The 57,671-nt window shown below is 38.5% G+C and carries 50 protein-coding genes, 3 tRNA genes, 1 other RNA gene and 2 pseudogenes (1 of these 56 only partly in view); 24 read left to right on the top strand and 32 right to left on the bottom strand.

All coding sequences use genetic code 11. The features are described 5' to 3' along the window. Window positions 1-89: 89 nt before the first annotated feature. The gene (locus B9T33_RS13115) at window positions 90-1,226 is read right to left on the bottom strand and encodes an acyl-CoA dehydrogenase family protein (RefSeq protein ID WP_086179354.1); all 1,137 of its coding nucleotides are present in this window, start codon (window positions 1,224-1,226) and stop codon (window positions 90-92) included. 18 nt (window positions 1,227-1,244) lie between these two features. Then, window positions 1,245-2,381, bottom strand: coding sequence for a CaiB/BaiF CoA transferase family protein (locus B9T33_RS13120; RefSeq protein WP_086179355.1), 1,137 nt, complete (start codon window positions 2,379-2,381; stop codon window positions 1,245-1,247). 451 nt (window positions 2,382-2,832) lie between these two features. Here B9T33_RS13120 and B9T33_RS13125 point away from each other — a divergent pair, with 451 nt between their 5' ends. After that, entirely contained in the window at window positions 2,833-4,269 is a 1,437-nt protein-coding gene (locus tag B9T33_RS13125) for a purine-cytosine permease family protein (protein ID WP_086179356.1), read from the top strand. Window positions 4,270-4,332: 63 nt separating this feature from the next. Beyond that, window positions 4,333-5,493 (top strand): hypothetical protein, encoded by a 1,161-nt coding sequence (locus B9T33_RS13130; protein ID WP_228145828.1) that lies wholly within the window; start codon window positions 4,333-4,335, stop codon window positions 5,491-5,493. Window positions 5,494-5,748: 255 nt separating this feature from the next. Here the strand turns inward: B9T33_RS13130 and B9T33_RS13135 are convergent. From B9T33_RS13135 to greB, 7 genes and pseudogenes are all read right to left on the bottom strand, one after another. Then, window positions 5,749-6,478: pseudogene (locus B9T33_RS13135) on the bottom strand (IS5 family transposase). Between the two features lie 657 nt (window positions 6,479-7,135). Beyond that, window positions 7,136-7,327: a hypothetical protein gene (locus tag B9T33_RS13140; RefSeq protein WP_086179357.1), complete on the bottom strand. Its 192-nt coding sequence runs from the start codon at window positions 7,325-7,327 to the stop codon at window positions 7,136-7,138. A 331-nt stretch (window positions 7,328-7,658) separates the two neighbouring features. Then, the gene (locus B9T33_RS16605) at window positions 7,659-7,889 is read right to left on the bottom strand and encodes a hypothetical protein (protein ID WP_228145832.1); all 231 of its coding nucleotides are present in this window, start codon (window positions 7,887-7,889) and stop codon (window positions 7,659-7,661) included. Between the two features lie 779 nt (window positions 7,890-8,668). Continuing rightward, the gene (locus B9T33_RS13155) at window positions 8,669-9,097 is read right to left on the bottom strand and encodes a hypothetical protein (RefSeq protein WP_086179359.1); all 429 of its coding nucleotides are present in this window, start codon (window positions 9,095-9,097) and stop codon (window positions 8,669-8,671) included. Window positions 9,098-9,506: 409 nt separating this feature from the next. Further along, complete coding sequence (locus B9T33_RS13160; protein WP_086179360.1) at window positions 9,507-9,977, bottom strand: hypothetical protein; 471 nt, start codon at window positions 9,975-9,977, stop codon at window positions 9,507-9,509. A 316-nt stretch (window positions 9,978-10,293) separates the two neighbouring features. Continuing rightward, window positions 10,294-10,383: transfer RNA gene (locus tag B9T33_RS13165), tRNA-Ser, on the bottom strand. A gap of 86 nt (window positions 10,384-10,469) precedes the next feature. Then, on the bottom strand, window positions 10,470-10,964 hold the full coding sequence (gene greB, locus B9T33_RS13170) for a transcription elongation factor GreB (RefSeq protein ID WP_086179361.1): 495 nt from the start codon (window positions 10,962-10,964) through the stop codon (window positions 10,470-10,472). A 368-nt stretch (window positions 10,965-11,332) separates the two neighbouring features. Between greB and B9T33_RS13180 the strand changes: the two genes are divergently transcribed. Then, window positions 11,333-12,445 (top strand): transglycosylase SLT domain-containing protein, encoded by a 1,113-nt coding sequence (locus B9T33_RS13180; protein WP_086179362.1) that lies wholly within the window; start codon window positions 11,333-11,335, stop codon window positions 12,443-12,445. A 98-nt stretch (window positions 12,446-12,543) separates the two neighbouring features. On the opposite strand, the gene B9T33_RS13185 is transcribed toward B9T33_RS13180, so the two are convergent. Together B9T33_RS13185 and ttcA are read right to left on the bottom strand one after the other, a co-directional pair. Continuing rightward, entirely contained in the window at window positions 12,544-12,927 is a 384-nt protein-coding gene (locus B9T33_RS13185; protein WP_086179363.1) for an SCP2 sterol-binding domain-containing protein, read from the bottom strand. 218 nt (window positions 12,928-13,145) lie between these two features. Next, the gene (gene ttcA, locus B9T33_RS13190) at window positions 13,146-14,075 is read right to left on the bottom strand and encodes a tRNA 2-thiocytidine(32) synthetase TtcA (RefSeq protein ID WP_086179364.1); all 930 of its coding nucleotides are present in this window, start codon (window positions 14,073-14,075) and stop codon (window positions 13,146-13,148) included. Window positions 14,076-14,573: 498 nt separating this feature from the next. Here ttcA and B9T33_RS13195 point away from each other — a divergent pair, with 498 nt between their 5' ends. Both B9T33_RS13195 and htpX read left to right on the top strand, forming a co-directional pair. Next, the gene (locus B9T33_RS13195; RefSeq protein WP_086179365.1) at window positions 14,574-15,431 is read left to right on the top strand and encodes a lytic transglycosylase domain-containing protein; all 858 of its coding nucleotides are present in this window, start codon (window positions 14,574-14,576) and stop codon (window positions 15,429-15,431) included. Window positions 15,432-15,564: 133 nt separating this feature from the next. Then, a complete protein-coding gene (gene htpX / locus B9T33_RS13200; RefSeq protein ID WP_086179366.1) occupies window positions 15,565-16,470 on the top strand; it encodes a protease HtpX in 906 nt (301 codons plus the stop codon). A gap of 88 nt (window positions 16,471-16,558) precedes the next feature. Here the strand turns inward: htpX and B9T33_RS13205 are convergent, their stop codons facing one another. From B9T33_RS13205 to B9T33_RS13220, 4 genes are all read right to left on the bottom strand, one after another. Further along, window positions 16,559-16,930, bottom strand: a complete 372-nt coding sequence (locus tag B9T33_RS13205) for a hypothetical protein (RefSeq protein ID WP_086179367.1) — start codon at window positions 16,928-16,930, stop codon at window positions 16,559-16,561. Window positions 16,931-16,934: 4 nt separating this feature from the next. Then, complete coding sequence (locus B9T33_RS13210) at window positions 16,935-17,525, bottom strand: DUF4112 domain-containing protein (protein WP_086179368.1); 591 nt, start codon at window positions 17,523-17,525, stop codon at window positions 16,935-16,937. Between the two features lie 80 nt (window positions 17,526-17,605). Then, a complete protein-coding gene (mgtE, locus tag B9T33_RS13215) occupies window positions 17,606-18,949 on the bottom strand; it encodes a magnesium transporter (protein ID WP_086179369.1) in 1,344 nt (447 codons plus the stop codon). A gap of 189 nt (window positions 18,950-19,138) precedes the next feature. Continuing rightward, window positions 19,139-22,237 carry a multidrug efflux RND transporter permease subunit gene (locus tag B9T33_RS13220; RefSeq protein ID WP_086179370.1) on the bottom strand — a complete coding sequence of 1,033 codons (3,099 nt, stop codon included), beginning with the start codon at window positions 22,235-22,237 and terminating at the stop codon, window positions 19,139-19,141. A 374-nt stretch (window positions 22,238-22,611) separates the two neighbouring features. Between B9T33_RS13220 and B9T33_RS13225 the strand changes: the two are divergent. After that, a pseudogene (locus B9T33_RS13225) lies at window positions 22,612-23,446 on the top strand (glycerophosphodiester phosphodiesterase family protein). A 61-nt stretch (window positions 23,447-23,507) separates the two neighbouring features. On the opposite strand, the gene B9T33_RS13230 reads toward B9T33_RS13225, so the two are convergent. Then, window positions 23,508-25,046, bottom strand: coding sequence for an MBL fold metallo-hydrolase (locus B9T33_RS13230; protein WP_213033201.1), 1,539 nt, complete (start codon window positions 25,044-25,046; stop codon window positions 23,508-23,510). Window positions 25,047-25,317: 271 nt separating this feature from the next. On the opposite strand from B9T33_RS13230, the gene B9T33_RS13235 reads away from it, so the two are divergent. Further along, window positions 25,318-25,692 (top strand): diacylglycerol kinase, encoded by a 375-nt coding sequence (locus tag B9T33_RS13235; protein ID WP_086179371.1) that lies wholly within the window; start codon window positions 25,318-25,320, stop codon window positions 25,690-25,692. Between the two features lie 140 nt (window positions 25,693-25,832). Here B9T33_RS13235 and B9T33_RS13240 read toward each other — a convergent pair whose 3' ends face one another. After that, entirely contained in the window at window positions 25,833-27,437 is a 1,605-nt protein-coding gene (locus tag B9T33_RS13240) for an isocitrate lyase (protein WP_086179372.1), read from the bottom strand. Between the two features lie 683 nt (window positions 27,438-28,120). On the opposite strand from B9T33_RS13240, the gene B9T33_RS13245 reads away from it, so the two are divergent. The 3 genes from B9T33_RS13245 to B9T33_RS13255 all read left to right on the top strand — a co-directional run bounded on the left by B9T33_RS13245 (window position 28,121) and on the right by B9T33_RS13255 (window position 30,905). Continuing rightward, window positions 28,121-29,113, top strand: coding sequence for a LysR family transcriptional regulator (locus tag B9T33_RS13245; RefSeq protein ID WP_086179373.1), 993 nt, complete (start codon window positions 28,121-28,123; stop codon window positions 29,111-29,113). Between the two features lie 129 nt (window positions 29,114-29,242). Then, window positions 29,243-30,571 carry a hemolysin family protein gene (locus B9T33_RS13250; protein WP_086179374.1) on the top strand — a complete coding sequence of 443 codons (1,329 nt, stop codon included), beginning with the start codon at window positions 29,243-29,245 and terminating at the stop codon, window positions 30,569-30,571. Window positions 30,572-30,623: 52 nt separating this feature from the next. Beyond that, window positions 30,624-30,905, top strand: coding sequence for a hypothetical protein (locus tag B9T33_RS13255; protein WP_086179375.1), 282 nt, complete (start codon window positions 30,624-30,626; stop codon window positions 30,903-30,905). 36 nt (window positions 30,906-30,941) lie between these two features. Here B9T33_RS13255 and B9T33_RS13260 read toward each other — a convergent pair whose 3' ends face one another. Further along, entirely contained in the window at window positions 30,942-31,448 is a 507-nt protein-coding gene (locus tag B9T33_RS13260; RefSeq protein ID WP_086179376.1) for a hypothetical protein, read from the bottom strand. Window positions 31,449-31,642: 194 nt separating this feature from the next. Here B9T33_RS13260 and B9T33_RS13265 point away from each other — a divergent pair, with 194 nt between their 5' ends. The 3 genes from B9T33_RS13265 to B9T33_RS13275 all read left to right on the top strand — a co-directional run bounded on the left by B9T33_RS13265 (window position 31,643) and on the right by B9T33_RS13275 (window position 33,407). Beyond that, window positions 31,643-32,374, top strand: coding sequence for a hypothetical protein (locus B9T33_RS13265; protein WP_086179377.1), 732 nt, complete (start codon window positions 31,643-31,645; stop codon window positions 32,372-32,374). Between the two features lie 177 nt (window positions 32,375-32,551). Beyond that, a tRNA-Leu gene (locus B9T33_RS13270) sits at window positions 32,552-32,637 on the top strand. Window positions 32,638-32,726: 89 nt separating this feature from the next. After that, window positions 32,727-33,407, top strand: a complete 681-nt coding sequence (locus B9T33_RS13275; protein WP_086179378.1) for a hypothetical protein — start codon at window positions 32,727-32,729, stop codon at window positions 33,405-33,407. A gap of 64 nt (window positions 33,408-33,471) precedes the next feature. On the opposite strand, the gene B9T33_RS13280 is transcribed toward B9T33_RS13275, so the two are convergent. From B9T33_RS13280 to rlmE, 4 genes are all read right to left on the bottom strand, one after another. Beyond that, window positions 33,472-33,786, bottom strand: coding sequence for a DUF5713 family protein (locus B9T33_RS13280; RefSeq protein WP_086179379.1), 315 nt, complete (start codon window positions 33,784-33,786; stop codon window positions 33,472-33,474). 200 nt (window positions 33,787-33,986) lie between these two features. After that, entirely contained in the window at window positions 33,987-34,838 is an 852-nt protein-coding gene (gene folP / locus B9T33_RS13285) for a dihydropteroate synthase (protein WP_086179380.1), read from the bottom strand. A gap of 119 nt (window positions 34,839-34,957) precedes the next feature. Further along, on the bottom strand, window positions 34,958-36,856 hold the full coding sequence (gene ftsH, locus B9T33_RS13290; protein ID WP_086179407.1) for an ATP-dependent zinc metalloprotease FtsH: 1,899 nt from the start codon (window positions 36,854-36,856) through the stop codon (window positions 34,958-34,960). A gap of 135 nt (window positions 36,857-36,991) precedes the next feature. Further along, window positions 36,992-37,642 (bottom strand): 23S rRNA (uridine(2552)-2'-O)-methyltransferase RlmE, encoded by a 651-nt coding sequence (gene rlmE / locus B9T33_RS13295; protein ID WP_086179381.1) that lies wholly within the window; start codon window positions 37,640-37,642, stop codon window positions 36,992-36,994. Between the two features lie 195 nt (window positions 37,643-37,837). Here rlmE and yhbY point away from each other — a divergent pair, with 195 nt between their 5' ends. After that, complete coding sequence (gene yhbY / locus B9T33_RS13300) at window positions 37,838-38,161, top strand: ribosome assembly RNA-binding protein YhbY (protein ID WP_086179382.1); 324 nt, start codon at window positions 37,838-37,840, stop codon at window positions 38,159-38,161. 8 nt (window positions 38,162-38,169) lie between these two features. After that, window positions 38,170-38,709, top strand: coding sequence for a DOMON-like domain-containing protein (locus tag B9T33_RS13305; protein ID WP_086179383.1), 540 nt, complete (start codon window positions 38,170-38,172; stop codon window positions 38,707-38,709). Window positions 38,710-39,170: 461 nt separating this feature from the next. Here the strand turns inward: B9T33_RS13305 and B9T33_RS13310 are convergent, their stop codons facing one another. Continuing rightward, window positions 39,171-39,656: a hypothetical protein gene (locus B9T33_RS13310; RefSeq protein WP_086179384.1), complete on the bottom strand. Its 486-nt coding sequence runs from the start codon at window positions 39,654-39,656 to the stop codon at window positions 39,171-39,173. 311 nt (window positions 39,657-39,967) lie between these two features. Between B9T33_RS13310 and carA the strand changes: the two genes are divergently transcribed. The 5 genes from carA to B9T33_RS13340 all read left to right on the top strand — a co-directional run bounded on the left by carA (window position 39,968) and on the right by B9T33_RS13340 (window position 47,145). Then, window positions 39,968-41,107, top strand: coding sequence for a glutamine-hydrolyzing carbamoyl-phosphate synthase small subunit (gene carA, locus B9T33_RS13315; RefSeq protein WP_086179385.1), 1,140 nt, complete (start codon window positions 39,968-39,970; stop codon window positions 41,105-41,107). Window positions 41,108-41,120: 13 nt separating this feature from the next. Then, complete coding sequence (gene carB / locus B9T33_RS13320) at window positions 41,121-44,351, top strand: carbamoyl-phosphate synthase large subunit (RefSeq protein WP_086179386.1); 3,231 nt, start codon at window positions 41,121-41,123, stop codon at window positions 44,349-44,351. Window positions 44,352-44,444: 93 nt separating this feature from the next. After that, complete coding sequence (greA, locus tag B9T33_RS13325) at window positions 44,445-44,921, top strand: transcription elongation factor GreA (protein WP_086179387.1); 477 nt, start codon at window positions 44,445-44,447, stop codon at window positions 44,919-44,921. Between the two features lie 653 nt (window positions 44,922-45,574). Further along, window positions 45,575-46,447: a class I SAM-dependent methyltransferase gene (locus B9T33_RS13335; RefSeq protein WP_086179389.1), complete on the top strand. Its 873-nt coding sequence runs from the start codon at window positions 45,575-45,577 to the stop codon at window positions 46,445-46,447. A 71-nt stretch (window positions 46,448-46,518) separates the two neighbouring features. Then, complete coding sequence (locus tag B9T33_RS13340) at window positions 46,519-47,145, top strand: CatB-related O-acetyltransferase (protein WP_086179390.1); 627 nt, start codon at window positions 46,519-46,521, stop codon at window positions 47,143-47,145. Here the strand turns inward: B9T33_RS13340 and B9T33_RS13345 are convergent. After that, window positions 47,142-48,572, bottom strand: coding sequence for a KAP family P-loop NTPase fold protein (locus tag B9T33_RS13345; RefSeq protein ID WP_322853488.1), 1,431 nt, complete (start codon window positions 48,570-48,572; stop codon window positions 47,142-47,144). The genes B9T33_RS13340 and B9T33_RS13345 overlap by 4 nt on opposite strands. A 163-nt stretch (window positions 48,573-48,735) precedes the next feature. Between B9T33_RS13345 and B9T33_RS13350 the strand changes: the two genes are divergently transcribed. Continuing rightward, window positions 48,736-49,314, top strand: coding sequence for a hypothetical protein (locus tag B9T33_RS13350; protein ID WP_086179391.1), 579 nt, complete (start codon window positions 48,736-48,738; stop codon window positions 49,312-49,314). Window positions 49,315-49,381: 67 nt separating this feature from the next. On the opposite strand, the gene B9T33_RS13355 is transcribed toward B9T33_RS13350, so the two are convergent. From B9T33_RS13355 to coaD, 4 genes are all read right to left on the bottom strand, one after another. Further along, window positions 49,382-49,458: transfer RNA gene (locus B9T33_RS13355), tRNA-Met, on the bottom strand. A 73-nt stretch (window positions 49,459-49,531) separates the two neighbouring features. Beyond that, window positions 49,532-49,911: RNase P RNA component class A (gene rnpB / locus B9T33_RS13360), an RNA gene on the bottom strand. A 26-nt stretch (window positions 49,912-49,937) separates the two neighbouring features. Then, window positions 49,938-50,201, bottom strand: coding sequence for a YfhL family 4Fe-4S dicluster ferredoxin (locus B9T33_RS13365; protein WP_086179392.1), 264 nt, complete (start codon window positions 50,199-50,201; stop codon window positions 49,938-49,940). A gap of 1 nt (window position 50,202) precedes the next feature. Then, a complete protein-coding gene (gene coaD, locus B9T33_RS13370) occupies window positions 50,203-50,694 on the bottom strand; it encodes a pantetheine-phosphate adenylyltransferase (RefSeq protein ID WP_086179393.1) in 492 nt (163 codons plus the stop codon). A gap of 137 nt (window positions 50,695-50,831) precedes the next feature. Here coaD and smpB point away from each other — a divergent pair, with 137 nt between their 5' ends. After that, window positions 50,832-51,311 carry an SsrA-binding protein SmpB gene (gene smpB, locus B9T33_RS13375; RefSeq protein WP_086179394.1) on the top strand — a complete coding sequence of 160 codons (480 nt, stop codon included), beginning with the start codon at window positions 50,832-50,834 and terminating at the stop codon, window positions 51,309-51,311. Between the two features lie 63 nt (window positions 51,312-51,374). Here the strand turns inward: smpB and B9T33_RS13380 are convergent, their stop codons facing one another. The 4 genes from B9T33_RS13380 to rluD form a co-directional block, all read right to left on the bottom strand. Continuing rightward, entirely contained in the window at window positions 51,375-52,724 is a 1,350-nt protein-coding gene (locus tag B9T33_RS13380) for a hypothetical protein (RefSeq protein WP_086179395.1), read from the bottom strand. A gap of 229 nt (window positions 52,725-52,953) precedes the next feature. Beyond that, window positions 52,954-53,505 carry a flavodoxin family protein gene (locus tag B9T33_RS13385; protein WP_086179396.1) on the bottom strand — a complete coding sequence of 184 codons (552 nt, stop codon included), beginning with the start codon at window positions 53,503-53,505 and terminating at the stop codon, window positions 52,954-52,956. Window positions 53,506-53,545: 40 nt separating this feature from the next. Beyond that, on the bottom strand, window positions 53,546-54,286 hold the full coding sequence (gene pgeF, locus B9T33_RS13390) for a peptidoglycan editing factor PgeF (RefSeq protein WP_086179397.1): 741 nt from the start codon (window positions 54,284-54,286) through the stop codon (window positions 53,546-53,548). Between the two features lie 54 nt (window positions 54,287-54,340). Further along, window positions 54,341-55,393 (bottom strand): 23S rRNA pseudouridine(1911/1915/1917) synthase RluD, encoded by a 1,053-nt coding sequence (gene rluD, locus B9T33_RS13395; RefSeq protein ID WP_086179398.1) that lies wholly within the window; start codon window positions 55,391-55,393, stop codon window positions 54,341-54,343. Window positions 55,394-55,464: 71 nt separating this feature from the next. On the opposite strand from rluD, the gene B9T33_RS13400 reads away from it, so the two are divergent. Beyond that, on the top strand, window positions 55,465-56,454 hold the full coding sequence (locus tag B9T33_RS13400; RefSeq protein ID WP_086179399.1) for an outer membrane protein assembly factor BamD: 990 nt from the start codon (window positions 55,465-55,467) through the stop codon (window positions 56,452-56,454). 213 nt (window positions 56,455-56,667) lie between these two features. Further along, window positions 56,668-57,671: the 5' portion of a DNA primase gene (locus B9T33_RS13405; protein WP_086179400.1), read on the top strand. It continues 922 nt past the right edge of the window; the window shows 1,004 of its 1,926 coding nt (coding positions 1-1,004); its start codon is at window positions 56,668-56,670; the stop codon falls past the right edge of the window.

A 57,671-nucleotide genomic window follows, 5' to 3' on the forward strand; every position in this document is an offset into this window, starting at 1 on the left:
TTTATATTATTTAAATTAAATTTAGAACAAAAAAAAAGAGGCAATATATGCCTCTTTAAATAACAATAGATGTATAGACTGAAATACTATTAACCCAATATAACTGCTCGTGAAATAATCAGTTTTTGAATCTCTGAAGTTCCCTCAAATATTCTTAAAATACGCGCATCCCTTACAAATCTCTCTAAAGGTAAGTCTCGGATAAAGCCATAACCTCCATGTAATTGCAAAGCGTTGTCCGTTATGAATGCACACGCTTCCGAAGCAAATAGTTTTGCTGTAGCTGACTCCAAACTATATCGTTCACGAAAATCGCGTGCATATGCAGCCTTTAACGTTAATAGCTCTGCGGCTTCATATTGCGTATACATTTCAGCAATTTTCCATTGGGTATTCTGATATGACGACAACGGTTTGCCACCAATCATGCGCTCTTTTACCCATAGTAGAGAATACTCGATTGCAGCTTGGCTAATACCTAACGCCATTGCAGCTACTTCTACACGACCACGATCTAATACTTCCATTGCGGTATTAAATCCGTTGCCCTCCAGCCCCATCAAAGCTGACTCTGGTACCCAACAGTCAAATGAAACCTCATAAATATGGCTGCCTTTAAGTCCCATGGTTTTTTCAGGATTTGAAAAACTAACCCCTTCTGTACCCTTCGGAATAATAAAAGCACTTATCCCTTTATGCTTTAATTCTTCATTGGTTTTGGCATATAGCACGATAAAATCAGCTTCTGCTGCATTGGTAATATAATGTTTGGTTCCTTTAATTTTCCATCCATTATTTTCTCTTTTAGCTTTTGTAAGCATTCCAGCTGGATTCGAACCTGCGGCAGGCTCTGTTAAACCAAATGCACCAAGTAAGGTTCCATCGGCACAACGTGGTAAATATTCTTGCTTTTGCGCTTCGGTAGCACCAATTAAAATTGAGTCTGTCGCAAGAAAATGAGCTGTTAACGTTGAGGCTGTAGAAGCACATCCTGCTGTCACTTGGGCTACGACATTACTCATTGCAATACTTGAAATACCTAAACCACCATATTCTTCAGGTAAATTGATGCCCATAAACCCTAAATCACCAAGTGCTTTTAGACTATCTACGCAAAAGTTTTCAGCCTCATCATATTTTTGCGCATTTTCCTTGAGTACATTACGAGATACATCTGTCGCAATATCAACAATGGCTTGTTCTGTTTCATTCATTGAAAAATTCATTTTCATCTCCTTATGATATTAATTGGTTCTATATTTATTGTTTGATACACCTAACTTAGGTGATGGCTGGGTAACGTGTGGTTTGACGCCATTGAAAAATACAGGTTGAGGAACTATTGGGATATCCGAACCCTCAACTGCAACAAATAGTTCACGCGCTTTCGACTGCTCACTATTCACTGAACTTTCTAAGTTCCACACTGGTGCCGCTGGAATACCTTGATTTAGCAATAGTTCACATGCATCATCAACAGAGTATTCACTAAGCCAATTTTCCATTTCTTGTTTAAGTTTCGACTCATTTTTTGTACGTAGTGGATCAGTTTTAAATAGTTCACTATTGATCAAATCGTCTCGTGACATTGCACTGCATAATTTTGCAAATAATTTATCATTCGCCACTGCAATGACCATTAATCCATCTTTGGCTTTATAAGTATCAAAAGGTGTCGATACAGGGTGTCGATTACCCACAATCGTAGGCGCTTTTTTATTGGCAAATAAATTTGCCAGTCCTGTCATTTGCATGCTGAGCATAACGTCAAACATCGCAACATCTATGTGTTGGGCCTGAGCGCCACGCTCTCTTGCAAATAACGCACTGCTAATTGCCCAAGCAGCATATGTACCCGCAAATATATCGCCAATAGATTCACCCACTCTAGTCGGTCCAGTTTCGGGGAAACCAGTCACACTCATTAATCCAGACATTGCTTGCACAGTAATATCGTAAGCCGGAAACTGTGATAAAGGTCCTTGTTGACCAAATCCGGAAATACTTGCGTAAATAATTTTAGGATTAATCGCTTTCGCAGTATCAAAATCAACTTTAAGACGTTTAGCTACGCCTGGTCTGTAGTTCTCAACAATTACATCGCTTTGAGCAACGAGTTCATAAAAAATTTGTAAATCATTTTCATTTTTTAGATCAAGTTCTAAGCTGTCTTTACCTCGATTAATCAAATCAAAGTAAACACTCTCCCCATTTTTGAAAGGACCAAGATGACGACTATCATCACCATGCATTGGTGTCTCGACTTTTAGGACATGCGCACCAATATCCCCAAGTAGTGCTGTACAGTGTGGACCAGCCAATACTCGACTCAAATCCAAAATTTTGATACCCGCAAGTGGCGGGTTAAAACTATTAGGCATTATTTCTTCCTTAAATCTTATGACATAAATACATATATATACTTGTATATACAATTAAATTATTAATGTAAACTCATTTTTCTAAAAAAAACATAACACCTTGTTTAACGTAGATTTATTTTTTAAAAATATTTTTAAACATTTTATCTTTTAATAAAACATAAAGTTCTTAAATTTTTATTTATATTATTTTTCAATACTTTATTTTTATTTTTATATTATTGTAGTTTTAACTATTGCTTTTGGTTTTTTGCTCAGGTTATTTTATAAACAAGTTAATTGTATATACATGTTTACTCATGTTTAACAACTTATTGCTTGAAAAATGCTAGTCCATATCACATAAATATATTAGTTACTCGTTATCATTTTTTGTGAATTGTATTAGATCACTGAGATTGGTCACTAAATAAGACCGCGGGATAAATCTCTACGACGAAAGGAAATTCGTATGACGCAAAATGTAGAAACGGAAAAACAACAAGGCAATAACTTTATTGAAAACCGTTCAATTGATTTTATTCCTGAAAATGAAAGGCATGGCAGCGTTTTTAGCCAATTTACATTATGGTTTGGTGCAAATCTTCAAATTACAGCTATCGTCACGGGTGCTTTAGCTGTTGTGCTTGGGGGAGATGTATTTTGGTCCATTATTGGATTAATTATCGGCCAAGCTTTTGGTGCAACGATTATGGCCTTACATGCGGCCCAAGGCCCTAAATTAGGCTTACCTCAAATGATTTCAAGCCGAGTTCAGTTTGGAGTATATGGGGCATGTATACCCATTATTCTGGTCTGTTTAATGTATATCGGTTTCACAGCCACAGGAACTGTTCTTTCTGGGCAAGCCATTGCCAAACTGTTGAACACCAGCAATCTTGTCGGTATTTTGATTTTCGCTGCAATTATTATCGTGTTGGCTACCGTCGGTTATAAGGTTATTCACTGGATCGGTAAACTTGCCAGTGTGTTAGGCATTATTACATTCATCATTATTTTTGCAAAAATCATGTTAATGGCTGACATCGCCAACCTATTTACTGTTAAACACTTCAACTGGTCTTCTTTTTTATTAGCAATTTCACTTTCTGCATCATGGCAAATTGCTTTCGGGCCATATGTTGCCGATTATTCTAGATATTTACCAAGTTCAACCTCTTCTTCCAAAGTTTTTTGGGCTGTTGCTGCAGGTTCGTTTATTGGTTCACAAATTTCGATGACACTAGGTGTATTTATTGCTCAAATTGCTCAAGGTAATTTTGTTGGAAATGAAGTTGCTTATGTGATTGGCTTAGGCAGTGTTGGCACGATAGCAGCAATTTTATACTTTTGTATTGCCTTTGGAAAACTTACAATTTCTACTTTAAATTCATATGGTTGCTTTATGTGCATTGCAACTATTTATAGTAGTTTTAAAGGCACACTAAACATCACTAAAACGCAAAGACTTCTTGCCGTTATCGGAATTGTGGCTGTTTCTACAATTATCGCTATTTTAGGTGAACATTCTTTTCTTAGTGCATTCAAATCATTTATTTTATTTCTTTTAACGTTCTTCATTCCTTGGAGCGCAATCAACCTTATTGATTATTATTTTATTTCGCATGAGAAATGCGATATTAAGGACCTTTCTGACCCTGATGGAAAGTACGGTCGCTGGAATATGGTCGGAATTGGTTGCTATGTTGCAGGTATTGTTTTCCAACTTCCTTTCATTGACTCAAAACTCTATACGGGAAGTATTGCGAAAATGCTAGGTAATGTAGATCTATCATGGATAGCAGGTCTTATTTTCACCGCAATTCTTTATTTTATCTGCGTTAAATTATTTCCAAAACAAGTGAAAATTTCACAGCCACAAACGTCAAATACTATCTCAAATAATTAATTTTACATTTCACACGGCCATTTCATTTGAAATGGCCTTTTTACGCGCAATGGATTGTTTACTATGAAATTAATGAAAATTACCCTGATATCATTCGGTGTCATGGTGTCCCAAACTCATGCCTCTAATTTTGAATTTGGTGACAAAGAAACGACAGCGGGTTCAATTAAATTATCGGGATTTTTACGTGCAAAAATTCAAGATAAAGATTACTCAAAAAATGACCATAGCTTAAAATTTGATACTGCTAAAATTAACCTCGATTATGAAAATCAGTTGATCAAAGGACATATGGAATATCGCTGTTATCAGTTCGATAAAATCTGTGATTTTTCGACATTAGTAGATGGTTGGCTTAGTTATGATTTCAATGAAAAATATGAAATTAAAGTCGGGGTACAAAGCCTTCCATTTGGTCCTTCACGATTTTGGGAGAGTAATTATTTCGGTGGTATTAATACCCAAGTTGGTATTGAAGACATTCATAATTTAGGTGTCAATTATCAATTTAAACCAAGTCAATCTACAAGCATAGAATTAGCTTACTTTCCAAAAGATGGTGGTAAATATCATGGATCAAATGGCGAAGCTGCACGATACACGGCTAATCTAATTAAATCTAATCAAGCTGAACATACAAATCTGCAAGAAAAAGATATGTGGGTATCACGGATTAACCAAGAAGTTGACCTATTTAATTCTGATCATCTTAAAACGTCATTTGGTGGGTCATATTGGTATTCTACAATTGAAAATAAAAATTTAAATCTCGATGGAAATCGTAAAGCATGGAGTTTATTTAGCCAAGTTAGCTACGATGATTTGAAGCTTATGATTACAGCTGGCAAAAACGACATTAACTCTAAAGATACGGTTTATCCAAATCAATCAACCTATGGTTCTTTTGATGATAAATATATGGTCGCAAATGAAGGTAATTTTTATACTATAGACTTAAGCTATACCTTCAAAGATGTGTATAAAGGTCTAAATATATTGCCGTATGCGATGTATAGCACCTATTCTAAAGGATATAGTGATGCCAATAATTCAACTCGAAGCGTAATTGGTTCATCTTTCGATTATAAAAATTTCAGTTTCGTTAGTGAATATATCATTGGAAAAAATGATCCTTTAGTTGGTGGAGGTTTCGATTCTCTTGCTGAAGGATCTGCAAACAAAAACAATAGATTATTAAATTTGTCTATATTGTATTTTTTTTAAACGATTCAATATTTTATAATCGGGCATAATTCATCAATTTTTTTAATTCTTACTGAGTAAAATAACGAGTTAGCTTATACATTTTATTTGGAATTAAATTTATTTAGGCTGTAAAGCTTTCATTTTAAAAATTGAACGAATAGTTATAACGTAAAAAAAAGAAGTAAGACATGATCTTACTGCTTTTTTTTAGTCATAACTTGGGCTTTGTTGCACAAAGATTTAAAAAGTTGAACTCCCTTAAGCAACTCAAATTTAAGTGTCAACTTGGGTATGTGGGCGACCTAGCTCCGTAAACTTATTTAAGACGGCCACACCTGCATGAACATCATTGACTTGGCTGTCAAAATTCCTTGAGCAAAGCTTATCGCTTAGTAACTTAATACAGTGCATCTTGGTCTCAGCCAAGCCTCGGCGACGATAGCCTGACCCTTTTCTCCATTGTGTTCTGCCTAAATGTTTAACTGTTCGAAGTAATTCATTCCTCTCCTGAGAATGTGCATTTGTATCTTTCCAAGATCTTGCATTTTTTCTGGGAGGAATCACTGCATGTGCTTGTCGATCTGCAATGGCTTGACGGCATTTTCCACTCACCTTCACCTAGAAACTTCAAACCAGTAGAATCCACGAGTAGATGCAATTCATTGCTACTTTTTTGATAGCTAATTGCAATATCAATATGCTTTTGTCTTCAACAAAGAGTCGTGTAATCTGGCACTACCCAATCTCATCCGCAAAGCTTAATCAGACTTTGGACAAAGCCGGTGACCATTCGCAAAGATAATTTAAATAGGGACTTAATCATTAAACAACATTAGATGGCTACGTCAGAATAAGTTTGATTTCGTCCCTATTTGCCTTGTTGGTGAGCATACCATTGAGTCGTAGGATCAAACCAAGTCGAGACATTTCCTCAATTTATTAATGCTCGATTATAATCGGACCAATTCGTTGTGAGGTAGATCTTAGGTATACGCTTCTTTATATGAAAATTATATCGCTAAAGAAGGCTTTAAGAATAGGTTTATGCAACAAAGCCTATTAGGATTATAAATTAACCCTGACGATTGCTGAATAGCCAAAATTATTTGTTGTATTTCTACATCATTAAATACATAACTCATCTTATTTTTTCCTTTGTTATAAATTGATCTGCAAAATAAATTGAATTGTTTAAAATTGGTTTGATATCAATGAAAACATACGTCCCAAATAAAAGGGTTATCGCACCATACTCTCGATGTAAGCGATAATTTCTTGTGGCTTGCGCTAGGCAAACCATTTCTTCATTCGGTATAGAAATATTTATTATGGTTTGAATGGGCGTTTCTTTATTTTTAGGTAAGTTATACCAAACAAGGTCTTGACATTGAAAACTATAATCTTTTCCAAATCCATCATAATTTTCATAAACAAATGTTATATCTGCTCTAATACGTCCATATTAAAAAAACTATTTTTTATATCTATATCTTTAAATACAACCTTTATCTCTGGATATTTTATCAAAGGTAAAATAATATATTTTCCAGTTGTATACTCTGATTTAAACAATCGCGCCCATCCATCACGGTATCTATATAATTTTCCTTTATACAATGCACCTTATTCTCTTAATGAAATACTAAGAATTAATGAATTTTTATGTGGAGGTAGTTTTTCTTGGAGAACGCGGACTGCCTAAAGCTCCACCATCCTGTAAATCAAAATCTTGAAACTGCTCTTTTACACTTATTATTTTTTTATTTTTATTATCCCATGAAAAAGCCTTAGTAAGTCCATTAATCACAAACTCATCATTTTTATTTAGTGTAAATCCAAAATAGTTAATCAAATTTTCATACGGCTTATTTCTTGCATCTTTTTCAAAATTAGGTTGCTCTTTTTCAATAAAATTTATAAATTTAAATAAATAAATAAATAAATAAATAAATAAAAATAATATCCGGATTCCGTTTTTAAATAGCCATCTTTTGGGAAAAAATTAAATTTCCTAAAGAATTCTTCTGCGTCTTTCCTTTTCTCTAAATTAGTTTTTCTATTTAACTCTAAATATTCCAATCTTTTTTTCAAGTGATTTAGAAATAAAAAAAAAGGTTCCTGATGTAAAGCTTATAAATGCAATTATTATCAATTTCCTCATTATGTCACCCAATTTTAAGTAACTATATAGGTCTTACTTTTTCAATATCACTAAACAATGAAAAAGTCTGATTTACATAGTTCACTACACCAGTTATTTGTTCCATGTAGTTCATCAACTCTGTCGTTCTCTCTGCTTTAATCAATTTTACTGTGCGTGTTGGATCAAACCCATCAAACTGGCAATAAAATAAAGGTTTCCCCTGTTTTAGAATGAGATTTTTTGATGTGTCATGCCATTCTAATGCCCACATCAATGGTCTAGGCCAAATGTGAATCGGAAAACGTCCACGAAAGATTGTGCCAAGTAAAGGTTTCTTACGGTAATGTCTGAAAGCATCGAGCTAAGTGATGTATACCACCTCATCCGCAATAAAACAATAAGGTAGTTTGAGCTCTAGGATTGGAACACTTAGGATTCACCATTCGTTCTCATTTACAAGTTTAGCAGTTCACGCAACTTATTGGCACGTACTGGGCAAGCATCACCCAATATCTTCGCAAAATCAGGCTTACATGTTATATCTCGATCAAATCTTAAATGAAAATCAAATGGACACTTAATTACAAAATAAAGATTTTCAAGCTGAACAACGGCTGCCTGACTTTGCATATTTTTGCTGCGATTAAGAATCGCATACGATAAGGTGGATCAAATAAAATTGAACCCTTATCAACTGTTAGCCCCCTAACTTAAAAGCGTCCTGTTTCTGTAATCTGTTTATTATAAAATTTATTTGTAATGCTTGAATAATTTTTCCTTTTCTATTTCATTAAATTTATAGCTCATCTTATTTTTTCCTTAACCACAAATTGATCAATAAAAATTATTGATTCTTCAAGAAGATTTTTCAGATTATTAAAATCATCTGTATTAATAGATAAACTTATTTTTCCATAACTTATATAAAGTCCATCATTAATACTACCATTAGATGCTGTACACCGTTTATTTATGGGTGATTTAATATTTAAAAATTGTTTTAGAGGCAATTTTTCTACTTGTGGAAGGGTCCAAATCATTTGATTACATTCAAAATGTGTAATTCACACCAAAATTATTTATATTTTCAAAAACAAAAGTTCTTCTTGGTTGGAGAGTATCTGTATTAATAAATCCATTTTCAAATTCTTTATCTTTTAATTCTACATTAATAGTAGGGTAATTAATTAATGGCTGAAGAATAAATTTTCCTCTTTCTTCTACTCCATCACTAGACAACTCCCCCCATGTCAAATTTCTTGTTTTTGTTAAATCTTCAGGTTTTTTTACTGAACTTAAATCAAATGAAACCCCAATCCTATTCAATAATATCTTATGATTTTTAAGTGTTTTTGTAAAGTTAATAGCATCATACTTTAAAAAATCACTTTCATTAATTAGGTTTTTTTCAAATACTTCAGTTACATTTTTAAATCCCTCTCCTTTTTTCCAATATAAATTCTTTCCAAAACTGATCAAAACACATTCATCTTTCTCACCTAGCTTAAATGAAAAATATCGATAAAATACTTGATATGGATTTTTTTTGCTTCATTCTCAAAGTTAGGTTCTTTTTCTTTTATAAAATTTATGAATTTAAATAATAGCCTGAATCTGTTTTTAAATATCAATCTTTTGGAAAATTGTTGCATTGATTAAAAAAATGGTTAATTTTATTTTTTTCTATTAATAAGATAATTCTTTTTTTTCGTTTCTTTCAGCTGCTTTTCAACTGATGATTGAGCTAAAAAATAGAGCAAGATTGTAGCTAAAATTATAATTATTAGTTCTATTTTCATGAATAATTCTCATTTTATTTTAATCATTTATTAGGTCTAATTTTTTTAAATTCATCAAATAATGAAAATTTATGTTTCACATAATAAAATCATAAAAAATGTAAATCAAGCCGTTTTACTTCTACTTCATCACCATACCACCAAACCGCCTTATCTTTGACTTGAAATGACATTTCTTCATCAATACCATAAAATTCTTTTGGAAATGGGCTACCATCCTCAAATCTACTGAATGTTACATTATTAACGAAAAGATCAAATGCCTGATGAAGGCATTGCGGGCATATAGGTAAGGAACGTAGAAAGCGCTTCAATTTATTTTGATAATATTCCCGATAAATAGGTCCACTATTTGGAATATTTGAATGATCTTCATTTAAAATAGGGTCATTCCGTCCTGTAATCCATACAATAGTATGGCAATTTGCACACTGTGCACCCAATGGTTCCGCTCTTTCATATTCGTTAATTCTGTATTGCAACCCATGTTGTTGATACCTTTTTAAATAATAAGGTATCACCGCAATCTCACTAGCTGCTACTTGATGTAAAACTCTCACTCCACTACTCCTTGTTTTTAAAATTTGTTTTCCAGCGCTGTTTTTTATTTTAGTTGGATCTTAGTAATCACCAAACAACGCTACTGCGCAGTTATTAGTTGAATAAGTATTATAAATAATGGGGCTGTACTACATTAGCACCTAAGCTTCTTAACTTTTTAAAATGTCAATTAAAAAGCTATATAGATATCTTTATATAGTGAAAGCCTTCCTATCCTAACAATTCCTGATACATTTCAACAAAACCTAAATTTAAGGCAGGCTAAAATAGTGGCATAAAAAAAGCCCCTGTATCACTACAGGGGCTTTTTGAATTTGGCGGAAGCGGTGAGATTCGAACTCACGGAGGACTCGCGCCCTCGTCGGTTTTCAAGACCGGTGCATTAAACCGCTCTGCCACGCTTCCATGGGCGCCATCATATAAATAAAATTCAATAATGGCAAATTATTTTGTGAAATTAAGTTTCAATTGAACAAAATAAAAGCAAAATATTATTTTTCCGATGATTGCGGCAAATCATAACGAATTGAATTGATATACCAAGATTTTTTACCCAATGGCGTCACGACTTCAACTTCATCATCCACTTGCTTGGAAAGTAATGCTCGAGCCATTGGTGAATCAATCGAAATATGCTGTGGATGATGATCATAAATTTCATCCACGCCAACGATTCTCAAAGTCTTCGCATCCCCTTCATCATTTTCAATTTCTACCCATGCGCCAAAATACACTTTGCCATCTTGCTCTGGTGAATAATCAATAATTCTAAGCTCTTCAAGCCGTTTCCCCAAATAGCGTACGCGTCGATCAATCTTGCGTAAGATTTGTTTATTGTATTGGTAATCCGCGTTCTCCGAACGATCGCCAAGACTCGCGGCCCAGTTCACTTTTTTGGTAATTTCAGGTCGTTCTTCATGCCATAAATGTTTTAATTCGGCGACCAATAAATCATGTCCACCACGGGTGATTAAGTTTGATTTCATGATGATTTTGAGGCTAATTCGATGACGTTTTGCCTACAATAAAAGCCTATTTTGTCCCCGATTTCTACACAGACAAAGTATATAAAATTTATTTCCAAACAAAATCATATATTTATGTTACATATTTTAATATTTTTTCGTACAAAATTTGACAAGCATTTTTTTGCTCTTTATTATGCGCACATCTTTTAAGATTGTTTAATTTTTATCCAGCGTAGATTTTTCTACATATTTCCCTGTCAAACCCTAGTCATTTTTGAATGACGTCATGACTGCCCAACCCTTATTGAATTTATCAAACTTGAGAAAGTCTGAGGCATGTTTGCCTTTGCATTTTTTGGGCATAAATTACTTGTAGCGGAGACAACATGCACAGTAGTTCAACTTCTGGGTCGAGGCTTTGCCTTAACTCTTTTAACACTCTCCCATTTAAAGCCCTTGCACTTTGTACTGTTCTGATTCCATTTCACAGTATCAATGCAAGCAAAACTACACAGCAATATGAAGCTGTGGTCAACAGCAGTAAACTCACTGTTGTATCCGTTGCCAATCCAGACATCGTCTTTCAGGATGGTAACTACTTACACGGTTTTGGTTATGATTTAGCACGTAACTATGCCGAAAGTTTAAATGTCCAACTCGACTTTAAAACGGTAAATGACAACGCGACTGCATTAAAAATGGTCGCTAAAGGTCAAGCCAATATGGCAATGACCACTGCAAGTTTAAACAGTATTGAAGCTAAAAAACTCACCGTTTTTTCTGCAAGCTGTGGTGATACCGTTTCTTTGTCAAAAAATGGTCTAAACAGTAATTTAAACTGGGTGTTCAAACACGCCGATGATCCACTCAGCCAAACGGCAAGTGGCTTTGTCTGTCGTGCCAAACAAAGTGGTGCTATCGGTCAGCTCGCTTCATTCTATAATCGTAATGTGGTGAAACAAGATTCGTGGAATACGATTCAGCGTGATTTAACTAACCGACTGCCGATTTATAAAGCAAGCTTTAAACGTACTGCACAGCAATATGATATCGACTGGCATTTACTTGCAGCCATTGGTTATCAAGAATCATATTTAAAGCCCGACTCAGTTTCACCGACAGGTGTACGCGGCATTATGATGTTGACTAACAGTACTGCAAAAGCCATGGGCGTAAGTAACCGTACCAATGCCACACAAAGCATTCAAGGCGGTGCAAAATACTATGACCAGATGTTGAATCGATATAACCACATCCCTGCCCCAGATCGTAATTGGTATGGATTAGTTGCATATAACATGGGACCGGGTGCAGTATCTCAGATTCAAAAGCAGATTAAGGCGCAAGGTAAAAACCCAGACAAATGGGTCAACTTGTATGCTTATTTAGATCGTAACAAAGCCAGCAATGGACGTTACCGTCAAGCGGTACAATATGTAACACGTATTCGTGCCTATTTAGAGCATATTAAAACTACGCCGCAATTGGTGAATATCTAATTCATTCAATCGTACAGCGCTTATTAAATGGCTTAGGTTTTATAACTTAAGCACAAAAAAAGCTTACCTTCGGGTAAGCTTTTTTTTATTCAGAAGACTTAAGCTGTTTGCTCAAGCACTTTCTTGAATAAATCTTTTTGTTCAGTACTTGGCTTAGCCGTTTGTAATGCCATCAATTGTGACATATCACCTTGCACTTTGATTTTGCCTGTCATAAATGCTTGCATCGCAGCAGCCATATCAAATTCAAGGAACACTTTACGTAAAGTTTCAGCATCCATATTCAATGTGGTTTTCGCATTTGAAGACAAACCTTTTTTAATTGCACCGCCATCTAATGACAATTCAGTATTGCCTGCTGCATCTGCAACAACAAGGTTAATCGCAAGATTTGCGAGTGCAGGTGGTAAATTTAGGTCACCAGCTTGAGCTGTCAAACTTTCTACAGTAGAAAACCAATCATCAGTTAAAAAAGCAGGCATGATCTTTCCTCAATTTATTTTGTTCGTTTGTGTTGCCGTTCCAGACAACATCAGTGCAAGCTAATCTTGCTTGTCGCTTGTTATAGCATGATCAATTGTGAAAAGGCTAAAGTTTTTTGTACGCACCGTTCAATATTTATCTAGATGATTACTCAATTAAAATATTATATAAAAAAAGGCATTCCATAGAATGCCTTTTGAGTGAAGAGCTTTTAAGCTTAATCTGCTGCAAAACCTAAGTTCACCATATTAATACGTTTACTTTCTGGCTCACCATCTTCAGTTGAACAACTTTCGCTATTTTTAAAGTCAAATTCGCGTTGCTCATCCAATGCTTCAAAATCGAATAAGTCACGGTCCGCCAATTGAGATGGAGACACATTCTGTAATGCACCAAAAATACTGTGTAAGCGTTTTGGAAATTCTTTGTCCCAACCACGTAGCATGTCGTTTAACATTGCACGTTGTAAGTTTTCCTGTGAACCACATAGGTTACATGGAATGATTGGGAACTTACGCATTTCTGCATATTTGATAATGTCTTTCTCTTCCACATAAGCCAATGGACGAATCAAGATATTCTTTTTGTCCGAAGACAACAATTTTGGTGGCATCGCTTTTAAGCTACCGCCATGGAACAAGTTTAAGAAAAAAGTTGCCAAAATATCGTCACGGTGATGACCGAGCGCTACTTTGGTTGCACCAATTTCTTGAGCAAAACCATATAAAGAACCACGACGTAAACGTGAACACACTGCGCAGTAGGTTTTCCCTTCTGGGGTTAAACGTTTCGTAATGCTGTAGGTATCTTTTTCTAAGATGTAATACGGGATTTTATTTTCTTCTAAATAACGTGGTAACACGTCTTCAGGGAAACCCGGTTGCTTTTGGTCAAGGTTGACCGCGACCACATCAAAATTGATCGGTGCAATGCGTTTAAACTGCAACAAAATATCCAGCAAAGTATAACTGTCTTTACCACCTGAAATACACACCATCACTTTGTCGCCCTCTTCGATCATTTTAAAATCACGAATAGCATGACCGACCTGACGGCGTAGTTTTTTCAATAGACGATAGTACGCAGAGCTAGTTGGTAGTTCTGGTTTGAAATTAAATCCTTGCTCGGACTCAACAGGCGAGAACATAGACGAGTTAAACCTAAAAAAAAATACCGCGCAATTTTAGCTGATTCGCAGCCTTCTCGCATCAAAAGAATGTAATTTAACTAAAAAGTAAAATTACGGTCATCATCACGTAATCACAGCCCCATTATTTTATACGGTCGAGTTCATTTTTTAAGCGAAACGCTTATCTTTTGGACTTTTCCACAGTTGTCCACAAAAGCTGTGGATAACTTTGTGGATTCTAAAAGGCTTGACAGGGTCTGCTGCCCTTATTTTAAGGCTTCTATTTAAATTGATCATTTTTTGATCAATTTATTATTTGTTAATTATCAATGGTTTAAATGTGTCAAGTTATGCTCGTTAAAAAAAAATAAATATTTTTTTTGATTATTGAATCATCAAAATGACTTGATTTTTACAAAGTAAAGAAGAAATCAGGGCTTGAAGCCTTTTCATCTGATTTTTTTTTGCTAAACTCTCTTTAACTGTTTGGGGACAGAATTTTTTCTTATTAATAAAATGAAAAACAATATTTGGACTTTGGGGCTTTATATTCTTGGAAGTGCAGCTGCATGTTTAGCTGTACCGTCGAGTTTTGCCGGTCAAACCATCTACCAACTTCGTGAAAGTAATGGCACGACATTATTGACCAATAAGCAAGGTCGCTATAGCAATTTAAAGGTTGAGAAAAAAACCTATTATCCCGACAGTAATATTCATAGCTATAGTAACTGGGGTTCAAATGAAGCCTCTGTGTTACCAAGTTATAGCCGTAATAAAAATGCCTTCGACACTATTATTAAGCAGGCTGCTGCACAACATGGTGTGTCTGAAGGCCTGATTAAAGCTGTCATGCATACCGAATCAGGTTTTAATACCAATGCTCGCTCTCCGGTCGGCGCACAAGGCTTAATGCAACTTATGCCTGCTACGGCCCGCCGCTTTAATGTTTCAAATGCTTATGATCCGCACCAAAACATTATGGCAGGAGCACGTTATTTATCCTGGTTGCTCAAACGCTTTAATGGTAATACCTCTTTAGCACTTGCCGGCTACAATGCTGGTGAAGGCAATGTGCAGAAATATGGTGGCATTCCTCCATTTCGTGAAACACAGGATTATGTACGTCGCGTCACCAGTCGTTATAGCAATCTCTATTCCGGTAGTTTAAGTGTTGCATCATCTAATAATTCTGCTGACTCATCCAGTGGGCGAATCATTGCTAGCTCTGACAATTATCATACTGCTGTGCCTACCTCTACAAAATCACAGCGTCAGATTATTCAAAGTTCTAACGGCAGCTTTACCGATGCACCTGCTGGCTCTTTTGCCACAGCAAACGCCACGGCTTCAGCCCATATTTATTTGAATGAATAATTTCACTCAATATGTAAATCTGTATCTGAAATATTAATTTTTCCTTGAAATTTTAAAACTTTCACCTCATATTGACTCTAATGATTTTCATTTATAAATCAGATCATTTTTTTATAATAAGAGGATTTCCCCAATGATGCGGATTGGTTTGTTCTTGCTAACCAACCTCGCGGTACTGGTTGTAGCTGGCATAATTTTGTCACTCTTCGGTGTCGGTAGTTACCATGGTGCAGGCGGCTTAAATCTAGGCAACTTGCTCGTAATCTGTTTTGTGTTCGGTATGGTGGGTTCAATGATCTCACTGTTCATGTCGAAATGGATGGCGAAGAAAACCACGGGTACAGAGCTGATTGACCCTAATGCACCACGTAACCAAGCAGAAGCATGGTTACTCAACGAAGTTGCGCAACTGGCACAACGTTCTGGTATTAACATGCCAGAAGTGGGTATTTTCCCATCGTACCAGTCAAATGCATTTGCAACAGGCTGGAACAAAAATGATGCTTTAGTGGCCGTTTCTACAGGCTTACTCGAGCGTATGAATAAAGATGAACTTCGTGCGGTACTTGCGCATGAAATCGGTCACGTTGCCAATGGCGACATGGTCACGCTTGCACTCGTTCAAGGTGTAGTCAACGCCTTTGTCATGTTCTTTGCACGTGTTGCAGGTGACTTTATTGACCGTAATGTCTTTGGTCGTGAAGATGGCGAAGCACCCGGTATCGCATATTTTGTGATTACCATTGTCTTAGATATCGTATTTGGTATCGCAGCGTCTGCCATTGTGATGTGGTTCTCGCGTTACCGTGAATATCGTGCCGATGAAGCAGGTGCACGTTTAGCCGGTAAACAAGCAATGATTAACGCACTATTACGTTTGCAAGCAGAATCTGAAATGCCAGATCAAATGCCAAAAGAGATGAAAGCATTTGCAATTGCGGAAGGTAAAGAACAAGGTTTCAGCTTGGCTGCTTTGTTCCAAACTCACCCAACAATTGAACAACGTGTAGCTGCGCTACAACAATTAGATTGCCCTTAATTTGCAACTAAATCGTTATATCGAAAAAGCCTCCTAAATGGAGGCTTTTTTGATCTGTACTGCTGAATATTTTACGCAAATTCAGATTTTATCTATTTTCACTGACCTGTATGCAACGCAATAGGCTACCGTTGATATCAATGATACAAAATTGGGAGATTTCCTCAAAATGCTGTATCTCGGTGATTCGAGCTGTAGGCCAATCCTGCCAATTCATCGTTGACCAATACTGATAATAGCGATGCAGATCTTGCACTCGAATACAGGCGCTATGCCATGAATCTTTAGGGTTCAAACTGGGATGATGAAAAAACTCCAACTGCATGCTCTGGCCTAAGCACATGATCATCCATTCAGAAGATTGATACTGTACACTGAACCCTAAATACTGGTAAAACTGCGCGGTTTCTGAAAAATCTATGGCAGGTAAGTTGGCAGTGATTTGCCCATCAAATTGCATACTTTTATCCTGCTGACATAGATTGATACCATTCCCAGACCAGTGTTCCCCCCATCCAAATGGCAAAAATAAAGATAATCAGGAAAATAAGTCCTAAAATATCAGGGAGATGAATCCAAATCCAAGCCACGACTGGATTACGCCACACTGCGGATTGCTGTTGTTTCTGCTCTAATTTTTCATGCAGAAACGGATGTACCACATGTTCATCAGTATGTATTTGGTATTCATCACGGATATGTGTATGCACGACATCTAGCGCCTTTCGGCTTGGACGGATAAACACATCAAAAATCGTACCAACAACAGGAACAAAACCAACCACAGCATCCATGACAGCCAGTTTCATCACACCATTGAGTTTGGATTGTGGGACACCAATTTGCTTGGCTTTATAAATGGCATAACACGTCAGTACGAAGCCTGCGATATCACCTGCCACAGGAATGGTACTGAGTGCTGCATCCGCACCAACCCCTTGTCGGGTAAATGGGATACGCACTACGGAGTCCATCATATTGGCAAATTTTGCAAGGTCACGCTCAAGACGTATGACTTCTTGTTTCGACATTTTTTGTTTTATTGGTTCAGCCATATTTTATCCAAGAGATATCTCGTAAATCACTGAGATTAAAACATATTAAAACGCTTCGATCTGTAGCAATATGCTAAGAATTAGAGATGCAATATCTGAGAAGCAATCATCAGATAAACTACTACTCCTGTTGCATCACAAATTGAGGTCACTAAAGGCGCTGAAGCACTGGCAGGATCAAGTTTTAATTTATTTAAAATAAAGGGCAAACTCATGCCAATTAAGCACCCCATTAAGACAATACCTAGCATACTCAAGGCTAAAACCAATGCCACCATAGCATCGCCACGGAAATAACCTAATATTGACACTGCAACGGCCATGGTTCCCCCTAGGCAAAGTGCCACCAAACTTTCCCGCCCCATTAATTTAAGCCAATCTTGCGCAGTCACATCACCAATCGCCATAGCCCGTACCATCAGGGTCGCAGATTGTGAACCTGCATTCCCACCGCTACCGACCAATAAAGGTAAGAAAAATACCAATACAATATGTGTGGAAATAATGTCCTCATAATAGGAAATGCCCAGTCCTGACAATAAGCTACCAAAGACTAAAACTACCAACCAAAACACCCGCTTTTGGTAGAGTCTTAATATTGGCGCATTTTTCAAACTCATGCCCGCTTCGGTTTGTACCGCACTGGCTTTTAAAAAGTCTTCGGTGGTTTCGGCTTGTACAACATCCATTGCATCATCATAGGTGACAATGCCCTTCAATGTACCCACATCATCAACAATAGGTAGTGCGATGAAATCATATTCACTGAGTTTTCTGGCAATACTTTCCTGATCTTCATTGACATCACCCACGACCAAATCTTGCGTCATGACTTGCTGAATGGTTGCATCCAATGGTGCTTGCAACATTTGTCTAAGAGAAATGACACCGATCAATTTTTGCATTTGATTAGTGATATAAATCAAATACAAGGTTTCACGGTCATGTGGTTGTAGACGTAAAGCATCAAGCGCTTGTTGCATGGTGAGTTCTGGTGCCAAGTTCACATAATCCGAACTCATAATGGCACCTGCAGACTCCTCTGCATAAGCAGCTAAGTGAGTTAAATGCTGCTGTGTATCATGATCAAGTTGTGGATAGAGTAAAGTTTGTTCTGACTGACTCAGGCTTTTATACAAGTCAGTTGCATCATCTGAATGCATATCTTGCAACAGCTCTATTTGCTGCTGCTTTGGAAAATACTCAATGAGTTCTTTTTGAAGTTGAAAGGGATAAAATTCAAAGACCAAACCCTGATGTTCTAAACGACTGAGTAATTCAACTTGCTGAGGAATCGTCAGTTGCTGAATCAAATGCGCTTGATTTGCGTAGTTTAAATGCTGAATAAGTGCGATAGCCTCATCAACATGCTGGTCTTGTAATTTTAAACTGATTGCAGTTTTCAAATGTTCTAAATCAGCCATATCACCCACGCTTATTACTTGTTATTTGTATTTCATAATTCATCTGCCATCTTGGCTGATTTTAAGGGTATTTTCAAACTATGTGCTCAAGCGCATTACACCCCATTCACTTTACCAAGGCCCGCGCAAAAAAGACCCTCACTTGGAGGGTCTTTCATTGTAAATTTGAGCAAGATGAACTCGGTATCGTTATTCTGTTTTAGCTTGTGATTTAAAAATAGAGCGAATCATCACATACATAAACGGAATAAAGATCAGCACCAAAACCGTACCAAAGATTACGCCGCCCAACACACTGACCCCAATTTCTTGACGACTGGCAGCACCTGCACCAAAGGCAACCACGAGTGGAATTACCCCGGCACCGAAGGCCAATGAGGTCATTAAAATTGGACGTAAGCGAAGTGCTGCCCCTTCCATAGCCGCATCAATAATTGACTTGCCTTTCTCTTGTGCCAAGGCTGCTAATTCGACAATCAAAATCGCATTCTTACATGACAAACCAATCGTGGTCAGCAAAGCAATTTGGAAATATATGTCATTTGGAAAACCAGTCAAATAACTGAAAATAATGTTCCCGCCAATGCCTAATGGAATCGCACTCATTACCGCAGTAGGAATACTCCAGCTTTCATACAATGCAGCCAAACACAGAAAAATAAAACCTATCGATACGAGGTAGAGCCAAATCGCTTGATTGCTGGATTTTTGCTCTTCAAATGACAAGCCACTCCATGCCACATCCACACCCGGCACCTGTGATACCAATGATTTAACATCGCGCATCGCCTGTCCAGTACTGACATTTTTAGCGGTATCAGCTTCCATTTGGAGTGCGGTATAGCCCATGAAACGGTTAACAACTTCTGGACCACCACTCCAACCAATGGTGGCAAAGTTACTAAAAGGAATCATTTCATTTTGGTCATTACGCACATGCCAATACGCCAAATCTTCAGGTTTAGAACGGAATTCAGCATCCCCTTGCATCATGACACGCTTAATGCGACCACGATCAATGAAGTCATTGATATAACTGCCGCCCCATGCACTTCCTAAAGTGCTATTGATTGCGTTTTGATTCAGTCCCATTGCCATGGCTTGCTTTTGATTAATATCAACTTTAAGTTCTGCTTTATCTGGGTTAGAGCGTTTATCGAGATTTTCAAAACTACTATATTGTGATGACTTCTCTTTTAAGACTTTAAATTGCTCATCTAAATAGCTGCGCCCTTCACCATTCATATCCCGTAGCCAAAACTCGAGACCATCGGTTTGCCCTAAACCATTGACAGATGAAGGCATGCTGACATTGATTTGTGCATTATTCATGCTCTTAAAATGCTTCAAGGCACGTTCACGTATCGCTTGTGCAGAATTTTCTTTGCCTTTGCGCTCATCCCAATGTTTGAGTGCAATAAAGCCTTGTCCTAAATTCTGACCTCTGCCTGAAAAATTACGACCATAGCGCAGCATCACCAAATCAACATTGTCTTTTTCTTCAGTCAAGAAGTATTGTCGAACCTGCTCACCAACTTCACGGCTTTTCGACATCGGTGCGCCTTCTTGCAATTTCAACTGCACACTTAAAATACCCTGATCTTCACTCGGAATAAAACTCGTTGGCAATGCGCGGTAGAACAATGCAAAAACCATGATTAACCCAGCAAACAGCAGCAAAGTCCATAAACGATGATGCACCGTCATTTGGGTTAATTTCAGATAGTGGTGTTTTAAACGATCAAGTTTGGCATTAAACCAATTGGCCCATTTTGCAGGCTGTGGATTAGGTTTTAAAATTAAGGCACATAAGGCAGGCGTTAATATCAATGCAACCATTAGTGACAAGCCCATGGCTGCCACTAAAGTAATGGAAAATTGGCGGTAAATCACACCAGTCGATCCACCAAAGAAAGCCATTGGAATAAACACCGCAGTTAAGACCAAGGTAATACCGACCAATGCTCCACTGATCTCTTGCATGGAATCAATCGCAGCTTGTTTGGCTGTGAGTTTTTGCTCATGCATCAAACGTTCGACGTTTTCAACCACCACGATGGCATCGTCAACCAATAAACCAATCGCCAAAACCAAAGCAAACAAGGTCAATGTATTAATGGTCATGCCTAAGGCATATAAAATGGCTAAAGTTCCTAGAATCACCACAGGGACTGTAATTGCAGGAATTAAGGTGGCCCGCCAGTTTTGCAAGAAAATAAACATGACCAAGACAACTAGAAGTACCGCCTCAAACAGCGTTTTCACAACTTCTTTAATGGATTCTTGGACAAATGGGGTGTTATCTCGGGGATAAACAATTTTATAGCCCGCAGGTAATTGTTTCGATAACAGTTCAACTTCTTGCTTAATCAGCGCTGAAGTGGCTAAAGCATTTGCACCTGATGCCAAGGAAATCCCCATCCCAGATGATGGATATCCATTGATGGTGTTTACCCCAGAATAATTTTCAGCCCCGAGTTCAATCCTCGCTACATCTTTTAAATAGACAAAACTGCCATCTCGAGTTGATTTCACAATAATGTTTTGAAATTCTTCAACCGTTTTTAAGCGAGAACCAGACGTGACTTTGGCATTTAGATACTGATCTTTAACCACAGGTAAATCGCCCACTGCGCCTGCTGCAACTTGGGTATTTTGTGATTCAATTGCGCTACGAATATCGCTTGGCATTAAGCTATATTGTTTAAGTTTTAATGGATTCAGCCAAATACGCATGGCAAATTGTGAACCAAAGACATCGACTTCACCAATCCCCTCAATCCGCGCAATGTCTTGTTCTAGATGCGTCATCATATAGTCGCCAAGTTCAATATTTGAACTTTTGCCTGTTTCATCATACAGACCGATGACCATGTGGGTATCGCCAAGAGACTTAAAGACATTAACACCTTGACGCTGTACATCTTCAGGTAAACGATTGATTACACCATTAATGGCATTTTGAACTTGTACCTGTGCTGTATCAGGGTCAGTACCATTTTCAAAACTGATACTGATTCGGCTACGTCCAGAAGAATCACTACTCGAACTAAAATACAGCAAATGATCAATACCCTTAATTTGCTGTTCGAGCACTTGCGTAACACTTTCTTCTACTGTCTCCGCAGATGCGCCACTGTAACTTGCGCTTACGGTAATCCTCGGAGGTGCAATATCCGGATAACGTTCAACAGGTAAATTTAAGACCGCAAAAAGACCGACCGCCATCACAATAATGGCCAGTACGCCTGCAAAAATAGGTCGATGAATAAAAAACTTAGACAGCATCAGTCCGTGTCACTTATCAGTTAAATAAATTAAAAAAATGATATCTCGTAGAGATCAAAAAATCATTTTTTGATGATTGATCACAATATCGATGAACACAAGCCCATACTACATAAAAACGCTCGATCTCCATAAATATGGAGAAAATATGTAGGCTTTTTTCTTGGCATTATTTTAGTAAATTTATGTGACAAAACGGATTCTGTCATTAATTTTTAGTGACACAAATGCAGTGTATGCCGTGCTACTCAGACATTTAAATAACAAGTATCGAGGCAAACATACACAAACAATGAGTACAAGACATTTTAAATGAAAGTACAAACAAAGCTTTCCACAAAAATAAAAAATTGGGTCATCATCATTGTGCCGTCATGGCCCGCTTTCGACTCACAGGCATTGTGCTAACAGGTTGTAATTCAGATGATGATCACATTCAAATAAGTTAACCGCCGACTCTACCAGATAGCATTTTTATCATTATTGGGCACCCTGGTGCGAGTGCATTAAGACCTGAACACACCTTGGCATCGTACCCAAAAACGATGGATGATGGTGCTGACTTTATTGAGCCCGACCTCGTCCCAACCAAAGATTGCTATTTAGTTGCGTGATATGAAAGCGAAATTAGTGCTACATCTAACATCAGCACTTTAACGCAATTCGCTAACCGCAAAACCACAAAGAAAATTGATGGAATTGAATATACAGATCGGTTTACCGAAGACTTTAACTTAAATAAACTCACCTAAAATGTGAAAACACAAGAACGCATTCCAAGAAGAGCTTAAAGCACGCTTAAATTATTCAACTATTAGATAATCCAACTGCCATTCCCAACGATCTATAAGCACAACCAGAACCCAAAACTTTTGCCAGTTTAGCGACTGCTGAAGGTCTAAAAAATGTAGCAAGTTATGCAGATGGTTTGGGTCCAAGCAAAACTTATATTTTTTCTAACACGAAGTTTAAGTAGACCAATTTCGTTCAAGACGCACATGCAGCAGGGTTAAAGTCCACCCTTATACGCTACGTCCTGAAAATGGCTTTTTACCCAATTATTTAAAATGTACATCAGTCTCAACCGAACGTTGTGATAGTGGTGCAATTCAAGAATTTCAAATTTTTTATAAAACTTGTGTAAATGACATCTTTGCGGATGATCCCTCACTTGCGAGAAGTACGTTGGATCAAATCAAAAAACCATAAATTCAACTTCATAAAAAAGACGCCAAGGCGTCTTTTTTAGCGAACATAATTTCATTTTCGATTATAGCGGTTGTGCTAAATATTCTGCGGTGGTGGGAACTTTTGCAGGTACTGAAAGAGGATTTTGAGCATTGTTTGGTGCCGAAATTGTTGGCGTTGAATGTATTGTCTGGGCTGGATCAACACTCACATTTGAAACTTCTGCTACCACAGATGTCGAAGTCGATGTTGTAGCATTGGTTAAAGTCGGCACAACTGAAGTTGCTGAAACAACGCCTACATTTTGTGCAATATTCGTTGCTACTGTTCCAACTGGTGTTGGTAGAGCTGGAGCAACTGGTACTACAACGCTTGATGGAGCAGCTGTGGTGGTTGGGGTGTTGTTTAATGGCTCACTTACTGGCTTAACAACTTGCTCAATAACAGATGCAGCCATCGTCATTGGAACTGAAACTATTACAGGTGTTTGAACTGGAGCAGTTACAGGAGTTTGTATCGCTGTTGCTGGTTGAACAACATTGATAGCAGGCGTAATAGCGATTACTGGAGTATGAGATGTCACTGTAGCGGTTGCTAAAACGGGTACAACTGGGGCTTGAGCGACTGCTGGAATAACGCTTGGCGCCAAGTTGATTGGATTCCAACGGAAGTGTCCCTCACTCATTTCACTAATTTTGCCAATACCAGGGAATGCCAAATGAGCAAATGCAACAAAACTTTGTTCCTGAGCAAAGCGTTTGAAAATTGCGATGCGTGTTTCACTCGCTTGAATTGGATCAACATCAAAATCAACAGAAAGCTTTGGCTGTTCAAATTGCAAATGATGTGAATGTACGACATCCCCTAAAATTGCAAAACTTTTGCCTTGTGATTTGATGAGATATGAATAATGACCTGGCGTGTGCCCTACACTTGCAAGAACTTCAATACCATTAATGACCGAACCCTGACTAAACGTCTTAAAACTTCTTAAAGTTTGATAAGGTGCAACAGCGGCTTTAATTTTATTCACGGTATCGAGAAAGCCTTGGCGTTTTTCTTCTGGCAAGCTTGTGACAGTTGTATCACCTAACCAATAGGCATTTTCAAGTTCATTCACATACACCGTTGCATTTGGAAAAACTGCTTTCCCGTCTTTACTCATTCCACATGCATGATCAGGATGTAAATGGGTTAAGAATACTGTGCGTATACGATTTAACTTATAGCCTGCAGCTTCAATATTCTGTGCAATCGAGCCTAAATTAGCACCAAAACAGCTTGCAGCACCACTGTCAATTAAGCTAATTCCACCTTGACCATCATCAATTAAATACGCATTTACACTAGTTTGAATACCTTTAGTTTGGTCTACAGATAGCTGAGTAAATAAAGCACTACGCTCTTCTGGACTTATATTTTTACTAAATAAAGATGGGCTTAGCTCAAGCGATCCATCTCGAAGTGCCACAACTTTATATTGCCCTACTTGAAAATCAAAATAACCAAGAGGTTGAGCAGCATTGATTTTAACTTCCGTCTGAACACTTACAGGTTCTGCAAATAATAAATGGCTAGAGAAAATACCTGCCGCAAATACGGCAAAACTTATATTTTTCATGGTCGACCTATATGACTCTTATTCTGTAACAGCAATGAAGCGAGTACTTCAAATAACTAAAATGTGAAACCTTCGCATTGTGCCTGAAATCCATCCAAATTTTAAGCACAAATACAAATATACCAAGTGTGAATTAGAATGCGTCAGCTATTACTAGTCTCAATGATCATTTAAGGATGAATTTTAAATAAACTCGGACTGTGCAAGAAAACTTTAAGGTAGCCATGCTATATTTTCGCCAGTTTTTAAATCTATACGTCTGTACAGTGTTATGAGTGATATTTCCCCATTTAAAGGTAAATCTGGAATTAAACGAATTCTAAATGCTACTCAATATTCGATTGCAGGTTTTAAATCTGCATTTGTAAATGAAGCTGCATTTCGACAAATTGTATTAATTAATGTGGTGTTGATTCCTACCAGTTTTTTCCTCAATGTCACTGCATTTGAGCAAGCGCTCATGGTTGCGGTGTGTTTACTTGCGTTAATTGTGGAATTATTTAATTCCGCAATTGAAGCAGTGGTCGATCGTATTTCACTAGAACGTCATGAACTTTCAAAAAATGCCAAAGATATGGGCAGCGCAGCACAATTTGTTTCGCTGAGTATTATTTTCTTTGTTTGGCTCATTATTTTAGTGCGTTAACTTGATTTAATAGTTTTAATTCCCCTTCACTTTAAATCTTCACAAATTTTAAAAGCATCAATATTGATGCATTTTTTATTGCCTAAATTTTCCCATAAAAAAACCCAGCTTTCGCTGGGTTTTTCGAATCAGTTCAGTGCTTAGTGAGCAGCAAATTGGTTCATTGTGTTTTTAGCATCATCATGCGCTTTAAGAGCGTTGTCACCAGAGAAGATTTCTTTGTGATCATCACCGATGTCAGAACCAGCCATTGCTTGGTGTTTAACACAAGAGATTGTACCGCGGATCTCTTTACGTTGAACGCCAGCTACATAAGCAAGCATACCTTGGTCGCCGAAGTAACCTTGAGCAAGCTCGTGAGTAGAAAGCGCAGCTGTGTGGTAAGTCGGAAGTGTAATCAAGTGATGGAACACGCCCGCTTCACGAGAAGCATCTGCTTGGAATGTACGTACTTTTTCGTCAGCATCAGCAGCTAATTCAGTTGCATCGTACTCAGCGCTCATTAGTTTAGCGCGGTCGTAAGCAGAAACGTCTTTACCTTCAGCAACCCAACGGTCGTAAGACTGTTGACGGAAGTTTAAAGTCCAGTTGAAAGATGGAGAGTTGTTATAAACAAGCTTCGCATTTGGAACTGTTTCTTTAACACGGTTAACCATGTGAGCGATTTCTTCTACGTTTGGAGTCGCAGTTTCGATCCAAAGAAGGTCAGCGCCGTTTTGAAGGCTAGATACACAGTCAAGTACAACACGGTCAATTTGAGTGTCTGGACGGAATTGGTACAAGCCAGAAGCAAGACGTTTTGGACGGTGAAGTTTACCATCACGTTTGATTAGGATTTCGTCTTCTTGAGCATCAGCGATGTCAATTTCAACTGTGTCTAAGAAACCGATGTATTGAGAAGCGATGTCGCCTGGCTCTTTAACCACTGGGATTTTTTGAGTCAAGTCAGCGCCTTCAGAGTCAGTACGCGCAACGATGATACCGTCGTCAAGACCCATTTCTAAGAATGCATAACGAAGTGCATGGATTTTAGAGATGAAATCTTCGTGTGGAACTGTAACTTTACCAGCTTGGTGACCACATTGTTTAGCATCAGATACTTGGTTTTCGATTTGTAGTGCACAAGCACCAGCTTCAATCATTTTCTTAGCAAGTAAGTAAGTCGCTTCTTCGTTACCGAAACCAGCGTCGATGTCAGCAATAATTGGCACAACGTGAGTTTGGAAACCGTCGATTTGAGCAGTGATTTCAGCTGCTTTAGCAGTATCACCAGCTTCGTTTGCTTTTTTAAGCGCACGGAACAAATCGTTTAATTCTTTCGCATCAGCTTGGCGAAGGAAAGTGTAAATTTCTTCGATCAATGCAGGTACTGAAGTTTTTTCGTGCATAGATTGGTCAGGAAGTGGACCGAATTCTGAACGAAGTGCAGCAACCATCCAACCTGAAAGGTAGATGTAACGACGGTCAGTAGTACCGAAGTATTTTTTGTTCGCAATCATTTTTTGTTGTGCGATGAAACCGTGCCAGCAACCCAAAGACTGAGTGTATTGGCTAGAGTCAGCATCATAAGCTGCCATATCACGACGCATAATCGCAGCTGTGTATTTAGCAATGTCTAAACCAGTTTTGAAACGGTTTTGCATTTGCATACGTGCAGCATCTTCAGGAGAGATGTCCGCCCAAGTGTTGCCGAATTTTGCTTTTAATTCGCGGATTGCATCAATCGCTGTTTGGTATGTAGTCATGATATGTTCCTGTAATAATATTAGGATTTTTCTGCAACGTAAGGCTAAAATCATACCCTCTAATGATTGTTCAGATTTAGAACGCTTCGTTGCGATAGATACAGAGTAGATTGACTAAAAAAATTAATCCAATATCCTGCATTAATTTTCGGTATTTATTTAAAAAATATGTAGATTAAAGTCGTATTATAATTATTGATCAATATAAATAAGTCATTATTTTTAAATATATTTTTCAATTCCAAAACACAAATTTTTCGTATATTTTTCACGCATCACGCTGTTTTATTCTTCATTAGACTTAAGTCGATCTGAGCTTTTCTTTCACAAAAAACAGCATTTTTTACGCCAATTTTCGAATAATTTACCGATTAAATTGATCGGATTTAGACATCTTAAATCATATGTAAATATGACTTTTCACGTTCTAATGATACTTTTTCCTAAAATATCAATGAAAGAAAAACCCATAAAAAAATCGCTTATATTTTATTCATAATTTCTTTCATCAAATACCTCAAAAATCGTTTTTATTGTTGATGAATTTAGCTCTAAAAATGATGGATTTAACCGTGTGTTAAACACAAAACTACACCTATTTATTTCATCCATTTTTTACACAAGCCTTAGTAGTTATGGCATAATCAGATAAATTTCATGATTTTATTGTCGGTATTTATTTTATGAATCTGGAGCGGGTCGACCTCAATCTATTAATTTATCTTGATGTACTTCTACGTGAAAAAAATGTGACTCGAGCAGCTGAACAATTGGGCGTTACCCAACCAGCAATGAGTAATATTTTGCGACGACTACGTAATTTATTTAACGACCCTTTACTGATTCGTTCTTCTGAAGGCATGACACCAACAGAACGTGCGCTTGAATTACAACCGCGTATTCGTGATGCTCTTTCTGACCTTTCAATGATTTTGGAACCACGTACTGAGTTTCGACCTTATACATCGAACCGCGTATTCCGTATCATGACCTCTGACTATGCTGAAGCAACATTGGTGCCACGCTTAGTCAAAGCACTACGCTCCGAAGCTCCAAATGTTGTTCTCGACTTTTTAACGCCGAGTGACGTGTCTTACCGCGACATGGAACAAGGTAAAGTTGATTTAGCCATTAACCGCTTCAATGAAATTCCACAAAGTTTCCACCAAGTTTTGGTTTGGCGTGATAGTTTTTCATGCCTACTCAACAGCAAACACCCTGCTGCCAGTAACCTGAACCTAAAAAGCTATTTAGATGCTCAACATATTTGGGTCTCTAAAACAGGTATGGGTGTTGGTTTTGGTGTCAATCCTGAAAAACAAGCAGGTTTAGGTTGGATTGATCAAGCTTTAGAACGTATTGGCCAAAAGCGTAAAATTTCTGTATTTACGCGTCATTATCAAATGCCTGGTTTACTCGCTGCCAATGTAGATCTTGTTGCAACACTCCCGACTCGTATTGCACGCCTACAAGCAAAAAGCCAGCAATTGTTGCTTCGTGATCCGCCTTTTTACATTCCAGAATTTGAATTAAAAATGGCATGGTGTCCTTTACTACATCATCATCCTGCACATCGTTGGTTACGTCAGCTTATTCTTTATGTGGCACGCCAAATGATTGAAGAAGAAAACCGTGAATACTTAATGAATAATTCTCAGTTTTCTCAGTATCAGTAATTAATTCTTTAATTCCTTATTTTTTCAAGCGTATACTGTCATTATATAGGTAGTAGTTAAGACTACTACCTTGCCCTTTTTTGTGTTAGAAATACAGAAAAATAGAATGAATCACAAACAGGTGTATTCGTGAGCCTTTTCCAAAATATTGTCATTATTATTCTCCTGATCATTGGAGCAGGATTTTTATCCTTAACTGAAATTGCCTTGGCAGGGGCACGTAAAGTTAAATTAAAAATTCTTGCTGAATCGGGTGATACCCGTGCACAACGTGTTTTAGACCTCCAAGCCAACTCTGCTGATTTCTTTGCAGCATCGCAAATTGGTTTAAATGCCGTTGCAATTCTTGGTGGTATTTTGGGTGAAGGGGCTTTTCGTCCATACTTTCTCGCATTGGTAAATCGCTTCTATCAAGGTCCTTGGACTGAAACGATTGGCTTTACTCTTTCATTTACATTAGTCACTTCACTCTTTATTTTATTTGCCGACCTGATGCCTAAGCGCTTGGCAATGATTGCACCAGAAAAAATTGCTGTCGCTGTGATTGACCCGATTCAGATCTTTATCAAGATTTGTAAGCCTATGGCGTGGGTCATCAATGCGATTGCAAACTTGCTCTTCCGCCTCTTTAAGGTCAATACCACACGCGACGATAACATTACGTTTGATGATATTTCAGCGGTGATGGATGCAGGTGCACAAGCAGGTGTTTTACAAAAGCAAGAACATCACTTTATTGAAAATGTATTTGAACTCGAAGAACGTAATGTTCCTTCCAGTATGACCACACGTGAAAATGTAGTGTATTTCACTTTAAAAGAATCCGAAGCCAGTATTCGTCAGAAATTAGCCGAGTATCCTTATTCTAAGTTCTTGGTCTGTAGTGAAAATATTGACGATGTGATTGGTTATGTCGACGCTAAAGATATTTTGGTACGGATTTTAAATAATCAGTCCCTATTGCAGTTGAATGAAAATACCATTCGTAACGTACTCACCATTCCTGACACTCTGACGCTTTCTGAATTGCTCGACCGCTTTCGTTCAACTAAAGAAAAATTTGCTGTGGTTATTAACGAATATGCTTTAGTGGTTGGTGTGATCACCCTGTCTGACATTATGATTACTGTGATGGGTGATTGGGTAACACCGATCGAAGCCGACCAGCAAATTATTAAACGTGATGCCGATTCATGGCTCATCGACGGCAGTACGCCAATCGAGGACCTTAAACATGCTTTAGCGTTGGATGAAATGCCTGATGAGGAAAATTATGAAACCCTAGCAGGTTTCATGATGTTCAAATTACGTAAAATCCCTCGTCCTGCTGACTTTGTCACTTTTAATGGCTATAAGTTCGAAGTCGTGGATGTTGATCACTTTAAAATTGACCAATTATTGGTAACACGTTTACAAGAAGCCTCGCCTGAAGAAAAGACTGAAGAAGAATCGGAATAATTCCATTCTTCTCACTACATTAAAATTTATAATAAAAAAATAGAGTCAAAACATGAATATATCTGCGCTACTCGGCTGTTTAAGTTTTTATTCAGCCTTATATTTAATCTATTTCTTTTTTGCTGAACAAAAAAATCCTTTATTGTTACTGGCAGCAGTCGCTTTACTCATTCTAACTGTCTATATCGTTCCTAATCCTCAGCATGAGCGTCGGCGTAGGAGTTTTAATGATACGCTAAACTTTGAAACCTATTTTACATGGCCGTTATGGACCTATTGGCGTATGTTTATCTACCCAGTTCGCTGGCTCCTTTCTTATTTTTACCGCGATTAAAAAAAAGCACCATTCGGTGCTTTTTTATTGATGATTTTAATGTTTTGAAATTAAGGCATCTAACACTGCTTCATAATGAATACGGATGTCATCTTCTAAAATTTTGTAAACATTATCAAACTGAACCATTGGCCAACCTTCTTTCCAAAATGGGAAAATATTATGCAGATCATGCGTAACAGTTGCATCTTCACGCGTAATCGCTTGTGAAACTTGAGCCAACACTTGTGCCGTTTCAGCACCATCAATTGCAAGATAATCAATTCCGCGTACTTTAAGAATACGAATACGGTCTTTTTTATAACGAATTTTTTTACTCTGACCTTCATTCAAACCTAAAGCCAAAGTGACTGCTTCTACAAATTTTTCTTCAAATGCATGATTTAAGCAGACTAAGGCTTGTTTATGCGATTCTTGACGACCTGCTTTTCCCCCGCTACGAATCACTTCTTGTGCTTCTGTATTTAATTCATCAGATTTCATTGACTGAAGAATGTCTAAAATTTCGATATCGCTTAAATCTGCAGGAGATTGATCAGTCATAAACTGCCTATAAATGGGGAATAATTTAGTCATATATTTTCGCATAAATGCGAGACGAAAACTGCTATTGCTTCATCAGAATTATATAAAGCATGGCTAATGATCAGATTTCCAACATTATTTTTTAAATTTTTTCTGCCATTTTGGTTCAAATCCACTATATTACGTTGACGCTCAAATACACTGATCAGCATATGGCTCAAAATAAACAGGCTGCGCTTTATCTTCAACAGTTAAAACAGCAATATCCTGCTGCTTTTAAACGCAATTATCTATTCTATAGCCAACTCAAAACCAAAGGCATCTTAGATGAATTAAAAGAGCTATTGCCATGGATATTAGCAGCGATGATCTTTGTATCGTTCAGTATGATGATTGGTCAGGCAATTGAAACTTACTTTCCCAATATGAGTGACTTTCGGGCACATGGTATTGCTGTATTAAGCATCATGCTTTTTTTTATGTTAATTGTTCCCCTCGTGATCAAACAAATTAAACATAGTTCGATCTCACTGTATCAAAGCTTAAAGAACACCCCTTTTAAATTAGCCATTGTTATTCTCTTACAACTTCTGAACATTGCATTTTTACAAAGTACCTTTGTGCAATCGGTATTATTTTTCTTCGCTTTAAGCTTTGGTTTTGTTCGTTTCTATAAAGAAAATTTATTTAAAAGCGATAGTAACAGTGAGCAGTATTATTTTTTACAGGAAACGCGACGGATCTGTTATTGGTCATATAAACAAATGCTAAAAGCCAAACTTCAGCTTAAAGTTTGCAACGCACATAGTCTCGAATATAAGTCTCTTTCTGAACAATTGACGCATTTTCAAAATTTACATATTCAAATGCTCAACCAAGAGCATCAATTATGTAAAAAATTAAAGCATCACAATATTGAAAATTACCTCGATGAGTTACTCTAAGACGCTTTTTAATTTTAATTTCTTTAATTTTAATGACTGCAATTATTTCTTAAGTTCTGTTCTAAGTCATCAAATGATCTAAATCTTAAACATATACGCATGAATTGATTGAAATTAAAACAAATACAATCAAATAGACTTGCCAAGTTTCAAACTGTCCTCTATTATTGCGCTCATGCCCGAGTGGTGAAATCGGTAGACACAGGGGATTTAAAATCCCCCGCCCACAAAGCGTGCCAGTTCGAGTCTGGCCTCGGGCACCATTCTTATTTTATGTAAGATGGTGTATAAAAGAACCCAGCAATTTGCTGGTTTTTTTATGCCTAAAATTTAATAAATATACCGTCTATACATGTCAGAATTTCCTAAATTTGATTTACAGCATATACAGCTCAAACATCCTGAAGCTTTTTTTCAGCGCTTAAACTATAGTTTTTTTAAAGTTACAGGCCTAAGCCCAACGACCAGTTTACTTCTACAAAGTATGCTTGCGATCTGTCTGTATGCACTGTTTTGCACTTTACTGGGTATTTTACTGTCTCATTTTATTGCACTCTCAACTCCTACACATATTATTGATGCAGGTATTTTAGCCAGTATTCCTCTTATCTATCTTTTCGTTATATTTGCCTATTATCAAGCGAAATATAGTGCGCAAAGCCTAACCAAGCGTTTACAGTATTTGTTATATCTTTTATTAGGGCTAAGTTTTGTACTCGCATGGAATCTAAAATTCTATGTTTCAGATCTAATCAATTTTACTTGTCTATTTATTCTGTATATCAGCATGTTTTGCATCTTGTTCACGGAAGGCCTATTTAAATTAGATAGCCGTGCTGTAGATCGTGTACGCCTTCAAAAAATTCGGCAATTATCTTATTGGGCATTAAAACAATCTCAGAAAAAAGCATTAGATGCGCAGCAAGCCTACTATTTTAATCAATTGCATTTGCAAGCAATGCAAGAAGAACAAAAACTGGTTCAACGAATACGCTATAACTCAGTTTCAGATTTTTTTCAGTCAGAAGAATAACCATGCCAAATGAAAGTTCAAGCATAAAAAAGCCCTGAATCATCAGGGCTTTAAGTATTAGAATTTACCACTCGCGATTTGCGACCAATTCTTCCATTTCTATATCCATATAACCTTCATCTTGCAAAATCATCATCATTGCTTCAGCAATATAATCGGCAGCAGTGTCATCCAGTGATGAATCAAGGTCCTCAAATTGAGGCTTCATCTTATTCAGTAGAGCTACAGTTTCATTAGCAAAATGATAGATATCAGTTGTGCTTAAGTCCGTTTTCGCGACTTTTTTTGCAAACTGAATGACCATCAACTTTACCTCTGCAACCAAAATATCTGGGTAATATTCATCATCAAACATTGGTAGCAGTAAATCTGCAAACATACGAAACTCTACAACATAATTAATTTGGTTCGCCTATATAACACAAACACAACAATTCGCCAAATTTATCACGATCACATTACCTTTTTTATAGCTAATGCCTAGGGTTGAATAAAATTCAGCAATGCAAAGCTGGATACGACAAAACTATGTTTGAAACTAATTTCAAAGATTTCAATAAATATGATTCCATAACATATTTAGGCGAGTTGCATCGCTTTCCAAACTTTGATGGCATCGGACATTGCTTTCACATCATGTGCACGCACCATGCTTGCACCTTGCTGAATACTAAACATATGAGCTGCGACAGAACCTACTGCACGGTTTTTTGCATCTACACCATCCAAAGCTTCACCAATAAAACGCTTCCGCGACAAAGCTGAGAGAATTGGATAGCCCATGCGATTTAGCTGGTGAAATTGCTGTAAAAGTTTGAAATTTTGCTGTGCATTTTTGGCAAAACCAAAACCAGGATCAATCATAATATTTTCACTACGCACACCTGCATCAAGAGCATCATCTATTCGTGCCTGTAGCTCTGTGATCACATCTTCGACCACATCATCATACTGATCTAAATTGTTCATGGTGGTTGGTTCACCGCGCATATGCATAATGATAATGGGTATGTCTAACTCAGCAGCAGTTTCTAACGCTTTAGGCTTGGTGAGTGCTCTCACATCATTCCAAATATGTGCACCCGCCTTTACAGCCGCCCAAATGACTTCTGGCTGCGAGGTATCAATAGAAATCACTACATCATGTTCAGCGAGCGCCTTAACCACTGGCACCACACGACGAATTTCTTCTTCTACACTGACCGCCGTAGCACCTGGACGTGTAGATTCCCCACCGACATCAATTACAGTTGCTCCATCTGCGATCATTTGTAATGCATGTTTTACAGCTTGGTCTTTACCGTTGTGTTGACCACCATCACTAAATGAATCTGGGGTCACATTTAAAATTCCCATAATCTGAGGCTGTGACAAATCAAGCTGTATCTGTCCACAGTTAAGAATCTTATTGGGTAAAGCCATTAATTTCATATCAACACGTCCTGCATTACATCCACACTATCTTAACCGTTCATACAAATTTTTAATTATTGAATTCAGCAAAATTTCCAATACACATAAAAAACCACCCGAAGGTGGTTTTAAAGTTCTTAAGCTTTAGGTAACGATGGTAATGGTGGTGGAACATCAGGACCATCAGTTGGTGTAACATCGATTACTGGATTTTCAGCAATGTACACTTTTGGAGGTTGAGGTTCACGACCTTCCATAATGTCGCGAATTTGATCACGATCAATAGTTTCCCATTCAAGCAACGCTTTTACCATGGCATGTGCGATGTCTTTGTTATTTTCAAGAATATCGCGAGCAACTTTATACTGCTCATCTAAAATACGGCGAACTTCACGATCAACTTCAAGCTGAGTTGTTTCAGAAATCACGCGACTTCCTAATCCACCCATGAATGATTGCTGTTGATCATCTTCGTAAACCATTACGCCCATTTTGTCGGACATACCGTATTTAGTCACCATGGCACGTGCCATTTTAGTTGCACGTTCAAAGTCGTTTGAAGCACCCGTTGACATTTGGTTAATGAACACTTCTTCAGCGATACGACCACCAAACAAGATCGAAAGTTCATTCAACATTTTGTCTTTATAATGGCTAGTTTGGTCGTGTTCAGGCAACTGCCATGTCACACCCAACGCCCAACCACGTGGCATAATCGTAACTTTATGCACTGGATCTGTGCCCGGCAAGATTTCAGCAACGATCGCATGACCCGCTTCATGGTAAGCTGTAGCACGACGTTCTTCTTCACGAATCACCATCGATTTACGTTCAGGACCCATATACAACTTGTCTTTAGCATCTTCAAAATCATGCATATCGACAGTGTTTTTGTTACGACGTGCAGCAAACAATGCCGCTTCGTTTACAAGGTTCGCCAATTGTGCACCAGAGAAGCCCGGTGTACCACGCGCCAATACTTTTACATCAACACCTGTCACTGAAGGTAATTTTTTCAAATGCACATTCAGAATTTGCTCACGGCCTTTAATGTCTGGTAATGAAACCATTACTTGACGGTCAAAACGACCTGGACGAAGTAACGCTTTATCTAATACGTCAGCACGGTTTGTTGCCGCAATAACGATAATCCCTTCATTGCCTTCAAAACCATCCATTTCAACCAACATTTGGTTTAATGTTTGCTCACGCTCATCATTACCACCACCAGTACCTGAACCACGATGGCGACCTACAGCATCAATCTCGTCAATGAAGATGATACATGGTGCATGACGTTTTGCTTGTTCAAACATGTCACGGACACGAGACGCACCCACACCCACGAACATTTCAACAAAGTCAGAACCAGAAATACTAAAGAATGGAACTTTCGCTTCACCAGCAATGGCTTTCGCAAGTAAAGTTTTACCTGTACCTGGAGGACCAACCATTAACACGCCTTTCGGAATGCTAGCACCAAGTCGTTTGAACTTAGATGGATCTTTTAAGAAATCTACAATTTCAACGACTTCTTGTTTTGCTTCATCGCAGCCCGCAACATCTGTAAATGTTACTTTGATTTGGTCTTCAGACAGCATTTTTGCTTTTGACTTACCAAAACTCATTGGGCCGTTCTTACCACCAGCTCCACCACCCATGTTACGCATAAAGAACATGAATAACAGAATGATTAAAAGAACAGGGAAACTTGCAATCAGAAGTTGCATCAAAATACTTTGACGTTGCGGTGCAGTACCTTCAACAACAACATTGTTCTTGATCAGGTTCGGCATAAGTTCAGGATCTTGAACCGCAGGACGGATACTCTCAAACTCAGAACCGTTTGATTTTTCGCCACGAATTCTTTCGCCATCAATGGTGACTTGTTTAATCTGACCCGCATTTACGGCTGCCACGAACTCAGAATAGTTCATCGCGGTCGGTTGATTGCGGTCACTGACGTTGCTGAAGATTAAAACCAGCACGCCTAGGATAACCAGCCACAACACGGCATTCTTAAAAAGATCGCTCAAAGCTTTATTCCCATTTCTATCTAATTCGTTCATTCCCACTAGGTGGGTGACTCTAATACTTACGCTGCAGAGTAGCTTCGCAATAAATTAAAAACGTACAAAATGCACAATTTTTAACGAGTTGGCAAGTAAACTTTACTTGAAAGCTTTCTTACGTCCCTGCCCAATCAAAAACACTTCTTTTGAACGAGCACGTGAAGCCGCCGGTTTTGCTGTTTTTAGTACATCAAATGTATCTACAACCTGCTTACGGTACTCATCAAATCCAATACCTTGGAACACTTTCACAACAAACTGGCCATTTGGTCCTAAAACCTTTTGAGCAAAGTCGATTGCCAATTCACAAAGATAGATTTGACGTGGTTGATCTACAGCCTTATTACCTGATGTATTGGGGGCCATATCTGAAATTACAACGTCTACAGTCCTTCCATCTAAAATATTTAACAATTTATCGAACACTTCTTGTTCACGAAAGTCACCTTGCAAGAAGGTTACATCGGGTAAAGCGTCCATTGGTAAAATATCAGATGCAATGACCAAACCTTTATCGCCTACGAGCTTACCAGCGATTTGTGACCAACTTCCAGGTGCTGCCCCTAAGTCAACCACAGTCATACCAGGTTTAATCAATTTGTATTTTTCTTGAATTTCAAGAAGTTTATAAGCAGCACGCGCACGATATCCTTCCTTTTGTGCTTTTTTCACAAAGGGGTCATCAAGATGCTCACGCATCCAGTCACGACTACTTTTGGATAATTTCTGATTGGTAATGCGGGTAGCCATAACTCTCTAAATAAAAATAACTTCTCAATCCTGATTGTACGTTAAATTACATCCATTTGCAGTAGACATGTGTATCTAAAAAGCATCTTAAATCATGTTTTTTTCAATTATCTTCATCGAGAAAATTCGGATTAATTACAGCGCTTCAACTTTGCTTTTGCTATACTAGGTCGTTTTTAAAATTAGGTTATATTTATGGCGGCTTTATCTATTCAAGAGCGTAAACGCTTACGTCAAATTGGTCACACTTTAAACCCAGTAGTTATGGTTGGTGATAAAGGCTTATCTGAAAGCGTTGTTGAAGAATTAAACCGTGCGTTAAACGACCATGAACTGATCAAAGTTAAAGTGGTTGCTGAAGATCGCGAAGCTCGTGCAGCACTTATTACAGAAATTGCGACAACATCTGAATCAGAAGTGGTGCAAACCATTGGTAAAATTGCATTGCTTTACAGAAAAGCTGCGAAACAAAATGCAAAATTATCAAATCTTGTTCGTTACGCTCATTTATCTAACTAAGCGTACGCATGGCAAGTTTCGAACTGAGTGCTTTTGATCGCCGCTTTCAAGCCATTTCATTGGTTGGCGCGATTGAACAACAAAGCCCATATACATTAAATGTGGGTTTTTGGATAAGAGATCCCAATCAATTGATTCAGTGGCCCGAATTGGTCTCTGCGCATCCTCGTGTAGATTTTTTATGGGAACAAACCTGTCTTGAAGTTTTCATTGGTGTGCGTGATGAGGACTTTTATCGTGAAGTAAACCTCTCCCCTTCACAAGCATGGCAGGCTTACCAATTTGAAGAATATCGCTATCCAGAAGATATGCCGCCACAAGCTGCTTACGATATTAAACTGAACCAGTTGAAACGGACGCACTATGGTATCAATGTTAGTCTCGATCTGACTGAATTTATGTTGAAACATAAATTAAAATGGGAAGACCTGTTTATTGGTTTGACTGCTGTACTGAAAACGCCACAAGGTGAACAGTACTATGCCATGCAACACAGTAGCCCAAATGCTGATTTCCATAACAAGCGTGATTGGCTACATACGTTCTAATCATGATCTAAAGCAAAAGGTTCAACCTTTTGCTTTATTTTTTTGCACGCGTTACTGAACTTACCCTTGAATAAAAAGGTAAAAACAAATTACTAATTAAAATAATAATACATGCTGCTCATTGCTCAAAAACCCACAGACAAAGTCTGACATAAACACAGTACAGAATCGACCTAACCATGTATCAAATAAAAAGAACATCGCTATGGTCCAAAACATAGTAATTCCACCCAGTCTTTCCATTTATATTTCTCTTTATGTATTGTTTTTATTTTTTAAAAAATGAGCAAATGTTGCTTTCGCTAATAAAACTGATTTTCATGCTTTCATTGAATATAAAATCAGTTATAGGAATAACATAAAAAAACATAAAAAAACATAAAAAAATGAGGATATTGCATCCTCACCTTTTTGACTATTAATTAAGCTAAAATAGAAAAGCTTACATAGAGCGATATCAATTAGCTCTTAAGATCAGTTGTTTTATCCGTAATGTCAGCTTTAACAGGAACCACTTTTTTCCACGCTTCTAAGGTATGTTCTTTAGAGCGTTTAAAGGTTTCGCTTAGTTGTTCTTTATGCTTGCCTGAAATTTGTGTTACATCTTCTTTCAGTTCTTTGCCAAGCTTAGAGAGATCCTCAATGACGTTATTGAATTCAGTTTTTACAAATTCTTTCAACTCACCTAAATCTTTCTGCGAATTACCAAACTGCGCTTTGATTTGATCCAATTTTTGCAATACATCTTGCTTCAACTGTCGCAGCTGATCTTGCACACTGGCATTCAATTGTTTTGCTTCTGCTTCGAGCTTATCTTTGCTTTCTGACACTGCTTCTGTTGCCTGAGTCGTTGCTTCTTTTGCAACTTGTTCAAGCTTTTCAGCACCTTCGACAACGACTTCTTTCAGGGTAGATTTAGTCGCCGCTTGTTTTTGTTGTGTAGCCATGACTGTATACCTATAGTTTTTGGATGACAGCCACTACCTTAGCCTGATTTGATAAATTTTAATTTATGATTTGTCTGACAATAATTAAATGCTTACATTTTTTAACGCAAAAGCAAAACCAAACTTTGCGCTGAAATGCAAGTGCTTTATCTGCGATATTAACAATTATTACGATGGACTTTTAAAGGTTTTCTGCGTATAATGCCGTGTTAAGTTCAAGCGAGCAGACATAGGGAGGGTAGGTTTTAAAGCAGCCTTCCTTTTTTTTCGTCTACTCGCTTTTTTACAGCCTAAATTTCAGGAGCTTTGGTTTGAGCACCCCAGCAATTTTAGCCCTTGCCGATGGTACTATTTTTAAAGGTACTTCAATTGGCGCATCGGGTAGTACGACTGGTGAAGTCGTTTTCAACACTGCCATGACTGGCTATCAAGAAATTTTGACTGACCCTAGTTATGCACAACAACTTGTGACCCTAACTTACCCACATATTGGTAATACAGGTTGTAATGATGAAGACGCTGAGTCAGGTCGAATTCATAAGGTATGGGCAAACGGATTGATCATTCGTGACCTACCTTTATTGCATAGCAACTTCCGTGCTGAGCAATCACTTGGTGATTACCTTGAACAACACAATGTTGTTGCTATTGCAGATATTGATACTCGTAAATTAACGCGTATTCTGCGATCAAAAGGTGCGCAAAACGGCTGCATCCTTGCAGGCGAAAACATCACAGAAGAAGAAGCTCTAGCTAAAGCGCGCGCATTCGGCGGTTTGAATGGTTTAGATCTTGCGAAAGAATGCTGTGACCCTGAAGGTTATGAGTGGACTGAAGGCTCTTGGGCTCTTGGTAAAGGTTTCTCTCAACCAGAACTTAAATTCCATGTTGTTGCATACGATTACGGTGTCAAAACCAACATCTTACGTATGCTCGCAGACCGCGGTTGTAAATTAACTGTAGTACCTGCACAAACTCCTGCTGCTGACGTGCTTGCACTTAATCCAGATGGCGTGTTCCTTTCGAACGGCGCCGGCGATCCAGCTGCATGTGACTACGCAATTAAAGCTGTAAAAACAATTGTAGAAACCACAGAGATTCCGGTATTTGGTATTTGTTTAGGTCACCAAATTCTTGCACTTGCATCAGGTGCAAAAACTATGAAAATGCCTCATGGTCACCATGGTGCCAACCATCCTGTACAAAATCTTGAAGATGGTACAGTGATGATTACTTCTCAAAACCACGGCTTCGCAGTAGATACAGACACGCTACCAGCTAACTTGAAAGCTACGCACAAATCATTGTTCGATCAAACCTTACAAGGTATGCATCGCACTGATAAACCGGCGTTCAGTTTCCAAGGTCACCCAGAAGCAAGCCCTGGTCCACATGACTGCGCACCATTGTTCGATCATTTCATCGAACTTATCGAAGCATCTAAGAAGTAATTAAGGAAGCATCATGGCTAAACGTACAGACATTAAAAGCATCTTAATTATTGGTGCTGGTCCGATTGTGATCGGTCAGGCATGTGAGTTTGACTACTCAGGTGCTCAAGCATGTAAAGCCCTTCGTGAAGAAGGCTACCGCGTTATTTTGGTGAACTCTAACCCAGCGACCATTATGACTGACCCTGCTATGGCAGACGCAACGTACATCGAGCCGATTACTTGGCAAACTGTAGCTGCAATCATTGAGAAAGAACGCCCAGACGCAGTTCTTCCTACAATGGGTGGTCAAACAGCATTGAACTGTGCGCTTGCACTTGATGCCAACGGTATTTTAGAAAAATACAATGTTGAATTGATTGGCGCGACGAAAGAAGCAATCGAAAAAGCGGAAGACCGTAAACTTTTCGATATCGCAATGCGTAAAATCGGTTTGGAATGCCCTCGTGCTGATGTTGCAGAAAGCATGGAACACGCACTTGAAATTCAAGCACGTTTTGGCTTCCCTGTGATTATCCGTCCATCATTCACGATGGGTGGTTCAGGTGGTGGTATTGCTTACAACCGCGAGGAATTCATTGAAATCTGTGAACGCGGTTTCGATCTTTCTCCAACCAAACAATTATTGATCGATGAATCTTTAATTGGTTGGAAAGAGTACGAAATGGAAGTTGTTCGTGACAAAAACGACAACTGTATCATTGTATGTACCATTGAAAACTTTGACCCAATGGGCGTGCACACTGGTGACTCAATCACTGTTGCTCCTGCGCAAACATTGACAGACAAAGAATTCCAGCTTTTACGTAATGCATCTTTAGCTGTACTTCGTGAAATTGGTGTTGAAACTGGCGGTTCTAACGTTCAGTTCGGTATTAACCCGAAAGACGGCCGTATGGTTGTGATCGAGATGAACCCACGTGTTTCTCGTTCATCTGCACTTGCATCTAAAGCAACAGGTTTCCCAATTGCGAAAATCGCTGCGAAATTAGCTGTTGGTTATACCCTTGATGAGTTGAAAAACGACATCACTGGCGGTACAACACCTGCATCTTTCGAACCAGCAATTGACTATGTTGTAACGAAGATTCCTCGTTTTAACTTCGAGAAATTCCCGCAAGCTGACGCAACTTTAACGACTCAGATGAAATCTGTGGGTGAAGTGATGGCTATTGGCCGTAACTTCCAAGAGTCTGTACAAAAAGCACTTCGTGGTCTTGAAGTTGGCGCATGCGGTTTTGATGAAAAAATCGCTGTGGGCACTGAAGGCGCACGTGAGAAAATTCTTGTTGAATTGAAAGTTCCAGGTCCAGAGCGTATTTGGTACGTGGGCGATGCATTCCGTCACGGCTTTACTTTAGATGAAGTATTTGCTGCGACTAACATCGACCGTTGGTTCTTAATTCAAATCGAAGACATCATCAAAACTGAAAACCAAATCAAAACTTTAGGTTTTGGTGATTTGAATGCGGACAACATCCGTTCATTCAAACGTAAAGGTTTATCAGATCTTCGCATTGCGGGCTTGATGGGTATTTCACAAAAACAATTCCGTAAACACCGTTGGAACTTGGGCGTAACCCCTGTTTACAAACGCGTTGATACATGTGCTGCAGAGTTTGAATCTGATACAGCTTACATGTACTCAACTTACGATGAAGAATGTGAAGCGAATCCATCGAACCGTGACAAAATCATGGTGATTGGTGGCGGTCCTAACCGTATTGGTCAAGGTATCGAATTCGATTACTGCTGTGTACACGCTGCCCTTGCAATGCGTGATGACGGTTATGAAACCATCATGGTGAACTGTAACCCTGAAACAGTTTCTACAGATTACGACACTTCAGATCGTTTGTACTTCGAACCAATTACGCTTGAAGACGTACTTGAAATCGTGCGTATCGAGAAGCCTAAAGGCATTATCGTTCAGTACGGTGGTCAAACTCCGCTTAAATTGGCTCGTGCTTTGGAAGAAGCTGGTGCGCCAATTATCGGTACATCACCTGACGCGATTGACCGTGCAGAAGACCGTGAACGTTTCCAACAAATGATTCAACGTCTGCAACTTCGTCAACCAAACAACAGCATCGTAAAATCTGCTGAAGAAGGTATGGCAGAAGCGGCAAAAGTTGGCTACCCACTTGTAGTACGTCCTTCTTATGTACTTGGTGGTCGTGCGATGGAAATCGTATACAACGATGACGAATTGAAACGCTACCTACGTGATGCAGTTCAAGCATCGAACGAAGCACCTGTTCTTCTTGACCACTTCCTAGACGACGCGATTGAAGTTGACGTGGACTGCGTATCTGACGGTAAAGACGTTGTGATTGGCGGTATCATGCAGCACATCGAACAAGCAGGTATTCACTCAGGTGACTCTGCATGTTCTATTCCTCCTTACTCTTTATCTAAAGATGTTCAGGACGAAATGCGCCGTCAAACTGTCGCTATGGCAAAAGAGCTTGGCGTAATCGGTTTGATGAATGTACAGTTTGCGGTTAAAGGCACTGACGTATACATCTTAGAAGTGAACCCACGTGCATCACGTACAGTTCCGTTTGTTTCTAAATGCATCGGTGAGTCTTTAGCGAAAGTGGCTGCGCGTTGTATGGCGGGTCAATCTCTAGTGTCACAAGGTTTCACTTCAGAGATTATTCCTGAGCACTTCTCTGTGAAAGAAGCTGTGTTCCCATTCAACAAATTCCCTGGCGTTGACCCAATTCTTGGCCCTGAGATGAAATCTACAGGCGAAGTGATGGGCGTTGGTAAAACATTTGGTGAAGCGTTCTATAAAGCTGTACTTGGCTCAAATGACCGTTTACCAGGCCTACCAACAGAAGGCGAAGTGAAACACGCATTCTTATCTGTTCGTCATTCTGACAAGCCTCGTGCCGTGGGTATTGCGAAACAGTTAACTGACCTTGGCTTCAAAGTGATCGCTACTGGCGGTACTTATGATGTAATTAAAGAAGCAGGTATTGAATGTGAGCGTGTGAATAAAGTGACTGAAGGCCGTCCTAATATCGTGGACCGCTTGAAAAATGGCGAAGTTCAGCTCATTATCAATACAACTGAAGGCAAACAGGCTCAAGAAGATTCATTCTCGATCCGTCGCTCTGCGCTACAAGGTAAAGTGTATTACACAACTACCTTGAATGGTGCTGATGCAGTATGCCAAGCTTTAGCAATTAAATTGCCGATGGACGTATACCGTCTGCAAGACCTAACTAAAGGTTAATTAAGTTACAGATAAGACCCGCCACCTTATCGGTGGCGGGCTTTTTTATTTTCTAAACCTGTATTTTTACAAACCAATTTATGAGGGACAACAATGCAACGTTATCCTATGACTCCCGAAGGCAAGGTTGCCTTAGAGAAAGAATTACATCAATTAAAAAGTATTGACCGTCCGCGTATTACGGCTGCGATTGCAGAAGCACGTGAACATGGGGATTTGAAAGAAAACGCGGAATACCATGCTGCCCGTGAGCAACAAGGTTTCTGTGAAGGTCGTATCCAAGATATCGAAGGTAAATTGGGTGCTTGCCAAGTTGTTGATGTTGCTACACTTGAGCAAAATGGCCGTGTTGTATTTGGTGTCACTGTAACCATTGAAAACTTGGACACTGAAGAGCAAAAAACTTATAAAATCGTGGGCGATGACGAAGCAGACTTTAAGATCAACAAGATCTCTGTGAACTCTCCGATTGCTCGTGGCCTTTTAGGTAAAAACGAAGGCGACGAAGCAAAAATCACAACACCACAAGGTGAAGTTGAGTACGAAATTGTGAAAGTTGCATACATTTAATACACTAAGGGCTGATTAATCAGCCCTTTTTTTATTTTAATAATATGATAATTAAATCTTTTTTCAATACGACATTATTAACCATTTTACTACTTCCCTTGGCGATCTATTTCACCCTCGTAAAGGAAGGTATTCTCACTTTCAGCATCGGGCTATTTCTATGTTTTGTTTGTTATAGCATCTTTTTCTATAAACAAAATAAGAAAAATCCAGATGATTTGTCAGGCAGTATCATATCTTCTTTTGCCTTTGTTGCTCCAATTTTGTTCTTAGGAATATGGGCTCAAATGACATCACTAACCAGTCGAAATTTTGAAACATACTTAGAACAACATCAATGTGAAAGCACCAACAAAAGATATAAATATACGGTATCTAAATGTGAAAACAAGGTTTGTAAAAGTGTACCCGCCTCAGATATTGTGTATTACTGCGACTCCTCACAGGAAAGTATGTATGAAACTAAATATAAAAAACTTTATGGTCCTAAATATGGAATTTGGGATGATCAACTTGATTAACTAAAACTTATCGCTCATTTCACAAAAAAATTTAACTCACAATATAGTCCATCTCTTGCGTATCAAATCGCCATTGTTTAAATGCTTTTTTCTTTTAAAGTGTAAGAAAATAAAATTTTAAGTGGATATATTATGAAAGCAGGACGAGTCAGTCGAACAGCGCAAGCGGCGGCTGCCATACGTGCGAATCATTATTTATATGCAAATGATCCTGTCTTTGTAGACCCCTATGCATTTCACATGACAAGTGCTCTTTGGCGAAAAATACTTTCGAGTCGTAAATTCATAAAGGCGTTAAACTCCAGCATTCCCAATCAGACTTTTGGTTTACTTACTGCACAGGTTGTTGCGCGTTCTCGCTTTGCTGAAGACATGCTTGAACAAGCAATCAAAAATGGCTTACAGCAATATATTTTAGTTGGTGCGGGACTTGATTCCTTTGTTTTACGTTTGGCTGAAAAATACCACCAGATAAATTTTTTAGAGCTTGATCATCCTGATACTCAAACATTGAAAATTAAAACCCTAAAGCAATTAGGGCAAATTCCAAGCAATGTAGAATTTGTCAGCATTGATTTTGAAAAAGAAAACTTAATGACTGCTTTGCAACGCAGCACTTATCAACTTGAACAACCTGCATTTTTTTCATGGCTTGGAACAACGCATTATTTAAAGCCTGAAACCACAATTGCAACTTTAAAAACCATTTCTAACTTTGCAGCCAAAAGAAGTGAACTGGTTTTGGATTATTCTATTTCCTATCAGAATTTGAGAGGGATAGAGAGAATAGGTACATTCGCTGTGTCAAAATTCACGCAGTATTTAAGCGAGCCAATCATTGGGTCTTTTAACCCAACTAGATTGCATCATATCGTTTCAACATTGGGTTTTAGTGTCGTTGAAGATTTATCAGGTCATGACATTACAAAGCGTTATTTTACAAATCGTGCAGATGGTATTCGTCATACGCAAGCCACACACCTACTCCATCTAAAGATTACTTAGGCTTTTTCAAGTCGACATTTACAGTCAGTCAGATAAAATAGCGCAGTGCATCGTTAAACGAATTATGTTCTATGTCTGAAAAGTTGATTAATTCTCCTGTGAATCACTGGTGTGAATTTGAGTTCATCTCTAAAACGGTGAAGAACCCGAATATTCACATTAAGGGAAATTATTCTTATTATTCGGCATATTGGGATCAGGGCTTTGAACGTTGCGTCGTGCGTTATTTGCATGATAAACCTGCAACTTCAGAGAAACCGATTGATCAGCTCCATATTGGCAATTTCGTCTGTTTTGGCGCTGAGTGCGTGATTATGATGGGTGGCAACCAATTGCACCGTACAGACTGGATTTCCGCTTTTCCGTTTGATACACGCAGTTTCGTGCCTGCTGGTGACACAATCATTGGTGATGGCTGCTGGATTGGTTCACGCGCCATGATTATGCAAGGTGTAACGCTTGGCGAAGGTGCTGTGGTGGCTACAGGTGCAGTCGTCACCAAGGATGTGCCCCCATATGCTGTTGTTGGCGGTATACCTGCAAAAATTATTAAATACCGCTTTCCTGATGAAGATATAAAAAAACTGCTTTCCCTTAAGCTCTATGACTTAGATGAAAAGCAGTTTTTAAAAATGCGCGAAAAGTTGCAGACGGATGATTTGCAAGGATTATTAAATCATTTTAGAAACAAAAGTTAGATGCCCCGCTTAATATAATTTTCCCAATCCGAAGCAAATTCACTAGAGTGCGTAAAATTAATAATAGAGAAGTTTTCCAAACCTTCTCTCAGGTAATGCTCTTTTGTAGTTTTATCTTGTGATTTCTCTGAATCATTATAAGCAGCAATCACTTTATTTAATAATGGGTTATCAACTTTAAGTTCTCTGATCAAAATCAACTTGTACCACTCACTGTTTGTTATTTCATCATAACGACCACTCCATGTAGAAAGACCATGCTTACGTGCAAATACATAGACATCTCCTCTTAAATCATTGATTAATTTATCAGAGATTTTTTTCAAGAAGGTTTTAAAATTATTTTCTTTGATTGAGCCAATCAAAAACATTATTAAAATTAAATTCTTTGAATCACTTTCAGTTCGAAGTAACGCATATTGATTAATACGTTTTATTAATTCTCGACTATTTAATTTGAAATGCAATTGTAAATACAGTAAACAATAATAAAGTTCTGTTAGCTCATCTATTGACTTAAGTTCTCCAATTTTAAATAGCTGTTCTTTTATAATAAGTTCAAAGTTTTCACTATCTTTTGCATGCTTTAGTTCAATCGTAAAATCAATAAACTTTGTTAAATACTCCTCACCAAGACTTTCATCATAACCATAGTTATGGCATATCACTTTCGAAAATTGAGTTTTATCCATGACCAATATAAAAACAATTTTAGGAATATCAAAAAAATGTTTAATCCGCTCAATCAAACGTATAGCAAAATCAGGGCGACATCTATCCAATTCATCAATAATAAAGACTAAAGGCTTATCTAATTTTTCTGCTAATTCAGCAAGTTCTTTCTTAAAGTCATGAATAGTTTGCTTCTCAACTTGATGATTCTCTATTTTCTTTTCAATTTTCTCCTTAACTTTCGCAGCTATTTCCTCACTTGCTGTGTCATACAATTCTTTTCCTTCTTGATAGACCTCTTTAAAAGCTTCTCCAGCTCCGCCCAAGCCAATCCAATGCATCCCAGCTTTAGCCACAATCATTGGAATTACAGCAGCCAATGATATTAATACTGAAGCAGTCTTAGCATTAAAATCCTTAATTTCATCATCACCAATTTCTTCTGATTCTTTAAAAGTTTGACTTATTTCAGCGGCAATAGTTAAAAAAGGATCATCTAAATAATCATTAGCAAATGCATCCAAATAAATCACGTTATGCTGTGTATTATCTAAATGCTTTGCCCAATGACGTACAAACCACGTTTTACCTTCTCCCCAATGGGCATCCAAGGCAAGAACAGCTCCGCAATTTAAACGATCAACATAGCTTGTAAGTTGCTCTCCCAAGCGACGACGATCCCAAAGATCGCCCTCCCATGCAGTTTCAATATTTTCAAAATTATCTTTAGCCCAGTTTAATTGGTTATTCATCATTTCTATTTATATTCATCAAGTTAACTATTCATTGAGTATAGCAGTAGCTATATGAATTAACATTTAACACATGAGAATCTCGCAACTTGTCATAGCCTTTTCCCTAAATTCAGAATATAAAGAACTCACAAAATAAAAAGATCACTACTTTTCAGGATCAATGATGACGAGAACCACTAAATTCTCAGGCATATTTATACTTGCCCTACTTGCAGCCATTGTCGCAACATTTTGCGATGCAATACATGTTTACACCCAAACACTAAGCTATCCAGATCCAATATTTTTTAATCAAGCTTGGTGGGTCTTCCCTGGATTTTTTATTGCCTTTGCATTTATGGCGTTTAGCTATATTCAAGTGACTCAACTCCTTAAACACTATGTAATGACGCAGTTAAGCTGCCATCACGATGGCACAACTCCATTGGTTGAGGCTTTGGTGCTCTTTGCGATTGTCTACATACTAAGTGGCTTTGGTAACTTCCACCCAGAAGCATTGTGTTGGATTTTCTATATGAGTTTCTTTATCCGCTGGTGCTTTAGTTACGAACGTACTTGGTTGCTCATATTAGCCATCATGCTTGCGATAGGCGGTATGTTCTTTGAAGGACTATTAGCTGAATTTGGTTTAGTCAAATATCGCTATACAGAGATTTTTAATGTGCCGTATTGGTTAGGTGGTGTCTATATGCATGGTGCTTTTGCACTTCGAGCTGGCATGCGACGTTTTGTTTATCGTTAATTATTAAAATATAAAAAATTTAGACATAAAAAAAGACCACTCAAACGGAGTGGTCTTTTTTTGAATATGGTGGCTATGACGAGACTTGAACTTGTGACCCCCGCATTATGAGTGCGGTGCTCTAACCAACTGAGCTACATAGCCTTAAACTGTGCGCGCATTATGGAGTGATATTTAAATATCGTCAAGTCCATAATGCGCGTATTTGATCAAAATTTGTTGAAGTGAACCGATAAGCCGGGTTCTGTCGAGGACGATCATTCCTCTAGGCGTACAATCACTCATACGCTCAAGCGACCTACCCGGATCCAGCATGGGCCATGCCTAAAGGATCCCTATTTGGTCTTGCTTCCGGTGGGGTTTACCATGCCGTGAACTGTTACCAGACACGCGGTGCGCTCTTACCGCACCCTTTCACCCTTACCTCCGATTCTAATTGCTTAGAACCATAATGAAGGCGGTCTACTCTCTGCTGCACTTTCCGTCGGCTCACGCCGCCCAGGCGTTACCTGGCACCTTGCCCTATGAAGCCCGGACTTTCCTCCCCTGCTTTAGTCACGAAGACCTATACACAGCAGCGATCGTCTGGTTCACTTCGGAGCGCATTCTAACAAATTTAGCAATTAATTGCTTGATGTTTTTTGAGCAGTCAGTTTTTCGTACTTTTGCTGCAACTCTTCCTGAGTTTCAGCATGAGAAGGATCGAGTGGAATACAATCCACTGGACAAAAAAGCTGACACTGCGGTTTGTCGTGATGCCCTACACATTCGGTGCACAGGTCGGGGTTAATTTCATAAATCACCTCGCCCATAAAGATTGCCTCGTTAGGGCATACAGGTTCACAGACATCGCAGTTGATGCATTCATCAGTAATATATAAAGACACTCTACCAGCCTTGTTGTTGTTTCCGTTTAAAGGCTTCAACCACAGCTTGAGGAACAAACTGTGTCACATCACCATTTAAACGTGCAATTTCACGCACTAAAGTGGATGAAATAAAAGAATATTGCTCTGATGGGGTTAAGAACACTGCTTCAAATTTACTGTCCAAACGGCGATTCATATTTGCCAATTGAAATTCATATTCAAAATCTGAAACTGCACGTAGACCACGCAGTACTGCTGTAGCCTTCTGTTCATTAAAGAAGTTCACCAGCAACCCATCAAAACCTACAAACTCAACATTGGACAGATGACTTAATGACTTTTGTGCAAGTGCGACACGTTCTTCCAGACTAAACACTGGATTTTTGTGATGACCAATTGCAATTGCCACTACAACTTCATCAAACATACGTGATGCACGAGTGACTAAATCAATGTGACCATTGGTAATTGGATCGAATGTGCCCGGATAAATTACACGAGTTTTAGACATCCAGTTGTACTCTGTTATTTTGTAGATGGGTATTTTAGCAAAATCTTGATTTATAGGTGAAGTAACTCGAGTAATTTAAAGACTTCATCTCTCTAAAAGTTCGGGTACAATAGTCTTAAGTTTGGAAGTATCAGATTATGGCGAAAGCAAATATTGTAGTTAAAAAGAATAACGGCGGAACGATTGCACTGAACAAGCGTGCTCGTCATGATTATTTTATTGAAGAAAAATTTGAAGCTGGTCTGTCTTTACAAGGTTGGGAAGTCAAGTCGATGCGCGCAGGTCGCATGACGATTGTAGAAAGCTATATTACTTTCAAAAATGGCGAAGCTTTCCTCTTTGGCGCACAGGTTCAACCATTACTGAGTGCCTCAACGCATGTTGTACCTGAGGCAACACGTACACGTAAGCTTTTACTGAACCGCCGTGAAATTGAAAAACTCATGGGCGCGATTAACCAAAAAGGTTATTCATGTGTACCTTTAGCGTGTTATTGGAAAGGTCCGAACGCTAAGCTTGAAATTGCTTTGGTTAAAGGTAAGCAGTTACACGATAAACGTGCCACTGAAAAAGACCGTGACTGGCAGCGTGATAAAGCACGAATTATGCATAAATAATTTTGTGATTAGACCAATGCAAAATAAAAAACCTCCGAATTGGAGGTTTTTTCAATATATGTATTAACAAAACTTCAAACCACCAAAACAGTTAGTGCGAATTTCCTGATTGCCTAGTACCTGATTTTTTAGGGTTAAGTTTGCAGAACCTGCATTGCTTAAATTGATTGAGCCTACATTTTTATAAATCGGTAAACCAAAAGCAGCTCCGACAGCAGAACCCAAGGGAATATAAATCGCGTCATTTGTGAGGATTTGTGACACTTTTTGTGCCACTTGCGGCAAAACGCCTGAAATATCTACTTCTGATGTTGGATTTAATTTACCAATATTAATGGGGTCTTTGAATGACATCCACCAACCGGTTCGCGCAATATCATCAGGGTTGGCATCTGGCCAACTCAGATCTTGTGACTGCAATGATAAATACCCTGCTGTCCCATTCAACGGAATGTTATGAATCATATTTAAGGCTTGCTCAAAAGTAATATTCATTTTCAAACCATCTATAGATGAACCTGAATCCATATAGAACTGTGCACCTTGAACCCACAATAAATTACGGTCTAATTTGACTTGTAAGCTTCCGCTGTCCCGATTTAGCTGAATCGAAGGAACATTCGCCATGATATTTTTGGCGACCGCTTGGGTTTGACGTTTTCCATTAATTGTAATTTCGGGTACGGTAAATGGCACATTCATCGACGGAATGGTTAAACCTTTGCTATTTTCAGGTTGACTGACAAAGCTACGATCATTATTCCAAATGGTGTTAATGACCAAATTTCCCGATAAAATTTCACTACTGTCATTACCAAAAATTGCCGACTGGGTCTTCGCCGTACCTGTGGTTGGGGCAATTTTCATATAACCACTCAGTGATTTGATTCCATCTGTTGGATTTGCTAAGTTTTGCACACCTGCTGTTAACAACCCCGTAATAGACTCAGCACTAACACGAAATCCTTTTACTTCACGTAAGGCTGCTTGCTTTGGATTTTTAATTGCAAATTCAATAAATGGATTTTTAATTTCAGCACTGGTAGATGCACGATCACCATTAAACACAGGATTACCATTTGCATCAGTTGAACTGGCATTTCCGCTAAGTGCTAAATGACCAATATCAATATCACATCCACCTGTTCCATTCACACCACCACAGCCCAATTGCAAACTTTTGATATTTACATTCAGATCCATAATGGCATCTAAACTGAGCTTATAGAAACCAATGTTTTCATTGGTCATTTGCTGGTTGACTAAAACAGGATCGGTATAGGACATATTCATTAACGCCGCACCGTTGATTTTTGATAACTCTTGATCATCTAAACCAACCAATCCATCTGCAGCAAAAACAAAGGGGGATACACATAGGGTCAATGCCGTAGCGACCATTGTTTTTTTCATGATTGTTTAATCCATCTTAATTTTATTCACTCATCCCGAGTGATATTTGTGAGAAGATTAAATCAATCTGATTGGCGTAAATGAATGGCGCATTGTGACATGCGTCACAAGTTTGTTAAATAAAATGCCAATTTAGTTCATTTTCAGGCAAATAAAAACCTTAGAAAATTTTCATTCACTAAGGTTTTCAATCATTTATAAATGACTATTCAATCGATAAATTTACAAATTAATTAATTTTATTAAGCAATAATGCTAAATATTCACCGAACCAAATCGCAGTTTCTAAATCACCAGTCGGTGGAGTCACTTCAACGGGTGCATTGTCTGACTGGGTCATCAGTCCCAAGAAGCTCGACATACGGTTAAGATCAGTGCTACTACGCCCTGTTGGCATTAATGGCAACCCACTCCAGACCATCCCATGTTGCATGGCAAACAAATTTATTTGCTGCAAAACTGCCAATTTATCCCCACTCAAACCGCCGCCATTGGTAAAACCAGCAGCTAATTTACCCTGCCAAGTCCGCGCTAACCAACGTTTGGAAGATTGTTCCATAAACAACTTCATGGCTGCACTCATACTGCCCATGTAGGTTGGACAACCAAAAACAATCGCATCGGCATGATCAAGCACATCCCAATCGACATTTTCAACATTCATGAGATGAACGTTTGCGCCAGCTTTTTCCGCACCTTGGACAATATAATTTGCCACCTTGGCAGTGTGTCCATAGGGACTGTGATATACAACAGCGAGAGATTTAGCAGTCAAAGACATATCAATAAAAAGTCGATAGATTCAGTCAAGTTTAACATTTTCAAAGCATAAAGACGAATGTAGCCATACGTCCTGTTTTTGCTTCACGGCGATATGAATAAAAATCTTCAGGTTGGCGGAAAGTACATTGATCGCCACCTAACACATTTTTAACCCCATGTAATGCAAGAATATAACGCGCAATTGCATACAGGTCGGCATAATATTTACCTTCCTTTATGCCTGCTTTAAATGCGCTATCCAGTTCAGGATATTTATCACAGAACGCAGCTTTTACTTCTGCACCAATTTCAAAGCTGTCTTGACAAATTGCCGCACCTAACCATGCCCATGTAGGTTGGCTATGCATCGCTGCAATGGTGTTTTCAACAATACCATTCGCTAAACCTTTCCAACCCGCATGTAGGTTCGCAACTTCCGTACCATCTGCATTACCCAAAACCACGGGCAAGCAATCTGCGGTCATCATCATTAAGGCATGATGTGGCGTTTGCGTCACCATGCCATCACCTTCAAGCGCATCAAAAATCATTTGATCATTGAGGGTATGGCAAATCGTGCTATGGGTTTGGTTCATCCAACTGATTTTATTCACGCCATATTCAGCAAAGTCTTGCAATAAGCGCATACGATGCTTTTGAACTCGCGCAGCATCATCACCAACATGTAGAGCAAGGTTAAAACCTGCTAACTCAGGCTGCTTTGTTGCCTGAGTATGGTCATGTTGAATCTGAGTTTGCCCCACACATACACCTTGTGGGAGTCCTTGTACAAATTGCATCATGCTGTCCTTTTCTAAATATGGCGGATAAATCAGTTGAACTGTGGCAACTGATTAATAAGCTTTATTTTCAGTACGCAGAACTTCAACTAAATTATTGAAGTCTTCTGGCCACGGCGCTTCAAACATCATATCTTCACCAGTACGTGGATGAACAAGACCTAGTTTTGCAGCATGTAAAGCCTGACGTTTAAAACTACGTAAAGTGTCATCAAGTAACTGAGACGCACCTGCTGGCATACGTACACGTGGCATATAAACAGAGTCACCCACAAGACCATGACCAATATAAGTCAGATGCACACGAATTTGATGTGTACGACCCGTTTCCAATCGTGCTTGCACACGCGTAAAGTGTTGGAAGCGCTCTTTCACATTATAATGTGTAACCGCGTCTTTACCGCCTGGCAAAACTGCCATTTTTATACGGTCTACAGGATGGCGTTTAATTGGCTCATCAATCGTACCGCCGGCAATAATGTTGCCATATACGACGAGATCGTAAATACGGTAAACCGATTTTTTCGCCAATTGCTTGCTTAAAGAAAATTGTGATTCTAAGTTTTTCGCCACAACCAATAAGCCAGATGTATCTTTATCGATACGATGGACCAGACCTGCACGTGTCAGTTCTGCAGATTTAGGATAATGGTGTAAAATTGCGTTGACCAAAGTCCCTGTGCTATTTCCAGCACCCGGATGTACAACCATACCCACAGGTTTATTAATCACCATAATATCGTCATCTTCATAGACAATATTAAGTGGAATATCTTCAGGTAAGCTACGGGTTTGCGCTTCGAGCTCAACTTCTAGGGTCAACAGTTCAGTACCTTCACATTTGTACTTTGGTTTCACAGTGTTACCATTGACCAACAAATGGCCTTCTTTGAGCCACTGTTTTAGCTTTTCCCGAGAAAAATCAGTCCAAACCAGTGCAGAAACCTGATCGATACGTTGTCCTAAATAGCTTTCATCCAATTGAAATTGCAACGATAAACGTGTTGCAGTTGAGTCTGAAGTATGGTTATCTGCATCCTCAGAATCTTCAAGTAAATTGAAATCAGTTTCAGGGAAATTAGAATTGGAAGATTGTGCTTGACTCATTTGCTCATTCAGACAAAAGTGGTTTAATAGTTCAATTGTAGCTCATTGCCCGTATTAACAGAGGAATTTTTATGTCGCTACCAAAATATAAAATGACAATGCTTGCTCTAACGATCGGCATTGCATCGGCAATGGTAGGCTGTAGCAGTAATCCAAAAAAAGAAGTGGTCGACACAGGTCCACAGTCAAGCGAACTGGTTTATATCGAAAAAGCAAAAAAAGCGCTTGATCGTCACCAATATACAGACGCGGCAAAACACCTTGAAGCATTAGAAACCTATTACCCTACAGGTAACTATGCACAGCAAGCACAACTTGAACTATTGTATGTAAAGTTTCAGCAAAAAGACTATGAAGGTGCAATTGCACTTGCAGACCGTTTTATTCGTATGAACCCGCAGCACCCGCAAGTTGATTATGCGTATTATGTTCGCGGTGTATCAAACATGGAGCAAAACTATAATGGTTTGCTTCGTTATACCTCTTTAAAACAGTCTCACCGTGACGTGAGCTATTTAAAAGTGGCGTATCAAAACTTTGTCGATTTCATTCGTCGTTACCCATCAAGTGAATATGCAGTTGATGCAGCACAGCGTATGAAATTTATCAGTCAAGAATTGGCTGAAAGCGAAATGAATGCCGCTCGTTTTAATGTAAAACGTAAAGCATGGCTCGCTGCGGTTGAGCGTTCACTTTGGGTGGTTGAACATTACCCACAAGCACCTCAAGTACCTGAAGCTTTAGCAACAGTTGCTTATAGCTATGAAAAGTTAGGTGATAAAGCAACATCACAACAATATATTGATGTGTTGAAACTGAACTATCCAAAACTCGTGAAATCTGATGGCACAGTCAATATGCGTGCAGCACGTAGTGAAGGCAGCTTCATTAACCGTGCAACCTTAGGTATTTTTGGTAAAGAAGCTCAAACCATGAGCGAACAGAATGTCGAAGATATCGAAGCACCTGAAGAAAAACGCAGTTTGACTAATCGCTTAAGCTTTGGCTTGCTTGACCGTCCAAAAACTGAAAATACCGAGTCAACTCAACCAGCTGAATAATATCACTCCAGATTGAGTCGATTTTTCCCAAAGGGCAAGTTAGAATACTTGCCCTTTTGTCTTTTCATGAACTACTTAATCAGATAGATTAAAAGGTATTCAATGCGCTCATTAGTTAGACTAATCGGCGTGAAAATAGCAACAACAGCATCTGAATTCGTTTTTAAAAAACGAACTGCACTAACTGACCCAGAGATAGACAGAACATACAGCATGGCCATTCCTCAGCATACAATTGATCAAATCTTAGATCGCACCGATATTGTCGATGTGATTGGTCAATTTGTGAAATTGAAAAAGACGGGACGCACCTATTCAGGTTGCTGCCCTTTTCATCAGGAAAAATCGCCGTCTTTTCACGTCTATCGCGATAAACAATATTTTCACTGCTTTGGTTGTCAGGCCAATGGTAATGCCATTCGTTTTTTGATGGATATTGGCAGCAGAAACTTCATCGAAGTAATGAAGGATTTGTCGAGCCAAACAGGCATTGAACTCCCTAAAGACAATAACGATTCCAATAAACTCAAATATAAACGCGAATCAAAACCCAAAGCCGTTGTTCAAACCACGCCAAAACCTGAAGCCGTACAACTCGTAAAAACTGAAAGTACACCTGCTCAGGGAAATACCTTTGAACACGACCCTTTCGCTGAATTTCAAAATAGCGAAGAAGCCTTTTATGGTAACGATCCTTTTGCGCATTTCGATCAAATCAATGATGCTTTTGAAGATGTACCGCAAGATGGCAACTTGTATGATCTACTGGAAAATGTCGCGCAATATTATGAGCAGCAATTGCCGCTGAGCCAAATTGGTCAAGCCTACTTTAAACAACGCGGACTCAGTGCCGAGACCATCGCGTATTGGCGTTTAGGTTATGCCCCTGAAGATTGGCAACACCTAGAAAAAGCTTTTCCACAAGATATTGAAGGTTTGAAACTTCTGGGTTTAATTCGTACCAGTGACAGTGGTCGTGACTTTGACTTATTACGTGAACGGGTTATTTTTCCAATTCGTGATGCCAAAGGTCGTGTGGTCGGTTTTGGTGGTCGTGCTTTAAATGACGAGATAAAACCCAAATATATCAACTCACCCGATTCAGAAGTTTTCCATAAAAACCAATTGCTGTATGGCTTATATGAAGGCCGTAAGCAAAAAGCCCAAGATTGGCTGATGGTTGAAGGTTATATGGATGTCATTGCCTTACAGCAATA

This window comes from Acinetobacter sp. ANC 5054 (genome assembly GCF_002135295.1).
GTDB lineage: Bacteria > Pseudomonadota > Gammaproteobacteria > Pseudomonadales > Moraxellaceae > Acinetobacter.

What these genes read in the sequence shown, in the direction of transcription:
- B9T33_RS13115 (WP_086179354.1), bottom strand. Translation starts at nt 1,226, where the DNA reads ATGAATTTTTCAATGAATGAAACAGAACAAGCCATTGTTGATATTGCG.
- B9T33_RS13120 (WP_086179355.1), bottom strand. Translation starts at nt 2,381, where the DNA reads ATGCCTAATAGTTTTAACCCGCCACTTGCGGGTATCAAAATTTTGGAT.
- B9T33_RS13125 (WP_086179356.1), top strand. Translation starts at nt 2,833, where the DNA reads ATGACGCAAAATGTAGAAACGGAAAAACAACAAGGCAATAACTTTATT.
- B9T33_RS13130 (WP_228145828.1), top strand. Translation starts at nt 4,333, where the DNA reads ATGAAATTAATGAAAATTACCCTGATATCATTCGGTGTCATGGTGTCC.
- B9T33_RS16605 (WP_228145832.1), bottom strand. Translation starts at nt 7,889, where the DNA reads ATGTGGGCATTAGAATGGCATGACACATCAAAAAATCTCATTCTAAAA.
- greB (WP_086179361.1), bottom strand. Translation starts at nt 10,964, where the DNA reads ATGAAATCAAACTTAATCACCCGTGGTGGACATGATTTATTGGTCGCC.
- B9T33_RS13180 (WP_086179362.1), top strand. Translation starts at nt 11,333, where the DNA reads ATGCACAGTAGTTCAACTTCTGGGTCGAGGCTTTGCCTTAACTCTTTT.
- B9T33_RS13185 (WP_086179363.1), bottom strand. Translation starts at nt 12,927, where the DNA reads ATGCCTGCTTTTTTAACTGATGATTGGTTTTCTACTGTAGAAAGTTTG.
- ttcA (WP_086179364.1), bottom strand. Translation starts at nt 14,075, where the DNA reads ATGTTCTCGCCTGTTGAGTCCGAGCAAGGATTTAATTTCAAACCAGAA.
- B9T33_RS13195 (WP_086179365.1), top strand. Translation starts at nt 14,574, where the DNA reads ATGAAAAACAATATTTGGACTTTGGGGCTTTATATTCTTGGAAGTGCA.
- htpX (WP_086179366.1), top strand. Translation starts at nt 15,565, where the DNA reads ATGATGCGGATTGGTTTGTTCTTGCTAACCAACCTCGCGGTACTGGTT.
- B9T33_RS13205 (WP_086179367.1), bottom strand. Translation starts at nt 16,930, where the DNA reads ATGCAATTTGATGGGCAAATCACTGCCAACTTACCTGCCATAGATTTT.
- B9T33_RS13210 (WP_086179368.1), bottom strand. Translation starts at nt 17,525, where the DNA reads ATGGCTGAACCAATAAAACAAAAAATGTCGAAACAAGAAGTCATACGT.
- mgtE (WP_086179369.1), bottom strand. Translation starts at nt 18,949, where the DNA reads ATGGCTGATTTAGAACATTTGAAAACTGCAATCAGTTTAAAATTACAA.
- B9T33_RS13220 (WP_086179370.1), bottom strand. Translation starts at nt 22,237, where the DNA reads ATGCTGTCTAAGTTTTTTATTCATCGACCTATTTTTGCAGGCGTACTG.
- B9T33_RS13230 (WP_213033201.1), bottom strand. Translation starts at nt 25,046, where the DNA reads ATGAAAAATATAAGTTTTGCCGTATTTGCGGCAGGTATTTTCTCTAGC.
- B9T33_RS13235 (WP_086179371.1), top strand. Translation starts at nt 25,318, where the DNA reads ATGAGTGATATTTCCCCATTTAAAGGTAAATCTGGAATTAAACGAATT.
- B9T33_RS13240 (WP_086179372.1), bottom strand. Translation starts at nt 27,437, where the DNA reads ATGACTACATACCAAACAGCGATTGATGCAATCCGCGAATTAAAAGCA.
- B9T33_RS13245 (WP_086179373.1), top strand. Translation starts at nt 28,121, where the DNA reads ATGAATCTGGAGCGGGTCGACCTCAATCTATTAATTTATCTTGATGTA.
- B9T33_RS13255 (WP_086179375.1), top strand. Translation starts at nt 30,624, where the DNA reads ATGAATATATCTGCGCTACTCGGCTGTTTAAGTTTTTATTCAGCCTTA.
- B9T33_RS13260 (WP_086179376.1), bottom strand. Translation starts at nt 31,448, where the DNA reads ATGACTGATCAATCTCCTGCAGATTTAAGCGATATCGAAATTTTAGAC.
- B9T33_RS13265 (WP_086179377.1), top strand. Translation starts at nt 31,643, where the DNA reads ATGGCTCAAAATAAACAGGCTGCGCTTTATCTTCAACAGTTAAAACAG.
- B9T33_RS13275 (WP_086179378.1), top strand. Translation starts at nt 32,727, where the DNA reads ATGTCAGAATTTCCTAAATTTGATTTACAGCATATACAGCTCAAACAT.
- B9T33_RS13280 (WP_086179379.1), bottom strand. Translation starts at nt 33,786, where the DNA reads ATGTTTGCAGATTTACTGCTACCAATGTTTGATGATGAATATTACCCA.
- folP (WP_086179380.1), bottom strand. Translation starts at nt 34,838, where the DNA reads ATGAAATTAATGGCTTTACCCAATAAGATTCTTAACTGTGGACAGATA.
- rlmE (WP_086179381.1), bottom strand. Translation starts at nt 37,642, where the DNA reads ATGGCTACCCGCATTACCAATCAGAAATTATCCAAAAGTAGTCGTGAC.
- yhbY (WP_086179382.1), top strand. Translation starts at nt 37,838, where the DNA reads ATGGCGGCTTTATCTATTCAAGAGCGTAAACGCTTACGTCAAATTGGT.
- B9T33_RS13305 (WP_086179383.1), top strand. Translation starts at nt 38,170, where the DNA reads ATGGCAAGTTTCGAACTGAGTGCTTTTGATCGCCGCTTTCAAGCCATT.
- B9T33_RS13310 (WP_086179384.1), bottom strand. Translation starts at nt 39,656, where the DNA reads ATGGCTACACAACAAAAACAAGCGGCGACTAAATCTACCCTGAAAGAA.
- carB (WP_086179386.1), top strand. Translation starts at nt 41,121, where the DNA reads ATGGCTAAACGTACAGACATTAAAAGCATCTTAATTATTGGTGCTGGT.
- greA (WP_086179387.1), top strand. Translation starts at nt 44,445, where the DNA reads ATGCAACGTTATCCTATGACTCCCGAAGGCAAGGTTGCCTTAGAGAAA.
- B9T33_RS13335 (WP_086179389.1), top strand. Translation starts at nt 45,575, where the DNA reads ATGAAAGCAGGACGAGTCAGTCGAACAGCGCAAGCGGCGGCTGCCATA.
- B9T33_RS13340 (WP_086179390.1), top strand. Translation starts at nt 46,519, where the DNA reads ATGTCTGAAAAGTTGATTAATTCTCCTGTGAATCACTGGTGTGAATTT.
- B9T33_RS13345 (WP_322853488.1), bottom strand. Translation starts at nt 48,572, where the DNA reads ATGATGAATAACCAATTAAACTGGGCTAAAGATAATTTTGAAAATATT.
- B9T33_RS13350 (WP_086179391.1), top strand. Translation starts at nt 48,736, where the DNA reads ATGACGAGAACCACTAAATTCTCAGGCATATTTATACTTGCCCTACTT.
- coaD (WP_086179393.1), bottom strand. Translation starts at nt 50,694, where the DNA reads ATGTCTAAAACTCGTGTAATTTATCCGGGCACATTCGATCCAATTACC.
- smpB (WP_086179394.1), top strand. Translation starts at nt 50,832, where the DNA reads ATGGCGAAAGCAAATATTGTAGTTAAAAAGAATAACGGCGGAACGATT.
- B9T33_RS13380 (WP_086179395.1), bottom strand. Translation starts at nt 52,724, where the DNA reads ATGAAAAAAACAATGGTCGCTACGGCATTGACCCTATGTGTATCCCCC.
- B9T33_RS13385 (WP_086179396.1), bottom strand. Translation starts at nt 53,505, where the DNA reads ATGTCTTTGACTGCTAAATCTCTCGCTGTTGTATATCACAGTCCCTAT.
- pgeF (WP_086179397.1), bottom strand. Translation starts at nt 54,286, where the DNA reads ATGCAATTTGTACAAGGACTCCCACAAGGTGTATGTGTGGGGCAAACT.
- rluD (WP_086179398.1), bottom strand. Translation starts at nt 55,393, where the DNA reads ATGAGTCAAGCACAATCTTCCAATTCTAATTTCCCTGAAACTGATTTC.
- B9T33_RS13400 (WP_086179399.1), top strand. Translation starts at nt 55,465, where the DNA reads ATGTCGCTACCAAAATATAAAATGACAATGCTTGCTCTAACGATCGGC.